We start from the raw sequence: 53418 nt of genomic DNA on the forward strand, positions 1-53418 counted from the left end.
AAGCGGCGCTTACAAACCGGCAGTGTAACGCGCACGACGGGGGGTGCTTCCCGCCGTCGTCCGCGTTTTCTGTTCCCGTGGACGGCTGTTCCCGTGGACGGCTCAGGGCAACAAGCAGTAAGCTTGCTTACTAAATGCCTTGCTGCTGAGTGCGGTGCCACCGACGAGGGACAGGACCCCGAATTGCCTGACGAACCGTTGACTGACAAGCCATTGACGGACAGGCCGCTGCCCGGCGGACCGCTGACTGACAAACAGGGAACGCCGCAAACAGGCGTGCGCGGCGAGCTGCGCCAGGACACATCCGTCGGCGGCAAGGATCTCACTCGCTGGCAGAGCCGGTTCGGCCGGCTTTTGGTCGACGGAGTCCAGCGGATCAGCCAGATCCTGGGTCCGCACGGGGCCCTGGTACTGACGCTGCTGGTGGGCGCGGTGGCCGCAGCCGTGCTGACCGCGGCCTTTGCCGAAGTTTACGAGTCCGTGGTCCGCGCCGACGGGGTGGCCGGCCTGGACCATCCGGTGCTGGCAGCCGGCAAGAGCCTGCGCTCCCCCGGCCTGGACGTGGCCATCACGGCCTTCACGGACGTGGGCGGAACCATCGGGATGCCGATCCTCGCCCTGACAGTGATGGGCATACTGGCATTTCGCCGACGGTCCTGGACGCCTGTCATCCTGATCGTCACGGCGGGCCTGGGGTCGCTTCTGATGACCATCGCCGGAAAGCGGCTGATCGGCCGCACCCGCCCGGACCTCAGCGACGCCGTACCGCCCTACGAGCATTCGGCCTCGTTCCCCAGCTGCCATTCCCTGAATGCGGTGGTGATCGCGGGAATCGTGGCCTACCTGATCATCCTGCGGCTAAAGACGGCCCGGAGCCGCGTTCTCGCCGGCGCGGCCGCCGCGGTTTTCGCCGCGGCCATGGGCCTGAGCAGGGTGTACCTAGGCCACCACTGGCTCACCGACGTTCTCGCCGCGTGGGCGCTCGGCGCGGCGTGGCTGGCACTCGTGATCACCGCCCACAGGCTTTACCTGACAGTTCGGAAGAAGAGGGCGAGCGGGCAGATTCCGGCGGGAGCGGCACCCAAGGCGGGACGCGCTTAAGGTGACGGACGACGGCGGGTGCTTCCCGCCGTCGTCCGTTTCTCTGTTCTTGTGGACGCCTGCCCGGATCGTCAGCCGATCGGCTCGGCCATCTGTTCCACGACGTACTGGACGTCCACGGAGGTTCCGGTCACGGGATCGGCCATCTCCACCTTCCAGCTGCGGGCGAACTGGTTTACGCCGCCGGTCATCGCCACGGTGCCGGAGATGAGCACCGTTCCGGGGGCGTTGAGGCCCCGCTCGGTGAGGACGTCCAGCCAGTAGTCGGGGGTCAGCAGGGCTTCCAGCGAGCTGTCCTGGATGAGGGTGTCGGGGGTGTCGCCCTCCCCCACCCAGGCCCTGAGGGTGATCCGGTCCAGGTGGTCTCGCACGTCATCGAGCCGCCAGGCCTTGCGGCCCAGGACGTCCGGGCTCGCGTTCTTGCTCCACGCAACACCGTGCACCTCCAGCGCGCGGTCCGTGTGGTCGCAGGCGACGGTGAGCAGCACACCGTCCGCGGTGATGACCAGGGCCCACTCGGCTTCCCCGGAGGTCCGCTCATGCTGCACCTGGACTTCCGATACCTGCTGGGCCAGATAGGGGGACACTGGATACAGGGCGGGAGTAGTGGCCGGGCCCGGAACGCCAAGTTCAGCGAGCTCAGCGATATGGGCCTGGACTTCATCCTGCTCACGCCCCGCGTAGCCGGCATTCAGGAGGTGCCTGACCTCCACATCCTGCGTGCGGCCGTCCGGTAGTTCGAAGCTCAGCGTCGTCATCGTGGATCCATCCTTTGCATTTGCTGCTGCAGAAATTTTTACAAACCGGAAACCGGAAACGGTCGCCAATGTACATCCAGTATGCGTAATGTATACATTTAACGCCAGCGTGACAGGCGTCACTAGAAAAACCTCGTGGAGGACAACACCATGGCCAACGCTCCAGTTCCGGGTCCCGGCACCACGCCGCATCCGCATGCCACCCCGCACCCGACAGTTCACCCCAAGGGCCTGTACAAGGCCTTCGCCGCCAGCCTCACCGGCACCGCCCTCGAGTGGTACGACTTCGCCGTCTACTCGGCGGCGGCCGCCGTCGTATTTCCGGTCGTCTTCTTCCCGGCGACCGATCCCTTGACCGGGACGGTCCTCGCCTTCTCGACCTACGCCGTCGGCTATGTTTCCCGCCCGGTCGGCGGCATCATCTTCGGCCGGCTCGGGGACCGCATCGGCCGCAAGAAGGTCCTGGTGACCACCCTGATGATCATCGGCGTGGCCACGGTTCTCATCGGCGTGCTGCCCGGCTACGCCAACATCGGCGCCACGGCCGGAATCCTCCTGGTCCTGCTGCGGTTCGCGCAGGGCGTGGGCGTGGGCGGCGAATGGGGCGGCGCCGTCCTGCTCTCCAGCGAGTACGGAGACCCGCACCGCCGCGGCTTCTGGGCCTCCGCGGCCCAGGTGGGCCCGCCCGCCGGCAACCTGCTGGCCAACGGCGCCCTTGCCGTGCTGACCGTCGCGCTCACCGAGGAGCAGTTCCTGAGCTTCGGCTGGCGCATCGCGTTCCTGGTCTCGGCTGTGCTGGTCGGTTTCGGCCTCTGGATCCGGCTGAAGCTGGAGGACACCCCCATCTTCAAGGCCATCGAGGCGCACGGCGAACAGCCGCATGCCCCCGTCCGCGAGGTCTTCAGCAAGGAGCTCCGTCCACTGATCGCCGCCATCCTGTGCCGCGTGGGACCTGACGTCCTGTACGCCCTGTTCACCGTCTTCACGCTCACCTACGGCATTCAGGTCCTTGGCTACCAGCGCAACCAGGTCCTCACCGCCGTCCTTATCGGTTCAGCCTTCCAGCTGTTCATGATCCCACTGGCCGGCGCCGTCTCCGACCGCTTCAACCGCCGCCTGGTCTACGGGGTCGGCGCTGTGGTGGGCGCTGTGTGGACGTTCGTCTTCTTCGGCGTCCTGGGCGGAAACAACCAGCCGATGCTGATCATCGGCATCGTCCTTGGCCTCATGGCGCACTCCTTCATGTACGGCCCGCAGGCGGCCTTCATCGTGGAACAGTTCTCCCCGCGGCTCCGGTCCACCGGCAGTTCGCTGGCCTACACCTTCGCGGGCGTGATCGGCGGCGCCATCGCACCCCTCCTGTTCACGGTGCTGCTCGCCCAGTTCGGGACCTGGATTCCGGTGGCCATCTACGTGGCCGTGGCTTCAGCGGTCACCGTGGTGGGACTGGCCCTCGGCCGGGACAACGACGCCGTGGAGGACCTGGATTACCGGCTGCTCCTGGAAGGTTCCACGTCAGCCCGCCAGCAGTCCGGAGCGGTCTAGTCCTACTGACGGTTGCGAGTTTTTGTCCAGATATTGGCCGCTAAAGGCCTCGGAAGTCCCATTAGCTGGACAAAAACTCCATCAGGTGCGGGATCAGGTGCGGAGCAGGATGTCGCGGGTGACGGCCAGGTGATGGTCGATGGCCTCCTGCGCCTTCGCCGCGTCTCCGGACACCAGGGCATCGAGGATGTCCTGGTGTTCGGTGCACACCTGCTCGCGCCGGCCTCCGGTCCGGAACAGGGCGGAAACCCCGACGACGACCTGCCGGACGTGCAGCTTGCTGTAGGTCCGGGAGATCAGCTCGTTGCCGGCGGCGTCGATGAGCTGCTGGTGGAAGAGGGTGTCCAGCCGGATGAACTCCTGGGCGGCTTCCGCACCCTGGCCTTCGGGCAGCCTGGACTGCTGGTCGAGGGTGTCCTGCATCTTGTCCGCCGGCACGCTTCCGTGCTCGATGACGAGGCGGGCGGCGTGGCTTTCCAGCACGCCGCGCAGTTCCATCAGTTCCGAGATTTCGCGGCCCGTCACCGGCGGAACATAGGCCCCGCGCTGCGGGATGAGTTCCACCAGCCCGTCGGAGACCAGCAGCAGCAGGGCCTCGCGGACGGGGGTGCGGGATACTCCGATTTCTGCGGCCAGCTCCTGCTCGTTGAGGAAGCGGCCCTGCATTTCCGGGTCGGTCAGGATGTTTTCACGGAGGTAGGCGTACGCCTTCTCCCGGCCGGACGCCGCCGTCCCCGAACTTTTTCGCATACATCAGGTATACAACAGAGAGAAGCAGATCCATGCGTTTAGCAGTTGCCCAGATCGTCACCGGCGCCGACCTTGCGGCCAACCTCGGGCTGATCCGAGACTACGCCAGGCGGGCAAAGGCGGCCGGCGCCGAGCTGGTGGTATTCCCCGAGGCGGCCATGCGCGCCTTCGGCAATCCGCTGGCCGACATCGCCGAACCGCTGGACGGGCCGTGGGCCACGGCGGTACGGGCCATGGCCCGGGAGCTGGACATCGCCGTCGTGGTTGGCATGTTCACGCCCGGCGACGGCGGCCGGGTAAAGAACACACTTCTGGTCACCGGCCCAGGGCTCGACACGTCCTATGACAAGATCCACCTCTTTGACGCGTTCGGGTTCGCCGAGTCCGATTCGGTGGATGCGGGAACGGCGCCGGTGACCTTCGAGGTCGGCGGCACCACCATCGGCCTGGCCACCTGCTACGACGTCCGCTTCCCTGCACTGTTCACGGCCAACGCCAGGGCCGGCGCCGCCATCAACATCGTCTGCGCGTCCTGGGGTGCCGGCGAAGGCAAGGCGGAGCAGTGGGACCTGCTGGTCCGTGCCCGGGCCGTGGACAGCACCACCTTTGTGGTGGCCTGCGGCCAGGGTGATCCGGCAACCCTGGGGCTGCCGTCCGCCGGCGCTGCGCCCACCGGGATCGGCCACAGTGCGGTGGTGTCGCCGCTGGGATCCGCGCTGGTGGCGCTGGGCGGCGAACCGGAACTGGCCGTGGTCGACGTCGATACCTCCGTCATCCCGGACGTCCGCGGAAAGCTTCCCGTGCTGGCCAACGCACGGAGCTTCTAGTCCTGCCGCCCTGCCGGCTCCCGGTACCTGCTCTCCGGGACGTCCGTGATGAACATGTGTCCGGGAGCATGGCTGATAGCGAAGGCCGGCTTGGACGCCATCACTGCGCTCTGCGGGGTGACGCCGCAGGCCCAGAACACGGGCACTTCGCCGGGCCGGATGTCCACGGCATCGCCGAAGTCCGGGCAGGAAATGTCGGCGATGCCGAGCTCCCCGGGTGATCCGACGTGGACCGGCGCGCCGTGAACCTTGGGCACCTCGGCGGTGACCCGGATGGCGGTGTCCACCAGTTCAGCCGGCATCGGGCGCATTGAGACCACCATGGGGCCGTGGATCCGCCCTGCCGGGGTGCATTCGACGTTCGTGCGGTACATCGGGACGTTGCGGCCCGTCTCGGTGTGCCGGAGCGGGATACCTTCCTTTGCCAGCGCGGCCTCGAACGTGAAGCTGCAGCCGATGAGCACGCCCACCATGTCATCGCGCCAGAGCGGGCGGACGTCCGGGACCTCGGCGGCCAGCACACCGTCCTTCCACACCCGGTAGGCGGGGATGTCGGTGCGGATGTCCGACCCCGGGGCCAGGGCACTTTCGTACTTACCCGCGGGAATGACGTCGACGACGGGGCAGGCCTTGGGGTTGAGCCGGCAGAATTCGAGGAACTCGTCGGCGTAGTCCGCCGTCACGGCGATGAGGTTGGCCTGCGTGTAACCGTCGCTCCAGCCGGAGGTTGGTGTGACCAGCCCGTCGCGGAACTGCCGGCGTGCCTCGGCCGGCCCCAGGAGCGCGTTCGCCTGCGTCATCGGACTGTGCCTTCAGCAACCTCTGGGCTATCGGCAACTTCGGCCGACGCCCGCAGGTATTCCTCGTCCTCGGCAACATTGGAGTCGCGTCCGAGTGCCAGGCCCACCACGGTCAGCAGGCAGGCAACGCTGAGGTAGATGGCCACCGGGACCCAGCTGTGGAAGGTGCTCTGCAGCAGGGTGAACATGAACGGTGCGATGGCGCCGCCGATGATGCCGGCAAAGGTGTAGGCCAGGGAGCTGCCGGTGGAGCGGAGCCGCGGGGAGAACTGCTCGACGACGAACGCGGCCTGCGGGCCGTACATGAAGGAGTGACACAGCAGGCCGAGCACCGTGCCCACCACGAGCATCACCGGGGAACGGCCTTCCAGCACGATGAAGAACAGGTAGCCCCAGACAGCGGCGGCGACTGCAGCGATGCCGTAGACGAGGCGCCGGTTGATCCGGTCGGAGATGGCGCCCGCGAGCGGCATGGTGAAGAGCTGCAGGCCTGAGCCGATGAGGACGGCGAGGAGCACCTGACCGCGGTCAAAGCCGAGTTCCTGGATGCCGTAGGTCAGGGTGAAGACCGTGCAGAGCGCGTAGGTGACGTCCGGGCCGATGCGGCTGAGCATGGCGGCCAGGAGGGGACGGCGCTGGGTGGTGAGGAGTTCCCGGATGGGGGCCTTGGGCTGCTCGCCGCGGGCTTCCATGGCCTTGAAGATGGGGGTGTCTTCAAGCTTCAGGCGGATCCACAGTCCGAAGGCCACCAGGAGTGCAGAGATCAGGAAGGCAATCCGCCAGCCGTAGTCCAGGAATGCCTGCTCGGACAGGGTCAGGGTAAGGACGGCGAGCGCACCGTTGGCCAGGAGGTTGCCGGCCGGCGGCCCGATCTGCGCCGCGGAGGCCCAGAAACCGCGCCGGCTGGGTTCCCCGAATTCGCTGGACAGCAGGACGGCGCCGCCCCATTCGCCGCCGACTCCCACGCCCTGCGCGAACCGCAGGAAGACGAGGATAGCCGGGGCCATGATGCCGATCGTGCCGTAGGTGGGCAGCAGGCCGATGAGGAAGGTGGCCACACCGATCAGCATCAGGGTGACAACCAGGATCTTCTTGCGGCCGATCTCATCACCGAGCCGGCCGAAGATGATGCCGCCGACCGGCCGGGAAATGTAGCCCACCGCGTAGGTCGAGAACGCCAGCAGCGTGCCGGTCACCGGGTCCGACGCCGGGAAGAAGATCAGCGGGAAGACGATGGCGGCAGCGGCAGAGTAGACCGCGAAGTCGTAGAACTCCAGGGCGGTCCCGGTGAGGCTGGCCGCGAACGCTTTGTACATGTCCTTGCGCCCGACGGCGGGCCTGCTACCTGCGGAGGCCATTGCGGATTGATTGGCCATTTGTTCCTCCAGAAAGAGTGTGGATGCCATCCGTGTTGCTACGGATGCGCTGGTGCGCCAGTCCCAGCCCTGCGGCATTGTCAGGTCCGGGCACTGAGGCTGGTTGGCGGCTTCCCCGGCAGCCGCCGAAAGCGAGCATTCTGTTGGATTGTGGAAATGTAGAACAATCCAGAACGTGTTGAACAATCTACGCGACGCAGATCACACGGTCAAGGGGCTCGTGCCGCCAGGCGGCAGGGAGAGGTGCGCCAGTTAAGCGCGAACGCACAGTTGAGACCCACCGCAGCGGGGCTCAAGTGTGCGTTCGCGCTTCATGCGCAGCGCAAGGTGAAGAAGGTCGGCTAGGACGCGTGGACGGCAGTCTGGTGTTCTTCGGACCGGTCGAGGTAGGCGAGGAGGCGCTCGGCGGCGCGCTCGTACTCCCCAGCCTCCAGCGCCTTGCAGATCTGCTCGTTCTCCTGCAGGTAGTCCTGGTAGAAACCGCCGTCAATGGAGGCCTTGTGGAAGAACAGCCTCATCTCGGCCAGCACCTGCGACATGATGATATTGAGTCGCTCGCTGCCGGCCATGGCCACGAGGGCACCGTGAAAATGCTGGTTGGCACTGCCAAGCCCTTCGCTGTCGCCGGCCTCGGCCGCGCGCTTGCCTTCTTCCACGGCACCGCGCACGGCCGCAATGCTTTCGGCACTGCCGCCACCCCGCACGGCACTGACTTCGATGGCGCGCCGGACGGCATACACGTCATGGATATCGCTGGCCTCGAGACTCGCCACAAAGACGCCGCGGTTGGGCTGGCGGACCACAAGCCGCTCGCTGGCAAGTTCGGCAAACGCCTCGCGCACCGTGTTGCGTGAGACCCCAAGCTCCTCGGAAAGTGCTTCTTCCTTCAGCTTCGCCCCGGGCAGAAGTGCACCTTCCGCAATCTGGAGCCGGAGTTCGCTCGCCACGCGGGTGGCCACCGAGGGCACAGCGACGCGCAGCCGGGCGGCGCCGGATACTGCCCCCACCGTTGAGTCATGCAGATTTCCTGTGGCCATACACCGAATTTACACGAACCAACCACATTCGGATTGTTGAATTGTTGAACATTTCTGCTGAAGGGTGCATCCTTGTCTAAGGACGAGTTGAGATGAGGATCACAATGCACGCAATAGATTTGAACAGCGACGTCGGTGAATCCTTCGGGCGATGGAGCCTCGGAGACGACGCCGCCATGATGGCATCCGTATCTAGCGCCAATGTCGCCTGCGGATTCCACGCCGGCGATCCCAGCGTCATCCGGAAAACTTGCGAGGCGGCCGCCAAGGCCGGCGTGGTGGTCGGGGCCCATGTGGGCTACCGCGACCTGGCCGGATTCGGCCGCCGGTACATGGACGTCGACCCGCGGGAACTGGCCGACGACGTCGTCTACCAGATCGGCGCGCTGCAGGCGCTGGCCGCAGCGGCCGGCACCAACGTCCGCTACGTGAAGCCGCATGGCGGCCTCTACAACGCGATCGTCCACAACACCGCCCAGGCACGGGCTGTGGTGGACGCGGTGAAGTCGGTGGATCCTGCCCTTCCCATCCTTGGCCTGCCCGGGTCCGAGGTGCTGCGGCTCGCGGAGGCAGCCGGGCTCCGCCCCGTCTCAGAGGCGTTCGCGGACCGCGCCTACAACCCGGACGGCACCATGACCTCGCGCTCCCAGCCCGGTTCTGTGCTTGAGGACCCGGAAGCGGTTGCCGCCCGCGTCCTGCAGATGACCACCGGGGCGGCCATCAGCGCGATCGACGGTTCGGACCTGTTGATCAACGCCGAATCAGTCTGTGTCCACGGGGATTCCCCGGGCGCGGTGGCCATGGCCGTGGCCGTGAAGCGCGCGCTCGACGCCGCCGGCATCACCATCAAGGCCTTCGTCTAGCATGAAGCGACGGATCCAGGACCCGATGGCAAACACCAACGCTGGCACGCCCTCCGCGCCATCCGGCGGGTCCGCCCCGGACGCCCGCCCGGAAAGCGCTCCTTCCGGCACCGTGACCCCAAGCCCGGCCCGCCCGAACAGGGTCCGCTCGGTGCGCCCCGTGGGAACGCGCACGGTCCTCGCCGAAGTATCCGGCACGCAGGACGTGCTCGCCCTGCAGGCCGCGCTTCTCGATGCCCCGCTGCCGGGCCAGCAGGACGTCCTGGCCGCCGCCGAAACCGTCATGGTCCGGGCCGATTCCCCCGCCGCTGCCCGGCGGATCGGCCAGGCCCTCCTGGAGCTGGACCTCACGGCACCGGCCGAGCAGTCCGGCGGCCTGGTGGTCATTGACACCGTGTACGACGGCGAGGATCTCGCCGAAGTGGGGACGCTGACCGGCCTCGGTGCCGACGGCGTGATCGCCGCCCACACCGGCCAGGTCTGGACCGTTGCCTTCGCGGGCTTCGCCCCCGGCTTCGGGTACATGGTGGGCGAAAACCGGGCCCTGGAAGTTCCGCGCCGGAGTTCCCCGCGCACCGCGGTCCCGGCAGGATCGGTAGCCCTGGCCGGTAACTACTCCGCCGTCTACCCGCGAAAGTCGCCGGGAGGCTGGCAGCTGATCGGCCGCACCGGAGCGAAGATGTGGGACCTCGACCGCCCCGAACCCGCCCTGGCCAGCCCCGGGCACCGGGTTCAGTTCCGCGCCGTCCGCGACGTGGTCCAGCTGGCCACTGAGCCCTCCGCCGGTGTATCCCAGGACAGCTACCAAACCGGCGGCCGGCAGCCGTCCCCGGCAACGACGTCGGGCCTTCGCGTCCTGTCACCCGGAATCCACAGCCTCATCGAGGACCTTGGCCGGCAGGGGCATTCGGCCCTCGGCGTCTCCGCCGCCGGGGCGCTGGACCGGGCCTCGCTCCGCAGGGCGAACCGCCTTGTCGGGAACGCGCCGTCGGCCGCCGCCGTCGAGTCCGTCTCCGGCGGGCTCAGGGTCCAGGCCATCGGCGACCAGGTCCTGGCCGTTGCGGGGGCGCCGTCGGCACTCACTGTCGTGACGCCGTCGGCCTCCCCCGGCGCGCCGGAAACCGGCGGTGCAGAAGACCGGCAGCGCACCGTCCCGGTGGCCGCGCCGTTCGCCCTCCTGGACGGCGAAATCCTCACCATCGGAATTCCCGACGCCGGCTTCCGCAGTTACGTGGCTATCCGCGGCGGCGTCGATGTCCCGGCCGTGCTGGGCAGCCGGTCCACGGACACGATGTCCGGCATCGGGCCGAAGCCGCTGGCGGCCGGGCAGGTGCTGCCGTCCGGCGGTGCGGCCGAGTCCGGCGTTGTGGGCAGCCCGGAAATCCAGCCTGACTATCCGAGCGGCGGGGTCACCGTGCTGGACATTGTCCCGGGCCCGCGCGCGGACTGGTTCGACCAGGCCGCGATCGACTCCCTGTGCGCCCAGGACTGGACCGTCAAGCCGGAGTCCAACCGCGTGGGCATGAGGCTGCAGGGAACGCCCCTGGAGCGCAGCCGCACCGGCGAGCTGCCCAGCGAGGGAACGGTGGCGGGTGCCATCCAGATGCCGCCGGAGGGCCTGCCCGTCCTCTTCCTCGCCGACCATCCCATCACGGGCGGCTACCCGGTGATCGGCGTGGTGGTGGACCACCAGCTCGACCTGGCCGCCCAGGTCCCGATCGGCGGACACATCCGTTTCCGGATCGACCCCGGATCTGCCGCCCACGCCGGCGCCCCTGAAGCCGGCGCCCCCGAAGAGACTTCACACGAACAGACTCCACAACGAAAAGCGAGCAACTGATGCACAAGGTCCTCATCGCCAACCGCGGCGAAATCGCCGTCCGGATCGCCCGGGCCTGCGACGACGCACAGCTGGCCTCCGTGGCCGTGTATGCAGACATCGACGCGGACGCCATGCACGTCGCCGCCGCGGACGAGGCCTTCAGCCTTGGCGGCAACTCACCGGCGGACACCTACCTGAACATCGGCAAGCTCCTCGGCGCCGCAGCCGCTTCCGGGGCCGATGCGGTCCATCCCGGCTACGGATTCCTGTCCGAGAACGCGGAATTCGCCCAGGCCGTGCTGGACGCCGGACTCGCGTGGATCGGGCCGTCGCCGGACGCCATCCGCCAGCTCGGCAACAAGATCACGGCACGCGAGATCGCCGTCCGCGCCGGCGCCCCGCTGGTGGCCGGCAGTGACGGACCCGTGGAATCCGCTGCCGAGGCCCGCGCCTTCGCGGCGGAGCACGGGCTCCCGATTGCCATCAAGGCAGCCTTCGGCGGCGGCGGCCGCGGCCTGAAGGTGGTCCGGAACATGGAGGAGGTCGAGGAAGCCTTCGACTCCGCCGTGCGCGAGGCGGTGGCCGCGTTCGGCCGCGGCGAATGCTTCGTGGAGCGCTACCTGGACCGGCCGCGCCACGTCGAAGCACAGGTGCTGGCCGATACGCACGGCAACGTCGTCGTCGTCGGAACCCGGGACTGCTCCCTGCAGCGCCGCCACCAGAAGCTGGTGGAGGAGGCCCCCGCGCCGTTCCTCAGCGACGGGCAGCGGACGCAGATTTACGACGCCGCCAAGGCAGTTTGCCGGGAAGCCGGCTACTCGGGTGCCGGGACGGTGGAGTTCCTGGTCGCCGTCGACGGCACCGTCGCCTTCCTCGAGGTGAACACGCGGCTGCAGGTGGAACACCCCATCACCGAAGAAACCACGGGGATCGACCTGGTCCAGGAGCAGTTCCGGATCGCCGCCGGGGAACGGCTCCGCTTCACCGACGATCCTGCCCCGCGCGGCCATGCCTTCGAATTCAGAATCAACGCCGAAGACGTGGGGCGCGGCTTCCTGCCCTCCCCCGGCACCGTCAGTGAGTTCACCGCACCCACCGGCCCCGGCATCCGACTGGACACCGGAGTCCGCTCCGGCTCCTTCGTGGCACCGCAGTTCGACTCGCTCCTGGCCAAGCTGATCGTCACCGGGGCCGACCGCCAGCAGGCGCTGCGGCGTGCCCGCCGCGCCCTGGCCGAGATCGGCATCACCGGCGTGGCCACCGTCCTGCCGTTCCACCGCGCGGTGGTAGTGGCCCCGGACTTCACCTCCGAGACCGGCCTGGACGTCCATACCCGCTGGATTGAGACGGACTTCGCGGACAGCATCCCGGCCGATCCGGATTACTCCACCACCGGCCCCGAAGGCAGCAGGCGCACCATCACGGTAGACGTGGACGGCCGCCGGCTCGCCGTCGGGCTTCCTGCGGACCTGCTGGACGGCTGGGCGCGCTCAGGCCAGGGGCTTCCCGGCGGACTCTCGGCTGCGCCAGCCGCCGGCTCGTCCGACGGCGGTTCCCCGGACGGCAGTGTGCCTGACCCGGCAGAACTCCGCGCCGCCATGAGCGGCACCGTGGTGAAGTGGCTCGTGGAACCGGGCACCGACGTGACCGCCGGTGATCCCGTGGTGGTCCTGGAGGCGATGAAGATGGAAACCAATGTCCCCGCCCACCGGGACGGCGTCCTGTCCGGCGTCGCCGCCGGAGCCGGCGACGTGGTCACCGCCGGCTCGGTCCTGGCGCTTATCGGCTGAGCCGCTTATCCGCTAACGCAACGAAGGACGACGGCGGGACCTCCCGCCGTCGTTCTTCTGCTTTAGGAACCCAGCGTCCTGCGCAGGATCATGGGGATGACGCCGCCGACGGCGAGGAGGTCGCATTCCAGCCCCGTCTCCACCGCGGCGGTGGCCGTGAACGGTTCCCGGCTACCGTCCGCGCGCACGATCGCCGCGGCGATCCCGGCGCGGGGGTGGATGCGTCCCTCGGGGGCGTCGAGCGCGATCCGGTCGCCCGGCGCGAGGCTGAGGAGCTTGGCCCTCATGTCCGCGGGCATAACGAGCGGAAGGATGCCCATGCCGATGAGGTTGGAGCGGTGGATCCGTTCAAAACTGGCGGCGATGACCGCACGGACGCCCAGCAGCCGCTGGGCCTTCGCGGCCCAGTCCCGGGACGAGCCCATGCCGTACCGCTCCCCGGCAACCAAGACCACGGAGTCGCCGGCATCCCGGTACCGCAGGGCGGCGTCCCAGATGGGCAGCGTTTCGTTCGACGGCGCGTGGACGGTGTGCGCCACCGGCGCCTCAGGCTGCAGGAGGTTCCTGAGCGACTTGTTGTGGAAGGCGCCGCGGACCATGACCTCCCAGTTGCCGCGGCGGGAGGCGAACACGTTGAGGTCAGTGCGGGCCTCTCCCCTGTCCACCAGGAAGTCGGCAACGCCGCTGGCGGGCGGGATGGCACTCGCCGGAGAGATGTGGTCGGTGGTGATGTCATCGCCCAGCACCAGGAGCGGATGTGCGGTGAATTCCCCCAGCAGGCTGCCCTCGGTCAGGGATGCGAACGGGGGGCGGCGGAGGATGGTGGACGCGTCATCCCACGGGTACTGCGCCCCGTCCGGCGCTTCCACGCGCTTCCACTGGGGGTCACGGCTGGCGATGGCAAAGTCCCGGCGGAAGTCGGCGGGGTCGTTGGCCTTGGCCACGAAGGCATCAATCTCATCGCGGGACGGCCAGAGGTCCCTGAGGTAGACGGGAGCGCCGTCCGCCGCGTGCCGCACGGGCTCCTCGCTGAGGTCCAACTTGGCATCGCCGGCCAGCGCGAAGGCCACCACCAGCGGGGGCGACATGATGAAACTGAGCTCGACGTCGGGGTGCACGCGGCCCGGGAAATTGCGGTTTCCGGACAGGATGGCCACTGGTTCGCTCACGCCGTGGGCCTGGGCCTTGGCGATCACCGGCGTCAGGGGGCCGGGGTTGCCGATGCAGGTGGTGCAGCCGAACCCGACGATGTCGAACCCCACGGAGGCGAGGTCATCGATGAGTCCGGCACGCCTGAGGTAGCTGGCGGCCGCCGGTGAGCCCGGGGCAAGCGAGGTCTTGACCCAGTCCGGCACGGTGAGTCCGCGGCTGCGGGCGTTGCGGGCGAGCAGACCGGCAGCGATGAGCAGGCGCGGGTCTGAGGTGTTGGTGCAGCTGGTGATGGCGGCCAGTGCCACGGGGAAGTCAGGCATGACACCGCCGCCTGCCTTGGCGGGGCCTGCCTCCTTCTCCAGTGCTTTGCGGATGCCGCGGTAGGGCAGGAGGTCCTGGGGACGGCGCGGGCCGGCGGCATGCATCGCGACGGCGGAGAGGTCGACGTCGACGATCCTCGTGTAGACCGGCGTTGCGGAAGGGTCGAACCAGAGGCCCGCCTGCCGGGCGTACGCCTCGACCAGCCGCGTCTGTTCGGCGCTGCGCCCGGTGCCGGCGAGATAGTCCAGGACGTGCCCGTCGATCGGGAAGTATCCGGTGGTGGCGCCGTACTCGGGCGCCATGTTCGCGACGACGGCCCGCTCTCCCACGGTCAGCGTGGACACGCCGGGGCCGAAGAACTCGACGAACTCCCCCGTGACGCCTACGTCGCGCAGCCTCTGGGTGACGGCCAGGGCCAGGTCGGTTGCCAGGGTGCCTGCGGCCAGCTCGCCGATCAGGCGGACGCCGACGACGTCGGGTATGCGCAGCGTGGCAGGCATCCCGAACATCACCGTCTGTGCTTCCAGACCGCCGACGCCCCAGCCCAGGACACCGAGGCCGTTGATCATCGGGGTGTGGCTGTCCGTGCCCACCATCATGTCCGGCACTGCCCATCGAACCCCGTCCTTTTCGACGACGGACACCACGGTGGCCAGCTGCTCCAGGTTGATCGTGTGCATGATGCCCGTGCCGGGAGGGTTGATGTGCACGCCGTTCATGGCCTTCGACGCCCATTTGAGGAACTGGTAGCGTTCCCGGTTCCGGCGGATCTCGTGCTTGATGTTCCGTGCCGCGGCATCGGAGCGCCCGTATTCCTCCACCGCCAGGGAATGGTCGATGGAAACGTCGACGCGCAGCAGCGGGTTCAGCGCCATGGGGTCCGCACCGGACTCGGCGAGGGTGTCGCGCATGGCCGCAATGTCCACCAGCGCCGGCGTGCTGGTGGTGTCGTGCATCAGCACACGCGTGGGCAGGAACTCGATCTCGGCCGTGCTGCTGCCTGTGGCCAGCCAGTTCCGCAGGGCATCCGTGGCCTGCTCGCGCTCCTGTCCGGCCATGTTCCGCTGCACGTTTTCCGCCAGCAGCCGCAACACCACGGGCAGCCGGGCGAACCCGGCGCCGACGGCACGTTCGATGTCCACAGCCTGCAGGACCTCGCCGTTGACGGAGAGGCTGGCAATGCAGGGGTCGGAGCCGGCGGCGGCAGCACTCATGGGCAATCCTTCTGACAAGGCACGCGATTGTTATAGGTTATAACCTATAACAGCAGGAACCATCCGAGAGGAGCAAACAGTGATCCACCCGGCCGTAGCACTGACCAAGAGCGACTATGCCTACGAAGAGCTGCGCCGCCGGATCCTGACCGGGGAGATCTCCCACGGGTCGGTGCTCAGCCAGGCCCAGCTCGCGCATGAGATCGGTGTCAGCACCACTCCCCTGCGCGAGGCTCTCCGCCGGCTGGCTGCGGAGGGGCTCGTGCAGCTTGAGTCCCACCGTGATGCCCGGGTCGCCGCCCTCACCGCAGACGAAGCGCGGGACCTGTACGTCCTCCGGGAGAACCTGGACCCCCTGGCCGCCGGGCTGGCGGCGGAGAGCCGGACCCCCGCTGACATCGAGGCCATCCAGGCGGCGCTGAAGCAGCTGACGCCGCTGCGCGACGCCGCGGACCTGGATGCCATGACGGCGCACCGCGAATTCCACCGCGCGGTCTACAGGGCCTCGCACAACCCCCTGCTCATCGGGATCCTCGAAGGCCTGTGGGACAGGGCCGACCGTTACCGCCAGATCGGGCTGCAAAGCCAGAAGGACTCGGCGAAGGACCGCAAGCGTGTCCGCGAAGAACACATCGAGATCGCCGACGCCGTCGTGGCCGGTGACGCCGTCCGGGCCCGCGAGATCATGCTGCGGCACGTCGTGGGCAGCCTGGGCCGCCGCGCCATTGCCGTCCTCGCAGAGGGCTAGCAGCTCCCACCAGCGCCCGCGCGAACTGGCAGATGATGCCCTCAAATCCACATTTTGCGGGCATCATCTGCCAGTTCGCGCTGGGTGTGGGGACGCTCACGCCTGCCACGCACCGCCCCGACTGCGTGTGTCAAACCTCACCCTCCGATTCGGGCCATATTGGTTGAAAAGCCCTCGGCGGCCTGTGCATGATGGAATGAAACCACATAGGAACACGCTTTCCTAGATGGGTTCAAAGTTCCAAAAAAACAAAATCCTGGTGGACGCAATGAGGCCAAACCGGTGAGCTCGTCGAGCTGCCCTAGGCCTCCGAGCGTTCCTGGGCCGTCCTGTTCCGCGGCATCGCATTGGCGCCTTGCCCAGACACGAAAGCACTGAGAAATGACCTTCGAAAATACTGAATCAATGACGATCAAGATCTGGGACCGTTCTGCAGTGGACCACACGCTGGAGACGCTGGTGCACGATTTTTCGAGCCGGGCCAACGCACACAAGAGTGACGTCGCCGTCACCCTCAGCGGCCCGAACACCTTCACGCTCAGCCTGAACACCCTCTAGGCAGCACAAACCCAAGCAGTACAAACCAAAAGAGGACGACGGCGGGAACTTCCCGCCGTCGTCCTCTTGCGTCTAAGCTGCGGCAGCCGACTAAGCGTTGGAGTGCTCAGCCAGGAGGGCGTCGATCTGTCCGGCGGCCTCCTTCATGCCGTCCTCCATGCCCATCGCGATCATCTTGTTCATCTGTTCTTCCGACTCGAAAACGGACTGGACCGTCATCCGGGTGCGTCCGCCGATGTCCTCCAGGGTGACGGTGGCGTGGGTGGTGCCCATCTCCGCGACGGGTGCGCCGTTGTCGTCTGCGAACCCGTCGTCAAACTCGAGGCGGTTGGGCGCCTGGATGTCGGTGATGCGCCACCAGCCGCCGGCTTTCTCACCCTCCGGGCCGGTCATGTAGTACGAGGCTTCTCCCCCGGGGGTGAATTCGTACTGCCTGAACGTTGCCGGCCAGGTGGGCGGGCCCCACCAGCGCTCGAGTTGCCGCGGGTCTTCCCAGATCTGCCAGACGCGCTTCACGTCGGCGTCGAACTCTGCCACGAGGATGAAACTGAGCGCCTCGGGATTCTTGGTGGAACTGATAACCGTCATTGCCGGACCCTTCCTATTCTTCAGTGCGGATGTCTGGTTCTTCAGTGAGGATGTCTGCGATCCGGGCGACGCGCTGCCGCCAGATCGCCTCGTACTCGTCGAGCAGCCGGCGGGCTTTCTCCAGGCCGTCATGGTTGCCCCGCACGATCTGCTCCCGTCCGCGCTTCTCCTTGGTGACCAGGGAGGCGCGCTCCAACACCGCCACATGCTTTTGAACGGCGGCAAAACTCATGGCGTAGAGGGCCGCCAGGCCGGTCACGGAATACTGGCCCACCGTCACCCGGCGCATGATGTCCCGCCGGGTGGTGTCCGCGAACGCCTGGAAGAGGCGGTCGAGTTCGGCATCGCTAAGCTGATCTACAACCATTTGGTTGTAGGATATTGCGCTCACGAGAGTGTGTCAATGGTTTGGATCTGGCTGCGCGAGGCCTACAGCGTGGGATGCCAGGAACACCTGCAGGGAACCACTCCGTAGGCTGACTCGCGGGCGTCCATCAGGACGCGATCTGGACCGCCTCCCGCAGCATCTGCGCCTCCCGCAGTTCGTTCAGCCGCTCCAGGGACGCGCTGTAGCCGCGCCAGCCGAGCCCGCAGACGTAGACGTCCGCGGTGGCCCGGAAGAGGTCCGCGGTGTCGTCGCCGTAGTGCCGGTAGAGCTGCGAGATGTGCACGACGGCGACGGGCAGGTCCGTGTCCAGCAGTGCGTCGAGCAGCGGGCGCCCATATGGCGTCAGCCCGGCCGGGTTCAGGATGACGGCATCCAGCGCCTTCGCCGTGTTCGTGGAGCCACTCCACCAGGGCTCCCTCGTAGTTGGACTGGAAGTGGAAAAGCGTGGTGCCCAGCCTCGCGGCCGTGGCGTCGAGATCGGCCGTGATGTCGGCCAGCGTCCGGGTGCCGTACTGCGGCTTGCGCTTGCCCAGCCGGTTCAGGTTCGGCCCGTTCAGGACACCGACGCGCATGCCGCCGCTCATGCGGCACCCACCCCGGTGCCGGATGTTGCGGGCACGGTGCGTTCCACGGTTACAGAGGCTGCGGGTACGGTCCCGTCATCCTCGTACTCCACCGCGCCGGCCAGGTCGCGGCCAGCGACATACCCGAACGCCAGGGCCGGGCCGAGGTTGATGCCGCCCGCGGGGTAATGCCCGCCCATCACGCTGGCCTGGTCATTGCCGGCGACGTACAGCCCCGGGATGGGCCGGCCGCGGTCGTCGAGGGCGCGGGAGCGGCCGTCCACATCAAGCCCGGCGAACGTGCCGAAGCTGCCCGGCACCACCCGCACGGCGTAGAACGGACCCTTCGTGATGGGACCCAGCGACGGGTTTGGCTTCACCGCGGCGTCACCGCCGTAGCGGTTGAAGGCAGTGGAGCCGCGGCCGAAGTCCGGATCCGCGCCGGCGGCAGCGTGGCGGTTGAACCGCTCCACGGTGTCCTTCAGTCCGGCGGGGTCGATGCCGCATTTCGCGGCCAGCTCCTCCAGCGTGCGGCCCCGCTTCAGATAGCCGGAACGCAGGTAGGGGAAGAGCGGCACCGGCAGCGGCTTGGCCATGCCCAGCGGGAAACGGCGCACAAAGCGGGCATCGGCAATCTGCCAGGCCTCCGCCTGTTCACCCGGCGGCGTGGCCTCGAGCATCGCCGCCACGTAGTCGTAGTACCCGTTGGCCTCGTTGACGAACCGCTTCCCGCTGCGCAGGACGCCGATGCTGCCCGGTTTGGCGCGGTCCATGATGTGCGGGAAGGTGCCGGTCCTGCCGCTGCGGTACGGCACCAGCGACACCGGGCACCAGGCCGCGGCGGACTTCACGTCGGCCCTGAAGCGTGCTCCCACGGACAGGCCCAGGCTGATGCCGTCGCCCCTGGCCTCCGCGGGCGCCAGCGTCCAGTGTTCGTGCCCGGTGGGCGTGTGCGGGAACAGCTCCTTCCGGCGCTGCACGTCGTGCGGGAAGCCTCCGGCGGCCAGGACCACACCGCGTGATGCGTTGATCCGCAGCTCCCCTTCGGGGGTTCCGACGACGGCGCCCGTCACCTTGCCGCTCCCGTCGGCCAGCAGGCGGCGGGCCGGGGTGGAGACGCGGATGTCCACGCCGAAGTGGTCTGCGGACTGCAGCAGCCGGCCGGTGAGTGCCGTGCCGTTGACCAGCTGCATGTTCCGCCGGTGCAGCAGCAGATCCAGGACGTGAAGACCGAAGCGCCAGCCTGCATGGAGGAGCCCGCGCGGATTGCCCCGCGACGCGGACAGGAACTTGGCAAGGTCCGGTCCGGCCATAATGCCCATTCCCAGGAACGAGGTTTCATACAGCTGGTGCCGCAGCTTGGCGCGCACCTCGGGACGGATCCGCCTGGCGTTCAGGGGCTTGGGGCCAACGGAGCGGTGACCGGTCCCGGCGCCGGGAAGCCCGCCGTAGACGTCGTTGATCCTGTCACCGGGAACGAACTGCAGCGACGTCTTCTGGTGAAAGAAGCCCACCATATGCGGCACGGCCTCCAGGAACGCGTCCACCCTGTCGGCCTGGTAGTCGGTTCCCAGGACACCGCGCAGGTAGGTGCGGAAGGTCTCCTTGTCCTCGCTGACCCCGGCGGCCCTGGCCAGCGGGCTGCCCGGCGTCCAGGCCCAGCCGCCGGACCAGGCTGTGGCACCGCCGCACACGTCCGCTTTTTCCACCACCACAACCTTCAGGCCGTGGTACGCGGCCGTCACGGCGGCGGCCAGCCCGCCCGCGCCGGAGCCCACCACCAGGACGTCGCAGTCCAGGGTGGGCTGCCCGTTGTCGGCGGCCGGCAGGCCGTCGCCGGCCGGGGAAGGGGTTGTTGCGTCAGTCGGGAAAGTCATCTTTTGCTCCAGTGGTTCTTTCAGTGTCCGAATTCGTCTGAGTCCAGCCGCGGCGGTGCGCCGGTGTCGAGGGCGTCGATGCCGGCCATTTCCGCCTCGGTGAGGGCAAAGCCGAAGACGTCGAGGTTCTCGCGCTGCCGCCGGTCGTCCGCCGATTTGGGGATGGCCACCCGGCCGGACTGGACCTGCCAGCGGAGCACCACCTGCGCCGGCGTCCTGTCGTATTCGGCGGCGGGACCGGTGACTACAGGGGCCGAGAGGAAGGAGCCGTTGCGGCCCAGGGGGCTGTAAGCGGCCGTGACGATGCCGTGCCCTCGGTGGAAAGCCAGCTGGTCCGGCTGCTGGGTTTCCGGATCGATCTGCACCTGGTTGACCGGGACTTCCAGCCCTGCCGCCTGCAGCTCCCGCAGGTGGGCCGATTTGAAGTTGGACACGCCCCAACACCTGATCAGCCCCTCCTCGGCCAGCCGGGTGAGCCCCTCCGCTGCTTCGACAAAGCGGCCCTGGGAAGGATTCGGCCAGTGGATCAGGAAGAGGTCCAGATACTCGGTCCCAAGCCGCCGGGTTGCCGCGCCAAAGGCCTCGCGCACAGCCGTCCGGCCATGCCACTGCCTGTTGAACTTGGTGGTAAGGAACAGCTCCCCGCGGTCGATGCCGCTGCGGCGGATGCCCTCCCCCACGGCTTCTTCATTGTTGTAATTTTCGGCTGTATCGATGTGGCGGTACCCGTTGGCTATGGCGCGGGCCACGGCGCCGGTAGCTTCCCCGCCGGTCATGGGCCAGGTGCCCAGACCGATCAGGGGAACGACGACGCCGGGCGCCAGTTCCGCCGTCGTGCGCGGTTCCGCTGTGGTCCCCGGTGCCGCCGTTCCGGTTGCTTCGGCCGCTGTTTCCGTCATGCTGTTCCCACTTTCTCGGTTGCAGGCTTCCCGGTTGTTTTTCCTGAGGCGGATGCCAGGACGGCCGTGGCGGCTTCCTGCAGCTTCCGGGCCCAGCCCAGCTCTCCCAGCCGGGCCACCGTGCTGTGCGACGGCACCTCGACACTCACCGGAACATCAGCGGGGAAAACGTTGACCAGGGCGGCCAGGTCGAAGCCGCCTTCGCCGGGGACACCGCGTTCCGAGCGTGACTCCGCCACCAGCGCCGCCCGGCCGGCCGGACGCTGTGCCGGCCCGTCGCACAGCTGCAGCAGCGGCACCAGGTCCAGGTTCGCCTCGAGGTCATGCCATTGCGCGGACCCCGGAACCGCCCCGAACCGGTTCAGGTGCAGCGCGTCCACCACGATCCGGCAGCCCGAGGCGCGGGCCAGGGCCACCGCGGCGGGGATGGAGTTCACCGCCTGGTAGGAGATGGGCTCAAGGGTGGGAACGATGCCGTAGCTGCGGCCGTCCTCAGCCATGCGGGCCAGCGTGTCGGCCAGGCGTGCGGCGTCGGGGTCGGACGCGGCCACCGTCAGGGATGCCGCGCCGAGGGCCTGCCCGGCCTCCATCATGGCCCGCCACGCGTCCCGCTGGTCGGTGCCGTCGAGCAGCAGGAACTCGATGTCGCGGACCGTGACCCCGGTGCCGTCCATCCGGGCCAGGGTCTCCTTCAGCATCGGTGATCCCGGCTGCAGGTCGTAGGGCCGCTCGCCGGGAGTGACGGGACGGACACGGGCGCCGATGAAATCGAAGCCGGCGTCCGCGGCGATGGTCACCAGCTCGGGCGGGGCGGTGTTCAGGAGGGAGAGCTGGGCCAGGCCCAGCGGGCGGCGCGGTGCGCTCATGATGCTGCTCCGTTCATGCTCAGTTCGATGGGGCGGACGGGCTCGGCGGCGAGCCCTGTATGGTCGGCAAGCGCCGCCTGATCGGCAAGCGCCGCGGCGATGCGCTGCGCGGCGTCGTAGCCGCTCTTCACCGCGTTGGAGGCGATGGCGGGGGTGTGGTCCACCACCGTCCCGGCCAACGCAACCGGCACGCCGGCCTCCCGGGCCAGGTCCGCCTCCCGGTCCGCCGCGGGCACGGATCCGTCCAGCGGCAGCACCGAGCGGGAGACCAGCAGGCTTCCCGGGGCGTCCAGCCATTCGGAACCGGCCCCGTCTCCGGCGGTGCCCGAAATCCGGATCCGGCCGCCGTCGTATTCCTCGATCGTGGCACCCAGCCGGATCCGCACCCGCGGATTCTGTTCGAGCCGGGGCACGGCAAGGATTTTCGCCCGCCGCCCGGATTCCGGCGCGAGGACCTCCTGCGGCCCCACCAGCAGCACGGCGGTGCCGCGGTCCGCGAGGGTGTCCGCCAGGCTCATGGCCACGGAGTCCGCACCCCAGATGGTCACGGCGTCCGGGATGTCCTTACCCTCCAATACTTCCGGGTGGTCCGCGAGCCAGTCGCGCACGTCCGTCACGCCGGGCAGGCCGGCGCCGGGGAACCCTGCGCCGGGCAGGGTTCCCCCGGTGGCCAGCACGACGGCGTCGGCCCCGGTTTCCCGGACCAGCGCACCGATGTCGCCCGGATCCACCGGGTTGCCCAGCCGGACGTCTATGCCCAACCGAGCATTCTCGGCGGCCGACCAGTCGGTGAAGCGGTGGAAATCCGGGGTGGATTTCATTTGTTCCGCGAGGGCGAGCTGCCCGCCAAGCCGGGCGCCGCCGTCGAGCACGGTGACCTGCGCCCCTGCCAGGGCAAGTTCCCGGGCGGCGGTGAGGCCGGCCGGGCCGGCCCCCACAACGGCAACCCGGGCACCCGGCCGCACCCCCGGCGTCGGAAGCGGAATCCGCGAGCGCCCGACGGCGGGGTTGACGGTGCACGTGACCTGCCCCTGGCCGAGGGTGTCGATGCAGACGTTGCAGGCGATGCAGGGACGGTAGGCCTCGCCGCGCAGGACGCCCCCGACGAAAGCGGGGTCAGCGTGGATGGCGCGCGCCAGGCTGACGAAATCGCAGGCGCCGCCGCCGATGACCTCCTCGATGACGGCCGGCGAGTTCAGCCTCCCTGCCATGCCCAGCGGAAGCCCGAACCGGCGGTACGCCGTGGCGTAGTCGCGGAGCAGGCCGGGCTTCCACTCGCCGGGCTGCACGATCCATTCGCCGGCGTCGTAGCTGCCGGCGGACAGGTCGAGGAAGTCCAGCTGGTCCAGGTGCGCCTTGGCCATGATGGCCACCTGGTCCGCGGCGCTGATGCCATCCGCCGGGCCCTCGACGACGGACACCCGCACGCCCACGATGGCGTCCGGCGCAGCCTCACGGACGGCGTCGATGACCAGGTTCAGGAAGTGCTCGGGTGCGGCGAACTCATCCGTGCGGTGGTTGGAGATGGGCGACATGAACTGGTGGATCAGGTAGCCGTGCGCGCCGTGGATGTTGATCACGTCGAAGCCCGCAGCCACTGCCCGGCGCGCCGCCGCGGCATAGGACGCCACAAGATCATGGCATTGGCCGGCGGTCAGTTCCCGCGGGACCTCCCCGCCGGCCACCGCGCACGGCACCGGCGACGGCGCCAGGTTCTTATGCCCTGACACCGCCGCCTGGGCGGTCCGGCCGCCGTGGTTAAGTTCGACGGCGGCCAGCGCACCTTCCGCGTGCAGCGCGTCGGTGAGCCTGCGCAGCCCGGGAATCATGGCGTCGGTGTGCAGGCCCAGCTGGTGCGTGCGGCCCTTGCCGTCGGCCCGCACATACGTGGCTTCGGTGGTGACCATGCCCAGACCGGCTCTGGCACGCGTGAGGAGGTAGTCGATGTACTGCTCGGTGATGTTCCCGTCCGCCGTCCCGTAGTTGCGTTCCATCGGGGCGGAGGCGAGCCGGTTGCGGAGGGTCCGCGGCGTGCGGCCGTTCCGGCCCAGGATGAGGGGGCGGGCTGCTTGGCGGGTGTTGTGCTCCGTCATGGCTCAGCCTGCCGTCGCCGCGGTCATGCGGGTGCCCGCTGAAACCTCGACGTCGGCCGGCACCTGGACTCGGACCGGAGCCTCGACGTCGGCGAACCGGACGGGGCGGCCGGTGCGTGCGGATTCATAGACCGCCAGCAGGATCCGCAGCGATTTGAGGGCGTCCTTGCCGGTGATGGCCGGCTCGGTGCCGGTGTCCAGCGCCTGCACGAAGTCGCGGACCTGGCTGGTGTGGTGCGGAATCAGCTGCCCGTTGATGGTGGAGAGGTCAATGTTGGGCTCCACGCCCTCGGGATGGACGGGCTCCACGGTGATCTTTTCGCCGACAGCCCACAGGTCCAGCCGGCCATCGCTGCCCTCGGGGAATTCCGTCAGCGACGCCGAGGCACCCGTTTCTCCGGTGATCCGGAGCTGGATGCCCAGGTTGGGGGAAACCGCCGTCGACGCCTCCAGCGTTGCCATGGCACCGGAGGTGAAGGTGATGACGGCCGTGGCGGAGTCCTCCACCTCGATGTAGTCGCCGTGCCGGAACGTGTTGACCTTCCCGTAGACCTCCGCCACGTCGCCGAGGTACCACTGCAGCAGGTCGATCTGGTGGATGGCCTGCGTCATGAGCACGCCCCCGCCGTCGTTCTCCCAGGTGCCGCGCCAGGCGTCCCGGTTGTAGTACTCCGGGGCGCGGTGCAGCATCACCGAACACTGGGCCATGAGCGGCCGGCCCAGCGTTCCGTCGTCGATGGCGGAACGGATCTTCTGCGCGGCCGGCCAGAAGCGGCGCTGGAACAGTGCCCCGAACTGCACGCCGGCGTCCGCGCACGCGTCCACCATGCGCTCAGCCGAGTCCAGCCGGGTGGCAATCGGCTTCTCGCACAGCACATGCACCCCGGCTGCTGCGGCCTTGAGCACCACGTCCTCGTGGGTGGGGTGTGGCGTGCAGACGGACACGATGTCCACCCCCAGCGCCAGGAGCTCGTCCACGGTGTCCACCGCATCCGGCACGTCCCAGTTCCGGGCGGTGGCGCGTGCCCGGTCCAGGTCGATGTCGCACACCCCGACCACCTGCACATTGTCCAGGGCGCCGAAGGCCTCGAGGTGGTTGCGGGAGATGGCGCCGCAGCCCACGATGCCGGCTCGGTAGGTGCGGGGGGCGGTTGCTGGCGGGGTCATGGGTCCAACTTTCTCTCTGTACGGGGGCGGGGCGGGGCGGGACAGGCGGGGCGGGAACGGCGGGGTTTCAGTCGGGCCGGGGGATCAGGCGGACGTGCGCTGGCGCGGCAGGCCGAGCTCTTCGAGGGGAGTCTTGTGCGTCTCGCGGGCAGTGGCGATGGCGGCCGCGGAGACCGCCAGGCAGGCCACCGTGAAAACTGCCACCGGGATCCAGCCGCCGGGTCCCGGCTGGGCCAGGACGGTGGCGATGGCGGGAGCGAAGCCGGTGAGGATCAGGCCCACCTGGCTGCCGATGGCCATCCCGGAGTAGCGGACCGGCGCCGGGAACATCTCGGGAAAGAAGACGGTCCACACACCGTTCCAGCAGGAGTAGAAGACGGACATGTTCAAGAACCCGAAGACGAAGATCAGGGCGATGTTGTGCTCACTGATGGCCCAGAAGTAGCCGAACGCGGTGACGGCGCAGCCGAGGGAGCCCACCAGGAGAACCTTCTTGCGGCCCACCCGGTCCGAGATGATGCCGGCCAGCGGGATGGTGAACATGGACAGGCCGATGGTGACTGCGTTGACCGTGAGCATCAGGGTCCGGTCCAGGCCGATGCCCTTGCCGGTGGCATACGCCAGCGCATACACGGTGAAGGTGGTCTGCATGACGGAGAACAGCATCACGAGGGCAACGCGCAGGACGTCGCGCCACTGCGTTTTCAGCACCTCGGCCGCCGGAATTCCCTTGGGCTTCTTCGCCTCCACGGTCTCCTCGAATACGGGCGGCTCCTCCAGCCGGGTGCGGATCCAGTAAGCGACCAGCAGCACCACGGCGGACAGCCAGAAGGGGACGCGCCAACCCCAGCCAAGCAGCTGCTCCTCGGGGAGGGCGGCGAGCGGAATGAACACCACCGTGGAGAGCACCATGCCGGACGCGTAGCCGGTCATCACGAAGCTGGTGAAGAAGCCGCGGCGTCCATCCGGGGAGTGTTCCATGGTCAGGGTGGACGCGCCCGCGGCCTCGGCGCCGGCCGAGAATCCCTGCGCCAGCCGGCCCGCCAGCAGGAGCGCCGTCGCCCAGTAGCCGATCTGGTCATAGGTGGGCAGGAAGCCGATGCCGATGGAGGCAACACCCATGATCACCAGCGTGATCATCAGCGCCTGTTTGCGGCCGATCCTGTCCCCGAAGTGGCTCATGATGACGCCGCCCAGCGGCCGTGCCAGGTAGCCGACGCCGAACGTGGCCATCGCGCCGAGCAGGGCCACCACCGGGTCTCCGCCGGGGAAGAAGATCTTGGGGAACACCAGCGCTGCTGCCGTGCCGTAGATGAAGAAGTCGTAGTACTCCAGCGTGGATCCCAGGAAGGAAGCCAGCGCGGCCCTCCGCGGGGTCTTTGTTGGCAGGCTGTCCGCGGGCTTCACCACAGCCTGCTCCAGGACGGCGGTTTCCGCAGCGGGGGTTGGGGGTTGGACGTGTCCCATCGGTTCTCCTCATTGAGTTTCCAGGGCGGCCGCCACCGAGGTTGGCGGGGGCCAAAGGCTTGGGCGTGCACCGCTTCGGGTGGCTGTCGCCCTGGAGAAAAACACTAGGAGCAGGGCAAAGCGACGGGGCGAAACTTCCCGTTCAACGGGACGCCGGCTGGCCCGGTAAGCGAAGGGAAAGGCCGCTGAAGCCCCGGGTCAGGCGCCCTGGAGCCAGGGACGGGTGCCGTAGGGACGGCGTTCTGCGCCCATGGTCCGGGACAAGCCGCGCCCTGCGGCCACCAGGACGGGAAGGACCACCTTGGGGTCCTCGTCCGCCGTCGGAATTACGACGGCGATCGCCCCGATCACGCTGTTGCCCTCGCCAAAGACCGGCACGGCATAGGCGGTGTTTTCCTCCACCAGGACGCCCGCCATGCGGACGTAGCCGCGCTCGCGGACCAGGGCGAGCTGGGCGCGCAGCCGCAGCGGGTCCGTCTCCGTTGCCGCCGTGGTTTTCTCCAGCCGGCCCGCCAGAAACCGTTCCTGCACGTCGCGCGGCATGTGCGCCATCATGGCCATGCCGGAGGAGGTGTTGTGGATCAGGAGCCTGCCGGCCACCGCGGCAAGGTTGGTGGCGGTGCCGTGCCGGTCCAGCTGCTCCAGGTAGAGCACGGTGCCGGAACCGACGTCGGGAATGGAGAGTGACACCTGCTCCCGGACGGCGGCGTGGACACCTTCGAGGAACGGAAGGCCCCGCCGTCGGAATTCCTCTAGCGGATTGCTGCGGGACGCCAGCTCCCACATCTTCATGCCCACGCCGTAATCGCCGGCCTCGCTGCGGTTCAGCAGCCCGCTGTCCACCAGGTCATTGGCCAGCCGGTGGGCGGTACTGCTGGACATGCCCGTGGCGCGGACCAGTTCGCTCAGCGACATCCGCGGGCGGCCCTTCGAAAAGGCATCCAGGATCTTCACGACGCGCTGGATGACGGATTCGCCGGAGGGCGAGTTGGCCATCAGGCCCGCCGCAGCCCGGAGGCGTCCCCGCCGTAGTCCAGTCCGATCTGCCGGGCAGCCGCCTGCAGGCGGGGCACCACTGACTTTTCGATGTCCTCGGCAGGTGAGCGGTGCGTCTGCAGGGAAACATTGACGGCCGCCACCACCTCATGGCCGCGGCATACCGGCACCGCCACGCCACGCAGTCCCTCTTCCAGTTCCTGCGACACCATGGCCCACCCCCTGGACCGGGCACGGTCAATTTCGGCCCGCAGCTGGTCGCGGCTGGCAACGGAGTGCTCGGTCAGTTTCTGCAGCCGCACGGTTTCGAAGTAAGCCTCCAGTTCCCCTTCAGTCAGGGCGCCGAGCAGCACACGCCCCATGGAGGTGGCCCAGGCCGGGAACCTGGTGCCCACGGTGATGGTCACGCTGAGGAGCCGGGGCGACGGCACGCAGGCGACGTACACGACGTCGGCGCCGTCGAGAATGCAGAGGGTCGTGGTCTCGTTCAGCTCGGCAGCGAGCGCCTTCAGGTGCCGGTCCGCGATGGCCGGAAGCTCGAGGTTGGCCAGGAAGGACCGGCCGATGTCAAGCGAACGCGCGGTCAGCTCGAAGTGCGCCCCGTCCGCCCGCAGGTACCCGAGATCGGCCAGGGTGAGGAGGAAGCGCCGGGCGGAAGCCCTGGTGGTGTCCGCCGCCGCGGCCACCTGGGACACCGTCAGCCGGGGAGTGTTCGGGGTGAAGGCCCGGAGCACGTCGAACGCCTTCTCGACCGATTTCACAAAGTAGGCCGGCTGTTCGTCCATGAGCTCCCTGCACCTCAAGCTGCGCGCTGTTCCTGACCTACCAAGAATACGGGCCACTGTCCGGCAGGGCGCAGGGCAACCTCCGGCCGGGAGCCGGCAACAAAAGCGGATTGTGAGCCGCTTCACTCTGCGCTATCCTTTTTCTAGTCGCATATCGCACTCTTGTTCGTGATACGCACAAATACAAAAATCCGGACCCCGTCTTTCAGTGCGGAAGGACCCCTGCAATGACCGATCTCGCCCCCAATGTCACCGCTGAGGCGAAGCAGTACCAACTCAAGCGCGCCAAGAAGGCCGCCCTCGCCGCCTTCCTTGGCGGCGCGCTCGAGTACTATGACTTCTTCATCTACGCCACCGCTGCGTCGCTGGTCTTCTCCAAGATCTTCTTCCCCTCAGGCGATGCAACCATCGCCCTCATCGCCTCGTTTGCCACGTTCGGCGTCGCCTACGTGGCCCGCCCGTTCGGCGCCGTCGTCTTCGGCCACCTGGGCGACAAGATCGGCCGCAAGAACACCCTCGTCCTGACCCTGGTGCTCATGGGATCGGCCACGTTCCTGATCGGCGCGCTCCCGGACTTCAACACCGCCGGCTACTGGGCACCTGCCCTGCTGGTTGTCCTGCGCCTCATGCAGGGCCTCTCCGCCGGCGCGGAAACGGCGGGTGCCTCGGCCCTGTCCACCGAGGAGGCTCCGGAGGGCCACCGCGGCTTCTTCGCCAGCTTTGCCATGAGCGGCATCTCCGCCGGCATCGTCCTGGCCTCCCTCGCCTTCCTTCCCGTGGCCGCCATGAGCGAGGCAGAACGCCTCGCCTGGGGCTGGCGCATCCCGTTCTGGCTGTCCATCGTGGTGCTGGTGGTTGCCTACCTGGTCCGGCGTTCCCTCGAGGAGCCTGAGGTCTTCGAGGAAAAGCACGACCACGGCGAACTGGTGAAGCTTCCGTTCGCCAAGATGTTCAAGACCCACCCGGCGCAGTTCTTCCAGGTTGCGCTGATGTCTTTCGAAACGGTGACCAACACGTTCATGCAGTCGTTCGGCCTGGCCTATGCCGTATCCGTCGGCGTCCCGGCGTCGACCATGCTGTGGGTGAGCATCCTGGGCAACGTCATCGCCATGTTCAGCCAGCCGTTGCTGGCACGCCTCTCTGACCGCTTCGGCCGGCGCCCGGTGTTCATCGCCGGCGTGCTGGGATCCGGGCTGATGATCTTCGTGTACTTCTCCGTCATCTCCACGGCCAACATCCCGATGATCTTCCTCGCCAGCACCGTGATCACCGCCGGCACGTACTCTATGTCCAACGCGATCTACCCGGCCTGGTTCTCCGAACTGTTCAATGTCAAGGTCCGCTACTCGGGCATGGCCATCGGCCTGCAGGTCGGCATCCTGTGCGCCGGCTTCACGCCGCTGCTGGGCACCGCGCTGGTCGGCGCCGACAAGGCCAACTGGGGCCCCGCCGCCTGGATCGTCGCGGCTTCCTCGCTGCTGGCTGTGGCCGGCGCATACTGGGCCCGCGAAACCCACAAGACCCCGCTGCGGGAACTGGGCAACCCGGTCCGCTAGCCACAGCCCCGCCCCACCCATGGAGTTTTTGTCCATGTGTCGCGACTTCGTGGGCGTTTAGCGCCCATTATCTGGACAAAAATTCCAACCAGCCACGCGCGAACAAGCAGTTGGTGCCCTCAAATTGCTAGTTTGAGGGCACCAACTGCGTTTTTGGTATCTGCGGTTTCCGGGCATTTTGGGGCACAGGAGGAACTGGATGGAGCTTCGGCAGATCGAGGCGTTCCTTGCCGTGGCCGAGGAACTGCACTTCGGCCGGGCGGCGCACCGGCTCCGCATGGCCCAGTCGCCGCTGAGCCAGACCATCCGGAAGCTCGAGAAGGAGCTTGGCTCGGGTCTGTTTGAGCGCAACACCCGGTCGGTGGCCATGACGACGGCGGGTGTCGCCTTCCTCCCCCACGCCCGCCGGATCATCGACGAACTTGACCTCGCGCGCCGTTCCGCAATCACCGAACCCGGCACGTTCTACGGCCGGCTCAGCATCGGGTTCTCGGGGGCGCTGAACCACCGGACCCTCCCCCCGCTCACGCGCGCCCTCCGCCACCGCTACCCGTCCCTTGACCTCACCCTCACCGGCGGCCTGCTGACCCAGGACGCCCTGCAGCAACTCAGGAACGGTTCACTGGACCTCGCCTTCGTCGGACTGCCGCTCGATGCGGGCGCGCTGGCCACCCGCACCATCGCCCTCGAACAGCTGGGCGCCACCGTCCCGGTGGACCACCCCTTGGCTGAACGGCCGGCGGTGGGGCTCGCCGAACTGTCCGACGACGGTTTTGTCACCATGCGCGCCGCCCAGGGATCCACGCTCCGCGATGCCATCTTCTCGGCTTGTGCCGCTGCGGGCTTCCGGCCGAGGGTGGCGCAGGAGGTCACCGACCCCTACACCGCACTGTCGCTCGTTGCCGGCGGCGTCGGGGTGAGCCTGATGCCTGCCTCCATGGCCAGCATCATGCCCGGCGGGACGGTTTTCATCCCGCTGACCGGCACGGCGCCGCGGCTGGAGTCGGGCCTTGCATGGAACCCGGCAGCCACCTCCCCCGCCCTGGCGCTGGCCCTGGCCGTCGCCGGGGAAGTCCTCCCGACCCCGGCTGGCTGACCCGGTCTCGGCTGCGCTCGCACCCAAGCCGGCCGAGGCACCAACCCGGCCTCCCGGCGTCGTGCATTATGTGCTTTCTGTACATACTCATTGACCAAATAAGTGTTGGACGCGGCACAATCCCGGTGGCGACCATGGAAAGAACATCCACCAGCTCAACGAAGAGGACCCACCCATGGGAACATTTGCCGTCACCTACGCCTACACCGCCAACTCGTCCGCAGGCCGGGACGAACACCGCCCCCGCCACGTGGCATTCCTGCAGGAGCAGTTCGACGTCGGCACCCTGGTGAAGAGCGGGCCGTTCGGGCCGGAGGAGGATCCGGGCGCGCTGCTGATCATCGAGGCTGGCTCGAAGGCCGACGTCGAGGCACTGATGGATCAGGACCCGTTCTACCGCAACGGCCTCGTGGCGCAGCGCAGTATCCGGCAGTGGAACATCGTCTTTGGTGCCGACGCAGGCGCCAACGCCGTCGCAGCACGGAACTAGGAGCGCGTCATGCTGATCGCGCGCACCGTCGCCAGGGAGACCATCCGGTATGAGGACGTCCCCGAGCCGGTTCTCGAAGCCGGGCATGCCCTGGTCCGCGTCCACAACGTCACCCTGTGCGGCACCGACCTGCACATCTGGGAGGACGACTATCCGGCCGGGCTGCCCGTCATCCAGGGCCATGAATTTTCCGGCACCGTCGTGGCCATTGGACACAACGACGCCGGCATCCGCGCCGGTGACCGCGTTGCCGTCAGCCCGATGATCTATTGCGGACAGTGCCGGCCGTGCCGCCTGGGCCGGTTCAACGTCTGCGAGAACATCGGCTGCATCGGCTGCTATTCGGACGGTGCACTTGTGGAGCTGCTCAGCGTGCCGGTGGCGAAGCTGTGCCCCGTGCCGGACGGCCTGGAACTGGATCTCGCAGCCATGGCAGAACCTGCGTCCATCGCCATGCAGGCGGTGAACCGGGGCCGGCCGGTTTCCGGTGAGACGGCCCTGGTGCTCGGCAGCGGCCCGATCGGGCTGCTTGCCACGCTGTACCTGACGGATCTCGGCGTGCGGGTGGCCTGCGCCGACACCGAGCCCGGCCGGCTCGAGCTGGCCACTGCCTTTGGCGCCGTGGACACGCTGCTGGTCTCTCCTGGCGCGGAGTTTCCCGGCGCGGACCAGGCCCTCCGGCTGGATGCGCTGACGGAATCGTCCGGGCCGGATCTGGTCATCGAGGCCACGGGCGTTCCGTCCTCGCTGGAGAACGCTGTCCGCCTGGTGGCGAGCGCCGGACGGGTGGTCCAGGTGGGAATCTCGGCGCGGACCGCGTCCGTCCCCATGAACGCCATCCCTTTCAAGGAGATCGACCTGCTGGGCAGCCGGAACAGCCTGAACCTCATCCCGGCAGGGCTGGAACTGCTGGCCCGGCACCGGGACCAGGCCCGCGCGCTGATGACGCACCGGTTCCGCTTCGAGGACCTGCACCAGGCCTTCGAACTGATGCGCAGCCGCACCGAGCCGGTGGGCAAGATCGTGGTGGACATGCCTGGAGCGACGGCGTGATCCCCTCGGCAAAACCGCTGCTCACTCCGGCCGGGAACATCTCGGGCGCCTACGACGTCGTGGTCGCAGGCAGCGGCGCGGCCGGCCTGGTCGCGGCGATCCGGGCGGCCGACGCCGGGCTGAGGGTACTGGTGGCCGAGAAGGCGCCGCTGCTGGGCGGCACCACGGCGGCCGGGGGCGGCGTGATGTGGGCCCCGAACAACCATCTGGCACGCCATGCCGGCTACCGGGACAGCCACGAGGACGGGGTGGCGTACCTCACCGAGGCCGCGGGACACGCGCTGACCCCGGCGGAGGTGGAGTGGTACGTCAGCACGGCACCACGCGCCGTCGCCTTTCTCGACGCCGAAACCCGGCTTTCGCTGACACCGATCGCCCGCCCGGATTACCACATGGAATGGCAGGGCGCGGCCGACGGCGGACGCGGCCTGGACAACGACGCCTTCGATCCGTCGGAGTTTCCGGGCCTCGCCGAGGCGATCCGGCCGTCGTCGTACTTTCCGCTGCTGACCATGACCGAACGCGACCGGCTTAACGGCCGGGCGGCGGACCCGGAGCTGCTGGCCCGGCGCGCCGCCACGGGCGTACGGACCATGGGCGGCGCCCTCGTGGGGTCGCTGCTGGCGAGCGCCCTGGACCGCGGCGTGGAGATTGCGGCCTCTGCCCCGGTGGAGGACCTGTCCCGCGACGGCGACGGGTGGACGGTGACCCTCGGCGGCGCCGCAGCCGGCCGCACGACGACAGCGGCCGCCGTCGTGCTCGCTTCCGGCGGCTTCGAGTGGAATCCGCGGCTCCGCCGGGCGTTCCTGCCGTTTCCGGTGACGCCCATCAGCGCGCCGTCCAACGAGGGCGACGGCCTGGAGCTGGGGCTGAAGGCCGGCGCCGCGGTGGCCGACATGACCGCCATCTGGGGAGTGCCGGTGATTTCCGAGGCCGCGCACGAGTACGACGGCGTGCGGTCCGGCCGGATGGGCAACGTGGAAATGACGCTCCCCGGCTCGATCACCGTCAATGCGGCCGGGAAGCGCTTCGTGAACGAGGCACTGAACTACCACGATGCCAGCCGCGTCTTCGCCTCCATTGACCCGCTCACCGGCCGCCAGCAGAACAACCCGGCATGGCTCGTGTTCGATGCGGCGTACCTGGCGAAGTACCCGGTGGCCGGCTCGCCAGCGGGCTCTCCGGCGGAATGGATGACGGCTGCGGATTCGCTGGCCGAGCTGGCCGGCAAGGCGGGGATCGATCCCGCCGGGCTGGCCGCCACGGTGGCCCGGTTCAACGCAGGCGCCGCGAACGGAGTGGACACGGAATTCCACCGCGGCGCCACGCCGCAGGACCGTTTCCTTGGCGACGCCGCCAACACCCCCAACCCGTGTCTGGCCCCGCTCAGTTCGGCTCCGTTCTACGCGGTCCGGATTTCCGCCGGCGTGTTGGGAACCTCAGGCGGCCTGGACACAGACTTCAACGGCCGCGTCCTGGACCGACACCGGCAGCCGATCCCCGGACTCTACGCGGCAGGCAACGTCTCCGCGGGCGTTTTCCGCAACAACTACCCCGGCGGCGGAGCAACCCTGGGCTCGGCCATCACCCGGGCCTTCGCAGTGGGCGAGCACCTCGCAACGACCCTCTAAGCCCCCTACCGATGAGTTTTTGTCCATTTGTCGCGACTTCAAGGGCGTTTAGAGCCCATTATCTGGACAAAAACTCTAAACGAGAGGAAAGGACGACGGCGGAACCACCCGCCGGCGTCCTTCTTGCGTTAAGTCGTCCTTGCGTTAACCCCGCGCCCGCCATTACCGCACCCGGTACCCGCTTCCGCCTCCGCCCGACCCTGTGATGCAACTCATGGAAAACTCTTGACAAGCTTGTACAAGTTTTTCCATACTTGAGGAGAAGGGTTTCAACGGAGCAACTGGAGGACCGCATGGCGGCAAAACTTACGGACGTCGCAAAGCTCGCGGGCGTCTCGCTCGCCACGGCGTCACGGGCGTTCGGCGACCCCGGCCGCCTTGCCGCCGAAACGCGCCAGAAGGTCATGGACGCCGCCACCCAGCTCGGGTACGACGTGCCCGGACTCAACGGCAGCCGCACGTTCGGTGTGGTCGTCCCGGACATCTCCAACGCCGTGTTCGCCGCCCTCATCAAGGCCATCCAGGACCAGGCCTGGCACGGACGCCACCGCATGGTCCTCGCCGACACCGGTGAATCCTCCGCCCGCGAGCGCGACCACCTCGCGGCCTTCGCCACCGGGGTGGACGGCATCATCCTTTGCTCCCCGCGCCTCCCGTCGGACCAGATCCACAACCTGGCCGGCAACGCGCCGCTGGTCGTCATCAACGGTGAGGCAGACCAGGCCGCCCGCGTCCTCATGGAAGCCGGCGAAGGAATCCGCCAGGCAGTCGAGCACCTGTACGCCCTCGGCCACCGCAAGCTCGCCTACATTCCCGGCCCGGCCTCTTCCTGGGCCAACGGGCAGCGCCTCGCTGCCATCACCCGCCTTTGCGGCGAATGGGGCATCGAGCTGGTCACCGTGGGCAACCAGAACGCCACGGTCGACGGCGGCCTGGCCGCCGCAGCGTCGGTGGTCGCCAGCGGCGCCACCGCCGTCATCGCCTACAACGACCTCGTCGCCATCGGCATGCTCGCCGGCGCCCGGACCCTCGGCTACCACTGCCCCGAGGACATCAGCGTGGTGGGCATCGACGACCTCGACATCGCCGCGGCCGCAGAACCCGGGCTCACGTCCGTCCGGGTCCCCATCAACCGCAGCGGCTCCCTCGCCCTCGAACTCCTCCTCGAACAGATCGCCGGCAAGCCGACGGCCACCGAGGCGGTCCACCTCAACTCGCAGCTCATCGTGCGGGGCTCCACCTTCGCGGCCCGCACCGCCAGCCAGACCCTCCAGGGAAAGTAACCATGAGAATCGTCATCGCAGACCCCAACCTGATGCCCCAGCGCGCCACCTTCGAGGCGGCGCTGCCCGAGGGCACCGTCGCCTCCTGGCACGACAGCTGGAACGAACACTCCGTCCTGACCGACCTCAAGGACGCCGACGTCTATGTCGGGCCCAAGTTCACCGCAGCCATGGGCGCCGAGGCACGGAACCTCCGGCTGGTGCACGTTGCCGGCGCCGGCTACGACGGCATCGATGCGGACGCCCTTCCCGCCGGGTCCGTCTGCGCCAACACCTTCCACCATGAAGGCTCCATCGCCGAGCACATCGCCACCGTGCTCGTAGCGCTGCGCCGCAACCTGCTGGGCCAGGACGCCGCGCTGCGCACCGGCGTCTGGTCCTCCTCGGTCTACTCCCCGGACATCCGCCAGCCGGAAACGCTGCGCGGCGCGGTGGTGACGTTCCTCGGCTTCGGCCACATCGGCAGCGCCGCCTGGAAACTGCTTCAGGCGTTCGGCGTGGAAGGCATTGCCATCACCCGGAGCGGATCCGTCAACGCGGAAGAACACTCCCTGCGCTGGACCGGCACCACCGACCGACTGGGCGAGGCGCTCAGCGAATCCGATGTGCTGGTGGTCAGCATCCCGCTCGACGCCGGAACCACCTCCCTGATCGGTTCGGCCGAACTGGACAACCTTGGCCCCGACGGGCAGCTCGTCAACGTCGCCCGCGGCCCCGTTGTCGACGAAGCCGCACTCTACGAGGCCCTGAAGGAACGCCGGATCGCCGGCGCCGCCATCGACGTCTGGTACCAGTACCCCGGCACCGACGGCCGCGGCGAACCCTCGGCGCTGCCGTTCGGCCGCCTGGATAACGTCATCATGACCCCGCATTCCTCCGGCGTCACGGCCGAAACCTTCCGCGGCCGTGCCCTCGAGATCGCCGAAAACATCACCCGCCTGTCCGCGAACCAGCCACTCAAGAATGTAGTGATTTCCCGATGACCCGAAAAATCGTCGACGTCGACGTCCTCGTCACCAGCCCCAGCCGCAACTTCGTCACGCTGAAGATCACTACCGACGACGGCATCGTCGGCTGGGGCGACGCCACCCTCAACGGCCGCGAACTGTCCGTGGCCAGCTACCTCCGAGACCATCTCGCCCCCGCCCTGCTCGGCCGGGACGCCGACCGGATCGAAGACACCTGGCAGTACTTCTACAAGGGCGCCTACTGGCGGCGCGGGCCGGTAACCATGGCCGCCATCGGCGCCATCGACCTGGCCCTGTGGGACATCAAGGGCAAGGCACTCGACGTCCCCGTCTACCAGCTGCTGGGCGGCGCCGCCCGCGACAAGATCCTCACCTACACGCACGCCACCGGCTGGGACCTGCCCGAGCTCATCGACTCCGTGGACCGCCGCCGCGAACAGGGCTTCCGCGCCGTCCGCGCCCAGTCCGGGGTCCCGGGCCTGGACAAGGTCTACGGCGTCACGAAGGGCGCCGCCAGCTACGAGCCGGCCGGCCGGGGGGCGGGACCCGTCGAGGAGGACTGGGACACCTCCGCCTATCTGCGCCACGCCCCGAAGGTCCTCGCCGGGGTCCGCGAGCACGTGGGCCCGGACCTCAAGCTCCTGCACGACGTCCACCACCGGCTCAACCCCACCGAAGCCGCCCGGCTGGCCAGGTCCCTCGAGGACGTGGACCTGTTCTGGCTGGAGGACGTCACGCCGGCGGAAAACCAGCGGCTGCTGCGCACCCTGCGGCAGCAGACCACCATCCCGCTGGCCATCGGCGAGGTCTTCAACACCGTCTGGGACTGCGAGCACCTCATCACCGAACGCCTCATCGACTTCATCCGCACCGCCGTCGTCCATGCCGGAGGCATCTCCCACGTCCGCAAGATCCTGGCGCTGGCGGAGGTCTACCAGATCAAGGGCGCGCCGCACGGCCCGTCGGACGTCTCGCCGATCAACCTCTCTGCCTCCCTCCACCTGGGCCTGGCCACCAGCAACTTCGCCATCCAGGAATACATGGGCTACGACCCCCTGGTATCCGAGGTCTTCCAGTCCAGCTTCCGCTTCGAGGACGGCTACCTGCACCCCGGCGACGAGCCCGGCCTCGGCGTGCACGTGGACGAGGACGCCGCCGCCCGGTTCCCCTACAAGCAGGCCTACCTGCCCATCGCCCGGGAGCTCGACGGCTCCATGAAGGACTGGTAACCCATGACCTCCATTCCCCCGTTGTCCGCGGCCATCCCCGGAATCCTGCGGCGGCCAGCCGCCCCGGCTGCCGGCATCGTGCACCTGGGCCTTGGCAACTTCCACCGCGCCCACCAGGCCGTCTATACCGACGCCGCCGTCACCGCCCACGGCGGCGACTGGGGCATCATCGGCGTCGCAAGCCGCTCCTCAGCCATCCCGGACGCCCTGCACGTCCAGGACATGCTCTACACCGTGGTGGAAATTTCGCCCGAGGGCTCCAAGTTCTCGGTTCCGCGGATCCACACGGACGCGTTCACCGCCGCTGCCGACCCCGGCCGGGTGGTCCGGGCCATCGGCGACGCCGGCACGCGGATCGTGTCCCTCACGGTCACGGAGAACGGCTACAACTACACGCCCGCCACAGGCTCGCTCAACCTGCAGGACCCCGCGATCCGGCACGATCTCGCCCACCCTGGCTCGCCGCAGACACCGATCGGGCAGATCGTCCGCGGCCTGCAGCAGCGCTCCCGGACCCACGCCGAACCGGTGACCGTCCTCAGCTGCGACAACCTCGCCGACAACGGCCACCACACGCAGCGGCTGGTCCGCGAGTTCGCCTCGCTGCTCCCGCCCGCCGAAGCCGCCGAGGCCCTGGCCTTCATTGACACGCGCACCAGCTTCCCCTCCTCCATGGTGGACCGGATCGTGCCGGCCACCACCGACCACTACCGCAGCCTGGTCACGTCCCAGCGCGGCTACAGCGACCGGATCCCTGTCCCCGGCGAACCGTTCACCATGTGGATCGTCGAGGACAACTTCATCGCCGGACGCCCCACCTGGGAGGACGGCGGCGCGGTGTTCTCCGACGAGGTGGCCGGCTACGAGCAACTGAAGGTCCGCCTGCTCAACGGCACGCACTCCCTCATCGCCTACCTCGGAGCCCTCACCGGCGCCGTCACCATTCCTGAATCCGTCTCGCACCCGGCCATCGAGCTGGCCGCCCGCTCCGTGCTGCGCAACGAGTACCTGCCCAGCGTCTCGGTGCCGGACGGCGTGGACGTGGACGCCTACGAGGAACAGCTCTTCTCCCGCTGGCGAAACACGGCCCTGGGCCACCGCACCAGCCAGGTGGGCTCGGACGGGTCCGTCAAACTCCGCCAGCGGATCCCGCTGCCGGCGCTGCAAATGCTCGACGACGGCCGGACGCCACAGCTGCTGGCCCTCACCACCGCCGCGTATCTCGCATGCATCGCCCCGCTGCCCGGGTTCGATCCCGGACCCCAGGCCCACGCCATGGAGGACCCCGCCCGGGGCCTGCTGGCCGGACTGGCCGCAGCATCCCGCTCGGGCCAGGACCTCGCCCGCAAGGTCCTCGGTAGCCACCATCTCCTCGGCGAGGAACTGGCCGAACGCGACGAGTTCATCGCACGCACCGGCGAGTTCATCGACATCATCCACTCGGCCGGACCGCTGGCCGCCATCGCGGAAGCCAACGCCGCCCTCACTCCCGCCCCGTCCCTCCAAACCACACGGAGCACGCCATGACCGTCCAAGCCATACCCGCAACTAATGCCGCCGGGCTACCCACCGGCACCCAGGCCGCGGTGCTGCACGGCGCCCGCGACCTGCGCATCGAGCACAGGCCGCTGCCCGCCCTCGGCCCGCAGGACCTGCTGGTCGAAATGCGCTCCGGCGGGATCTGCGGCTCGGACATGCACTACTTCGCCGACGGCCGCAACGGCACCAACGTGCTGCGCCAGCCCACAGTCCTGGGCCACGAAGGCGCCGGCGTCGTCATCGCCGCAGGACCGGCCGCGAAAGTCGCAGCAGGCACCGCCGTCGCCATTGAACCGGCCCTGCCCTGCCGCGAATGCCCGACGTGCCTGTCCGGGCGCTACAACCTCTGCCCGGCCGGAACCTGCTTCGGTTCCCCGCCCACGGACGGGCTGTTCGCCCGCCACGTGGTGGTGCCCGAGGCCGCCGTCCACCGGCTGCCGGACACCATCCCGGCCGAAATCGGGGCAGCGATCGAACCGCTCGCCGTCGCCGTCTGGGCCGTGGAGCGGGCGCAGGTCCGGAAGGGCCACCGCGTGCTGATCACCGGCGCCGGACCCATCGGGCTGCTGGTGGCCCAGGTCGCAGCTGCCAAGGGCGCTTCGGAAATCATCGTGACGGACGTCAACGACGACCGGCTGGCAGTAGCAGCCAGGTTCGGCGCCACCCGCACCATCAACACCGCAACCACGCCGCTGGACCTGGCGGACATGGACCGGCTCATCGAATGCTCCGGCAACACGAAGGCCCTCGCGGACGGCATCCAGACTCTGGCGCCGGCAACCCGCGCCACCGTCGTCGGCCAGGCCAAGCCCACCGTGGACGGCATCCCGCTCGGGTTCCTCCAGCGCTACGAGATCGACCTCGTCACCGCGTTCCGCTACGCGAATGCCTTCCCCGCGGCGATCGACCTCGCATCCTCGGGCGTGGTGGACCTTCCCACCATCATCACCAGCACGTTCCCGCTGGAAGACGCCGCGGCCGCCCTCACGGCACCCGTGACCGACCCCACCAACCTCAAAGTACTCATCACTTACACCCCAACCGCCCCCTAGCCTCGCAAGCTCGGCCAGGGAACCCGGCGGTCGTGGCCCCCGCCTCAGGGCCGCAAGACATCCATTCAAAGGAGTATGGAAATGACCACAGCAGCACACATCCCCCCGGGGGAAGTCGATCAGAGCAAAGTCCGGAAGGCCGCCGTCGCCGGCCTCATCGGCACCACCCTCGAACTGTATGACTTCGTCATCTACGGCACCGCCTCGGCGCTTGTCTTCAGCAAACTGTTCTTTCCCAACGTTTCCCCCGCAGCTGCGCTGATCGCCAGCTTCACCACCTTCGCCGTCGGCTTCCTGTTCCGTCCGCTGGGCGGCATCTTCTTCTCCCACTTTGGCGACCGCCTCGGCCGGAAGTGGATCCTCGTGGTCACCCTCCTCTTGATGGGCGGCGCCACACTGGCCATCGGCCTGCTGCCCACCTTCGACCAGATCGGCCTGTTCGCCCCGGTCCTGCTGTGCGTGTGCCGTGCAGCCCAGGGATTCGGCGCCGGCGCCGAGCAGTCCGGCGGCGCCACGCTGCTCACCGAATCGGCAGCTCCCGGCACCCGCGGCAAGCTTGCCTCGCTGATCATGGTCGGCGCGGCTGCCGGCACCGCCCTCGGCGCGCTGGTGTGGATCGCCGCCCAGTCGCTGGCTCCGAACGACATGCTCACCTGGGGTTGGCGGCTGGTCTTCCTCTCCAGCATCTTCGTCACCGTCGCCGCCCTGATCATCCGGCGCAAGCTCGATGAATCCCCCGTGTTCGAAGAGATCAAGCAGGCCCGCACCGAACCGCCCGCACCGCTCAGGGAAGTCGCCAAGCACGGCAAGGCCAACGTCCTGCGCGTCATCCTCATGAACCTCGGCGTCAGCACCCAGTCGTACACCATCCAGGTCTTCATGGCCTCGTACCTGATCACCGTCGTCGGAACCGACCCCAAGTTCATCCCGCCGGTGCTGCTCATCGGTGCGCTCTGCGGCGGCGTCGCCGCCGTGTCCTTCGGAATGCTGTCCGACAAGATCGGCCGCCGGCGCGTCGTCTCCCTCATCACCGGCGCCCTGATCCTCTTCCCGGCACCCGCCTTCATGCTCCTGACCACCGGCTCCCCCGTGGCGATCGTGCTGGTGATCATCGTGGGCTTCATGCTGGCCTGCCAGGGTGTGGTGGGTGTGCACATGAGCTACTTCCCGGAAATCTTCGGCAGCCGCTACCGCTACGCCGGCGTCACCCTGGGCCGCGAGTTCTCCTCCATCATCGGCGGCGGCATCGCCCCGATGGTCTGCGCCGGACTGCTGGGCCTCTTCAGCAACTCCTGGATTCCGGTGGCCATCTACATGTCGCTGACCATGCTCGTCAGCTTCATCGCCACCCGGCTCTCCCCGGAGACCGTCAACCGCGACCTGACCGACCCCGAGGACGCCCGCCCGAACGGCGGAGTGGTCGCCACCCCTTCGGGGGCGGCTGAGCTGGCCGCCGCCCGCCCCACCAAGTAATCCACACGGTCAAGTAATCCCGGCACGGTCAAGTAGTCCCCGCCCCGGCGAAAGTGACAGTGCACGACGGCGGCACGCGCCGCCGTCGTGCACTGTCCGTTCCGCTTTCCAGCCCTTCCACCGCAAGCGCAAGCCCGCCAACTCCAAAGGAATCCCATGCTCCGCCTCGAAAACCCCGGCACTGCGTCCCGGCCGGCACCCTCCGCAGTCCTCCGCGAGACCCGGGCCGTGGCCGTCCTCCGGGCCAGCCATGCCTCGGATTACGCGCCGGTCATCGAGGCGCTGCAGCGCGGCGGCGTGCTCAGCATCGAGCTCACGCTCAGCACGCCCGGCGTGTGGGAGGAGCTTCCCCTCCTGCGGGGGCGGTTTGGGGACTCCCTCGAGATCGGCGTGGGGACGGTCACCGAAGCAGCGGAAGCCGAAACAGCCCTCGACCTGGGCGCGGCGTACATCGTCACACCCGTCACGGATCCCGGTGTCATCTCGGCCTGCGTTGGGCGCGGCGTTCCGGTCTACCCGGGCGGCCTGACCCCCACGGAACTGCATGCCGGCTGGAAACTGGGCGCCACCGCCGTCAAGGTCTTCCCGGCCTCCACCGTCGGCGCCGGCTACGTGTCGCAGCTCCGCGGCCCGTTCCCGGACATCGAGGTGATCCCGTCCGGCGGCGTCAACATCGAGGACGTGCCGGCCTGGATCAGGGCCGGCGCCCTGGCTGTCAGCCTCGGCGGGCCGCTCCTGGGCGACGCCTTCAAGGGCGGCGACCTGCACCACCTCACGGCCAGGGCGCGGCGCGTGCGCGAGCTGATCGACCAGGCCGCGGAGCAGCTGGGGGCCGTCAAGTGAACCAGGGCAACCCAGTGAACCCGGCACCGTATGTCCTCACCTTCGGCGAGACCATGGCGCTGATGCGGGCCGACCAGGTTGGCCCGCTCGCGCATGCCTCCACCCTGAGCCTGGGCATCGGCGGCTCCGAGTCCAACGTTGCCATCGGTCTCCGCCGGCTCGGCGTGCAGGCTGTGTGGTGCGGGCGCGTCGGTGCGGACTCCCTGGGACAGCTCGTGGAGCGCGAAATCCGTGCCGAGGGCGTGGACGTCCGCATCGCCGTCGACCCTTCCGCCCCCACCGGGCTGATGATCAAGGAACGCCGGACTCCGGACGCGCAGCGCGTCAGCTATTACCGTGCGGGGAGCGCCGGTTCGCGGATCGCGCCAGCTGACATTGACGGCGAGCTCATCTCCGGGGCCGGGCTGCTGCACGTCAGCGGCATAACGCCGGCGCTGTCAGCGCAGGCGGCGGCTACGCTTCGGCACGCCATAGGTGTGGCCCGGGCTTCCGGCGTTCCGGTGTCCTTCGACCTGAATTACCGGGGCAACCTCTGGTCCGCCGAGGGTGCCGGCAGCGTCTACCGCGACATCATTGCGCTGGCGGACATCGTGTTCGCCGGCGAGGACGAGGCAGCGATCACCGTCGGTGCCGGTGAACCAGAGGAGCTGGCCCGGAAAATCGCCTCCCTGGGACCCGCCCAGGCCGTGATCAAGCTCGGCGCCGACGGTGCCCTCGCCCTGGTTGACGGCACGGTGTTCCGGCGGGCGGCTGTTCCCGTTTCTGTGGTTGACACGGTCGGAGCCGGCGACGCCTTCGTGGCCGGTTACCTGGCTGAACTCATGGAGGGCCGCGGGCCGGCCGACAGGCTCCGGACCGCGGCTGCAACCGGTGCCTTCGCGTGCCTCGTCCCCGGCGACTGGGAAGGCTTCCCCCGCCGCCACGAACTGGCGCTCCTGGAAGCAAAGGAGCCGGTCTCCCGCTAGCCCCGCCCGGAAACCGACTGGAAACCGACTGGAGTTTTTGTCCATTTGTCGCGACTTTGCCGGCCTTTAGCGGCCATTATCTGGACAAAAACTCCAACCAAACGAAGGGCGACGGCGGGACCACCCGCCGTCGTCCTTCTTGCTTGCGTCTCGTCGGGCCCTAAAGAAGGAGTTTTTGTCCACGTATCGCGAGTTCAAGGGCCTTTAGCGGCCATTATCTGGACAAAAACTCGGAACCGAGGGGGAATTAGCCGACCCGCGGCAGCGCCTCCCCCGCGGACAACCCGGCGATCTGGGCGGAAAGAGCCGCGGGAAGCTTGGCCGGGTGCGACTGCAGCCAGGCCGGGATCCGCTCGGCGGGCAGCGGCTTGCTCCAGAGGTAGCCCTGGGCGAGGCGAACACCCAGCCTGCGGAGTTCGCTCAGCTGCACGGCGGTCTCCACACCTTCGGCGACCACATCAAGCCGCAGGCTCTCGGCCATGCCAAGGACCAGTTCGATGATCGTGGCCCCGTGCGGGTCCGTCCCCAGCTCCTCGACGAAGGTCCGGTCAATCTTCAGGGTCCGGGCCGAGAGCCACTTGAGGTAGCTCAGCGATGAGTAGCCGGTGCCGAAGTCGTCGATGGACAGGCCCACGCCCAGGCGGGCCAGCCGCTGCAGGGTTTCCTTCGGCAGGTCCGGCTGGTCCATGAGGACCGTTTCAGTGATCTCCAGGTGGACGGCGGACGGATCGATGCCGGTGTCACGGATGGCGGCCTCCACGACGTCGGGAAAGTCGCCGGTCACGAGCTGGCGGCCGGAGATGTTCACCGCCGCAGTGAAGTTTTCCGCCCCCGGGATCCGGGTCCGCCATTCCTGCACCTGGCGCATCGCCTCGCGGAGCACCCAGGTGCCGATCGGAAGGATCAGGCCCGTCTCCTCGGCGATGGGGATGAACGCGTCAGGCATGATCGGGCCGTGCTCATGGTGGTGCCAGCGCAGCAGCGCCTCAAAGCCCACCGTATCCTCCGTGGTGACGTCGATGATCGGCTGGTAGTTCAGGGACAGCTCATTGCGCTCCAGCGCAAGCCGCAAATCGGACTCCAGGTCGAGACGCCCCGTGGCCCGCCCGGTCATGTGCACGTCATAGATCGCTGACGAATCCCCGCCCGCGGATTTGGCCCGGTACATGGCGGCATCGGCGCCCTGCAGCATCGACTCGGCGGTGTCCTCTTCGTCCGCAAGGGCGATGCCGACGCTGACGTTGAGGTAAATCTGCCGGCCGTCCACCTCGAATGGCTGCCGCGTTGCTCCCTTGATCCGTTCGGCCAGGTCCTGCGCTCCGGACATCGGGAGGTTCTCGCAGATCACCACGAACTCATCGCCTCCGAACCGGCCCACGGTGTCGCCGTCCCTGACGGCCGCCTTCAGCCGCTCACCGAGCTGCACGAGGATTTTGTCGCCGGCGCCATGGCCGATGCCGTCATTGATCAGTTTGAACCGGTCGACGTCGACGAACATCACCACCGGCCATGCGGACCGGTCCAGGAAACCCTGTAGGACTTCGGTCACCAGGTACCTGTTCGGCAGGCCGGTCAGGGCGTCATGGCGCGCCTGCCACTCAAGGATCTGTTCGGCGTTCTTCCGGTCCGTAATGTCCAGGACTGTGTCAAGGAACCGCAACGGCTTGCCGTCTGCGCTGTTGATGCTCCGGATCCGTGAGTGCAGCCACCGCTGTTCCCCGCTGGGCCTGATGATCCGGTATTCGAAGTCCGCGAAGCCGAGCCCGTTGTCCAGACGTTTCCATACCTGCCGGACCTGGTCACGGTCCTCGGGGTGCGTTACTGCCAGGATGGACTCCCGGTCCTTCCGGTCCCCGGCGGACAGGCCCAGGATCCGGTCGAATTCCTCCGAGTGCCAGGTTTCCCCGGTGGCAATCGTGTGCTCAACGCTGCCAACATGGGCCATCTCCTGGGCGGCCAGGAGCCGCTCCCGCTCCGCCTCGGCTGCTGCCTTGAGGCGCTGGATCTCCGTAATGTCCCGGGCGATGGCGGATGCCCCCACCTGGATCCCGTCCTGATCGTAGACAGGAGACACCGTAAGGTCGACGTCGATGACAGTGCTGTCCTTGCAGCGCCAACGGGCCTCCACGCCGGTGACGAACGCCCCGCCTCCCGGACGGATCGTGACTTCCGCGCCGAAGTACGCGCCGTCGTCGGCGGTCATCAGCCGGTGGGTCTGTCCCACGGCTTCCCAGGAGCTCCAGCCGAGCATCCTTGCCGCCCCTGCATTCCAGCTGGTGATCTTCCCGGTGAGGTCAGCGCCGATGATGGCATCGCCAGAGGATTCCACCATGGCCGAGAGCCTGCGCAGGATGGCCTCGGTGTGCTTTCGGTCGGTGATGTCCTTCGAGATCGCCACCACGGCCACCGGCACCGTGTGCCGCCCCCTGATCCGGCTGACTGTCACGTGGACCGGAAACTCCCGGCCCGTGCAGTGACGTACCCAAAGTTCACCGGCCCAGTCCTCACCGCGGGCCACCCTGTGCGCGATCTCCAGGTCGGTGGCGCCCTCGCCCCGTGCCTCAGCCCCGCCCACGATTCCCAAATCCGTGATCTTCATGCCCAGAACCTTGTCCGGGCCGAGCCCGTACAGGCGTTCCGACGCACGGTTCCAGTATGTGATTCGCCAGTCGCCGTCCATGCCGATCACCGATTGGCCGATCTCATCCAGCAGCAGTGACTGTGTCACTAAGTCGTCACGATGTTCCCCAGGCATTACCCCTCCGACCGGTGCTCCCCCGATAGCCGCGCGCTACAGCACTCGGACCCGTTTGCTTAAGGAACCGTGCACGAAGTAAATCAGCAGGCTGAGTTTCCTGCAAGTATCCGCTCAGGTGGCGGCTTCCGCATCCGCGAGCCGGATCATGCGCAGCTCATCCCGCACTGCACGGGACGGCCAGTGTTCACCGGTCAGTTCCCCGAGCCGGGCCGCGCTGGCCCCCGGAAAAAGCTTGTCCATCAGCCCTGCCGCGTGCAGCAGGCCAATCAAGGCGGCGGTTCTGGCGTCCGACGGCGATCCGTTGAGTATGCTTTCGATCCTCGCCAGAAGGGCCGCTTCCGGAGCATGGTCCTTCTCCGGATAGCGGGTGGTCCTGAAGACGCCGAGATGCTTTTCGCCCACGTGGCTCACGACGCCGAGCGCCGCCAGCCCCTCATAGATCCGGTGCAGTTCGGCCCGGCTTTCCAGCATGGCAACCCAGCGCCGCGGGCTGTGCGGCCGGGACTTCTCGTGGATCAGCTCCCACTGGTGCAGGAAGTCAGATTGCGGCGGGGCTCCGGCGACCCTCACGTGTTTCCCCTGCAGCTGGATCGCGCCCAGCAGGTCCAGCTCGGCCAGGATGGCGCCGGACAGTGCGGCCTTGAGAACGCTCGGCGGCACTTCCGGCTCGCCGTCCTTCTCGTTCGTCGCCAGCAGAAGCAACGCCTGCGGCAGATTCAGCTCCCCGGCGCCCGGTACTTCGGTGCTCATACCCCCATGGTCGCGCGGTCCCGCCACCGCTGCAATGGACGATCGCACCCGGTTTTACAGGCCGGAAACCCAAAAGCACTTTCCGCAAATGAAATTGCAGAGTACATTTGATGCAATCAGCCTTGCATAGTGATCCGCGTTACAGATCCGCGCACGCCACAGATCCTGTTCGACAAAGAAAGAGGCCTGACTTGAACCCCAACACCGCCGGCCTGAAAGCCAGCACCGGAACCGGCGCTGCCTCTGGCTCCCATGCGTGGCTCGGCGACGCGCTTCCGGACGTTTCACTGTCCAAAGCCCAGAGCCGGGTGGTCGATGTGATCGCCCGCAACCCGCAGCTTTCCTCGTATGCAGACATCGCGGAGATCGCCCAGCGCGCCGACGTCAACAACTCCACTGTGGTCCGCGCGGCACAGCACCTGGGCTACCGGGGCTGGCCGGACCTGCAGCGCGAACTGCGGTCCCGCTACCTGGTGATGATCTCCACCGAGGACACCCTGACCGAGCACGGGGAACACCGCAGTCCCCTGCATGACGCGCTCAACCACGACATCGAAAACCTCCGCCTGACGCTGGACTCCAACACGGCCGACGACGCCGAGGCAGCCATCGCCACCATGGCCGCGGCCAGATCCATCACCGTCGTCGGGCTGGGCTCGTTCGCCGGCCCCGCCAGCGTGATGGCCCATCTGGGCTCGACCATGGGATACCCCATCACCCTCGAGAACCGCGGCGCGGTGCACCTCGCCTCCAGTGCCAACGCCCTTGGGCCCGGGGATGTCCTGGTGGTCATCAACATGTGGCGCTCCATGCGCCAGATCATCGTCACGGCCGAAGCCGCGAAACAGGCGGGCGCCAAGGTCATCGCCATCAGCGACATGCGCCGCGGCCGCCTCGCAGCCGTCGCCGACCACCTCCTGGTGGTGGCCTCTGAGGGAATCTCCTTCTTCCAGTCCGTCACCGCCGCAAACTCGCTGGTCTACGGCCTGCTCGCGGGCATGGAGGCCGCACAGCCAGAGCGCAGCCGCGCAGCCATCCGCCGCACGCAACAGCTGTGGAAAGACCTCGACATCTACCTCGACTGACCCGCAGTTGCCTCACTCAACCCCACTTACTTTTCGTCAAGGAGCAACTTTATGAACAACAGCACCGAACGCCGCATCGCCGTCATCGGCCTCGGTTCCATGGGCGGGGCGATGGCGGCCACGCTCCACAAGGCCGGCTGGGAGGTCACCGGCTTCGACCCCTCCGAGGCTGCACGGAACGCCGCGTCCGACGCCGGCATCGCCACCACCGCCAGCGTGCAGGCTCTCGCCGGCATCCCCTACGCGGTGCTCTCGTTGCCCGCCGCGAGCGTCGTCGAGGCCACCGTGCCCCAGCTCCTGGCGTCACCGGGAACCGTCGCGATCATCGACACCACCACCTCCGAACCGGCAACGAGCAAGGAGATGGCCGAACGCGCCGCCGCGCAAGGCGCAGCGTTCGTGGATGCCCCGGTCTCGGGTGGCCGCGACGGCGCCTCAACCGGAACGCTGAGCGCCTTCGTCGGGGCAACCGACGCGGCCCTGGCCGCCGCCGAACCCGTCCTGCTGGCACTCACCGGGGGCAAGTACAACCACATCGGCGGGCCCGGCAGCGGCAACGTCGTCAAGCTTCTTAACAACGTCCTGGCGGCGGCCAACCTGGTCTCGGTGGGCGAGGCCCTGGGAGTCGCCAAGGCCTACGGCATCGATCCGGCAAAGGCGGCAGCAAGCATCAGCGAAGCCTCCGGCGGCAGTAAAGTCTCTGCCAACATGTACCCCAACTGGGTGCTCTCCGGAACCCATGATTCCGGTTTTTCGCTGGGACTCATGGCCCGCGACGCTGCCCTTGCTGTTGACGTCGCCGTCCGGATCGGCGAAAAGCCGGCGCTGCTGGCCGCCGTCGCCGGCCAATGGCAGGAAGCCCTGGCCGCCCTCGGACCGCGCGCGGATTTCACCGAGATCGCGCGGACCGTCGCCCCGGCCATCACCCCCGCGGGCGCGCCCGGCACCAAAAACGGCACCACCGCCGTCGCCTGACCAGTCCCTAAGCAAGACGGGCCCCTAACCGAAACCAACCAGAGGACCACCACATTGAGCACCACCACAGCACCCACCTCCTCCTCAGCGGCCACCGCCCGGGCGGTCCTGGACGCAGCGTTCCCCGCCGGGCTGGGAGCATTCCTTGACGGCAGGACAGTCCCTGGCAGCGGCGAGAACATCACGCTGACCGCCGCGGCAACCGGCGAACAGTTCGCCACCTACGCCGATCCCGGCACCGAAGGCGCCAACGCCCTCCTGGAGAGCTCCGTCGCCGGGGCGAAAACCTGGGGCGACATGAACGGGTTCGAACGTGCAGCCATCCTCCGCAACGTCAGCCGCACGGTTGAGGCGCATGCGGAGGAACTGGCCATCCTCGAGTCCGCCACCACCGGAAAACCCATCCGCGACGCCCGGGTGGAAGCCGCCAAGGTGGCCGAGATGTTCGGCTACTACGCAGGCTGGGCGGACAAGCTGACCGGCCAGACCATTCCCGTTCCCGGCCCCTGGCACACCTACACCGAACGCGTCCCCTGGGGCGTCGTCGTCGCCATCACCCCATGGAACGCACCCCTCTTCACAGCCGGCTGGAACTCCGCCGCGCCCCTGGCCGCGGGCAACGCAGTGATCATCAAGCCCAGCGAATTCACGCCCGCTTCGTCCATCCGCCTCGCCCAGTTGGCGCACGAGGCCGGCCTGCCGGCAGGCGTCTTCAACGTTGCGGCGGGACTGGGACAGACCGTAGGCGCGGCCCTCACGAGCGACCGGCGCGTCGGCAAGGTCAGCTTCATCGGCTCCGTACCCACCGGACGCCGGGTGGCTGTCGCTGCCGCGCAGGCAGGCATTCCCGCGCTGCTGGAACTCGGCGGCAAGAGCGCCAACATCGTCTTCGCGGACGCCGACCTGGACCGCGCCGCCGACGGCGCCATCGCCGCGATCTTCTCCGGCGCCGGGCAGTCCTGCGTCGCCGGGTCGCGGCTGCTGGTGGAGCGCAGTGTGCACGCCCGGTTCGTGGAGCTGGTGGCCCACAAAGCCGCCCGGCTGCGCGTTGGCGACCCGCTGAGCGCGGACACCGAGGTGGGCCCCATCATCACGGCCCGGCAGTTCGCCACCGTCACCTCGCTCATCGAGGCTGGAATGAACGACGGCGGACGCCGGGTCACCGGCGGAACGCTCCCCGACGCTCTGGCCGGCTCGCCGCTGGCCGGCGGCCACTGGGTGATGCCCACCCTGCTCGACGGCGTGACACCCCAGAACCGGCTCGAAACGACCGAAGTCTTCGGACCCGTCGTCGGGGCCGACGCCTTCGACACGGAGGCCGAGGCCATTGCCCGGGCCAACAACACGAACTTCGGCCTCGCCGGCGCGGTGTGGACCTCGGACGTTTCCCGTGCCCACCACGTGGCACGCGAGGTGAAGGCCGGCACGTTCTGGATCAACTCCTACAAAACCATCCACGTGGCCGTTCCCTTCGGCGGCTTCGGGGACTCCGGCCACGGCCGCTCCTCCGGTCCCGGCGTCCTGGACGAGTACACACAGACCAAAGCCATCTGGGTGCCGACCCGTGCAGCAGGCGCCCCCTTCCCGTCCCTCTCCTACTAGGGCAGGCATGTACATGGAACCGACAGAAACACCCGCCCTCCGCACCGCGCTCGCCGAGGGCGTCAAACAGTGGAAACCGCGGGCCCTGGCAATGGCGCAACACATCCACGCCCTCAAGGAGGTGTCCTTCGAGGAAATCCACTCGGCCGGCGCGGCGGCCGACCTGCTGGCCGAGGGCGGCTTCGAGGTGGAGCGCGGCACCCGCGGCCTCCCCACAGCTTTCACCGCCAGCGCCGGCAATGGCGAACTCACCGTGGCCCTTTGCGTTGAATACGACGCGCTGCCGGACATCGGGCACGCCTGCGGACACAACCTGATCGCGGGCGCCTCCGTCGCCGCCGCCCTGGCGCTGCGGCCCTTCGTCGATGAACTGGGCATCACCCTGAAGGCCATCGGAACGCCCGCCGAGGAACACGGCGGCGGCAAGGCGCTCCTGCTGGAACGCGGCGCGTTCGACGGCGTCGGCCTGGCCCTGATGGTCCATCCCGTCCAGGACGGGGTGACGTACAACCCCGCGGGCACCAGCGCCCAGGCCGTGGGCCGGTACCGGGCAACTTTCACGGGAAAGGCAGCCCATGCGGCGGCGGCCCCGCACCAGGGCGTGAACGCCGCCGACGCCGCCGTGCTGAGCCAGGTGGCCGTGGGGCTGCTGCGCCAGCAGATCCCCGGTGACCACCGCATCGCAATGTACGTCGCAGAGGCCGGCCACGTCACCAACATCATTCCGGAACGGGCGGTGGTGGAGTTTGAATGCCGGGCCTTCACCCTGAAGGAATACGAAGCGCTGCTGGAGCGCGTCCGCCGCTGCTTTGAAGGCGCTGCCCTGGCCACCGGCACCACGCTGGCCATCGAGGACACGGAACCGCTCTATGAACCGCTGATCCAGGACGACGCCATGGCGGCCCACTGGACCGAGGCCATGGACGTGTTTGGCAAGGACACCTCGCCCTCAGCCGGTATCAGCGGCGGCTCAACGGACATGGGCAACATCTCCCAGGTCATCCCGAGCCTGCATCCCTGGCTGAGCATTCCCGGCGCGGACGTCCCCATCCACTCGCACGCCTTTGCCGCACTGGCAGACTCCCCGGAGGCCTACGCCGTGATGTTCGAGGCGGCCACCGCGCTCGCCTGGACAGTCGCCGCCGCGGCCACCACCCCCACCGAACGGGCACGCCTGATCGAAGCGGCCTACCGCCGTCAGACCGTCACACAGGAAGGCACATCATGAGCACCAGCACAAAACCCGCGCGGACCGACAGGGCCGGCGCCCGGCTCACGCTTCCCGTCGCAGCACTCGCCTTTGTCATTGCGCTGGCGGTTCAGCTGATCGGTCAGGCCAAGATCGACGTCGGCATCGGCGCGATCGTCATCTTCCCCATGGTCTGGGGCCTGATCCTCGGCCTGCTGGTCTCGGTCCAGAAGTTCAAGCCCTTGGGCCTGGACCTGCAGCGGGTCGCGGCCGCCCTGGTGGGCGTCGCGGTTCTGCTCCTGGTGGCCCGGCTGGCATTCAACATCGGGCCCAGCCTCCCCACCCTGCTCAAGGCAGGCCCGGCGCTGCTGCTGCAGGAGGTGGGCCACCTGCTGGGCACCATCGCCCTGGCCCTCCCGCTGGCCGTACTGCTGCGCATGGGCAAGGCGACCGTCGGGGCCACGTTCTCCCTCGACCGCGAACCGTCCTTCGCCATGGTCTCCGAAAAATACGGCCCGGACTCGGACCAGTACCGCGGCGTCCTGGCCATGTACGTTTTCGGCACCCTGTTCGGCGCCGTGTACATCACGCTGCTGACCTCCCTGATCTCCAACTGGAAGATCTTCGACCCGCTCGCCCTGGCCATGGGTGCCGGCGTCGGGTCCGGGTCCATGATGGCGGCCTCCTCCGCAAGCATCATCGCCGCCTACCCCGGCGACCAGGAGGCCATCCTGGGCATGGCCGCCATCTCCAACCTGATCACCACCATCCTGGGCGTCTACGTCGGCATCTACCTCGCCCTGCCGCTCGCGGACCGTTTTTACCGGGTCCTCACCCGCAGGCAGACCCGGGAGGAGGCCGCGGTCACTGCCGGCGCACCGTCACAGCGCGCGGACTCCCAGTCCGTTGCTGAGACCCGTGGAACCGCGGACACGGAGCTCGGCGATGCGGACTCCGCCCGGGAAGCAGCCCAGGCAGAGGAAAACCGGCGGTTCCGCGAACGGGTTGCCGATTCCTCGGCGGCCATGCACCTGCCGCTGTGGCTGTCCTTGTCGGTTCTGACCGTCCTCGGCATCGGCACCGCCTCAATCGCGGCCAAGGGATTCAGCCTGACCATCGTCGCCGGGTACGCCATCATGCTGGCCCTCGTCCTCGTCAGCATTGCCCTGGCCAAGCTCACCAAGAAGATCTCGGCCATCGTCTACATCACCACCATCGGCGCCTACATCTCCAGCCCCTGGTTCTTCGGCGCCGCAGCACTGAACGGCCCCATCAAGTCGGTCGACTTCCTCTCGATCGCCACGGTCATGCTGACCCTCGCCGGCCTGTCCCTGGGCAAGGACATTCCGCTGCTGAAAAACATCGGGTGGAAGATCATCCCGGTGGGCCTGGTGGCCGTCACCGCATCGTTCCTGCTGTCCACGGTGATTGCCGAATTCGCCCTCGGGCTATGGCACTAAAAGCCCTAACGCACTGAAGGAAAGCGGACGACGGCGGGACCAACCCCCCAAGACCGCATACCAATTATTT

Annotated in this window: 45 protein-coding genes and 1 pseudogene; 26 read left to right on the forward strand and 20 right to left on the reverse strand. The window is 68.3% G+C overall.

Annotation, left to right across the window (positions count from 1 at the left end):
- The first annotated feature begins 288 nt into the window (after positions 1–288).
- The gene (locus ACFQ50_RS15400) at positions 289–1101 is read left to right on the forward strand and encodes a phosphatase PAP2 family protein (protein WP_377996536.1); all 813 of its coding nucleotides are present in this window, start codon (positions 289–291) and stop codon (positions 1099–1101) included.
- A 71-nt stretch (positions 1102–1172) separates the two neighbouring features.
- On the opposite strand, the gene ACFQ50_RS15405 is transcribed toward ACFQ50_RS15400, so the two are convergent.
- Entirely contained in the window at positions 1173–1859 is a 687-nt protein-coding gene (locus tag ACFQ50_RS15405) for a DUF2848 domain-containing protein (protein ID WP_377996462.1), read from the reverse strand.
- 150 nt (positions 1860–2009) lie between these two features.
- On the opposite strand from ACFQ50_RS15405, the gene ACFQ50_RS15410 reads away from it, so the two are divergent.
- A complete protein-coding gene (locus ACFQ50_RS15410; RefSeq protein ID WP_377996538.1) occupies positions 2010–3404 on the forward strand; it encodes an MFS transporter in 1395 nt (464 codons plus the stop codon).
- 93 nt (positions 3405–3497) lie between these two features.
- On the opposite strand, the gene ACFQ50_RS15415 is transcribed toward ACFQ50_RS15410, so the two are convergent.
- The gene (locus ACFQ50_RS15415; RefSeq protein WP_377996464.1) at positions 3498–4154 is read right to left on the reverse strand and encodes a GntR family transcriptional regulator; all 657 of its coding nucleotides are present in this window, start codon (positions 4152–4154) and stop codon (positions 3498–3500) included.
- A gap of 32 nt (positions 4155–4186) precedes the next feature.
- On the opposite strand from ACFQ50_RS15415, the gene ACFQ50_RS15420 reads away from it, so the two are divergent.
- Entirely contained in the window at positions 4187–4981 is a 795-nt protein-coding gene (locus ACFQ50_RS15420) for a carbon-nitrogen hydrolase family protein (RefSeq protein ID WP_377996466.1), read from the forward strand.
- On the opposite strand, the gene ACFQ50_RS15425 is transcribed toward ACFQ50_RS15420, so the two are convergent.
- From ACFQ50_RS15425 to ACFQ50_RS15435, 3 genes are all read right to left on the reverse strand, one after another.
- On the reverse strand, positions 4978–5781 hold the full coding sequence (locus ACFQ50_RS15425; protein WP_377996468.1) for a putative hydro-lyase: 804 nt from the start codon (positions 5779–5781) through the stop codon (positions 4978–4980). The genes ACFQ50_RS15420 and ACFQ50_RS15425 overlap by 4 nt on opposite strands.
- Positions 5778–7157 (reverse strand): MFS transporter, encoded by a 1380-nt coding sequence (locus ACFQ50_RS15430; protein ID WP_377996470.1) that lies wholly within the window; start codon positions 7155–7157, stop codon positions 5778–5780. Before ACFQ50_RS15430 ends, ACFQ50_RS15425 begins: the two co-directional genes overlap by 4 nt.
- A 341-nt stretch (positions 7158–7498) precedes the next feature.
- Positions 7499–8194, reverse strand: a complete 696-nt coding sequence (locus ACFQ50_RS15435) for a GntR family transcriptional regulator (protein WP_377996472.1) — start codon at positions 8192–8194, stop codon at positions 7499–7501.
- A gap of 104 nt (positions 8195–8298) precedes the next feature.
- Between ACFQ50_RS15435 and ACFQ50_RS15440 the strand changes: the two genes are divergently transcribed.
- The 3 genes from ACFQ50_RS15440 to ACFQ50_RS15450 are packed head-to-tail and all read left to right on the forward strand — an operon-like array spanning position 8299 to position 12669.
- A complete protein-coding gene (locus ACFQ50_RS15440) occupies positions 8299–9057 on the forward strand; it encodes a LamB/YcsF family protein (protein WP_377996539.1) in 759 nt (252 codons plus the stop codon).
- Between the two features lies 1 nt (position 9058).
- Entirely contained in the window at positions 9059–10897 is a 1839-nt protein-coding gene (locus tag ACFQ50_RS15445) for a 5-oxoprolinase/urea amidolyase family protein (protein ID WP_377996474.1), read from the forward strand.
- Positions 10897–12669, forward strand: coding sequence for a biotin carboxylase N-terminal domain-containing protein (locus ACFQ50_RS15450; protein ID WP_377996476.1), 1773 nt, complete (start codon positions 10897–10899; stop codon positions 12667–12669). Before ACFQ50_RS15445 ends, ACFQ50_RS15450 begins: the two co-directional genes overlap by 1 nt.
- 62 nt (positions 12670–12731) lie before the next feature.
- Here ACFQ50_RS15450 and acnA read toward each other — a convergent pair whose 3' ends face one another.
- Positions 12732–15356: an aconitate hydratase AcnA gene (acnA, locus tag ACFQ50_RS15455; RefSeq protein WP_377996478.1), complete on the reverse strand. Its 2625-nt coding sequence runs from the start codon at positions 15354–15356 to the stop codon at positions 12732–12734.
- Between the two features lie 79 nt (positions 15357–15435).
- Here acnA and ACFQ50_RS15460 point away from each other — a divergent pair, with 79 nt between their 5' ends.
- Together ACFQ50_RS15460 and ACFQ50_RS15465 are read left to right on the forward strand one after the other, a co-directional pair.
- On the forward strand, positions 15436–16104 hold the full coding sequence (locus tag ACFQ50_RS15460) for a GntR family transcriptional regulator (RefSeq protein ID WP_377996480.1): 669 nt from the start codon (positions 15436–15438) through the stop codon (positions 16102–16104).
- A 405-nt stretch (positions 16105–16509) separates the two neighbouring features.
- Positions 16510–16662: a hypothetical protein gene (locus ACFQ50_RS15465; RefSeq protein WP_377996543.1), complete on the forward strand. Its 153-nt coding sequence runs from the start codon at positions 16510–16512 to the stop codon at positions 16660–16662.
- 90 nt (positions 16663–16752) lie between these two features.
- On the opposite strand, the gene ACFQ50_RS15470 is transcribed toward ACFQ50_RS15465, so the two are convergent.
- From ACFQ50_RS15470 to ACFQ50_RS15525, 12 genes and pseudogenes are all read right to left on the reverse strand, one after another.
- On the reverse strand, positions 16753–17250 hold the full coding sequence (locus tag ACFQ50_RS15470) for an SRPBCC domain-containing protein (RefSeq protein WP_377996482.1): 498 nt from the start codon (positions 17248–17250) through the stop codon (positions 16753–16755).
- Between the two features lie 13 nt (positions 17251–17263).
- Complete coding sequence (locus ACFQ50_RS15475) at positions 17264–17617, reverse strand: ArsR/SmtB family transcription factor (RefSeq protein WP_377996484.1); 354 nt, start codon at positions 17615–17617, stop codon at positions 17264–17266.
- Between the two features lie 127 nt (positions 17618–17744).
- Positions 17745–18116 (reverse strand): type II 3-dehydroquinate dehydratase, encoded by a 372-nt coding sequence (locus ACFQ50_RS15480; RefSeq protein WP_377996541.1) that lies wholly within the window; start codon positions 18114–18116, stop codon positions 17745–17747.
- Positions 18034–18222, reverse strand: a pseudogene (locus ACFQ50_RS15485) (type II 3-dehydroquinate dehydratase); the annotation flags it as partial. The pseudogene ACFQ50_RS15485 and the gene ACFQ50_RS15480, both read right to left, overlap by 83 nt.
- The gene (locus tag ACFQ50_RS15490) at positions 18219–20078 is read right to left on the reverse strand and encodes an FAD-dependent oxidoreductase (protein ID WP_377996486.1); all 1860 of its coding nucleotides are present in this window, start codon (positions 20076–20078) and stop codon (positions 18219–18221) included. The gene ACFQ50_RS15490 and the pseudogene ACFQ50_RS15485, both read right to left, overlap by 4 nt.
- Before the next feature lie 20 nt (positions 20079–20098).
- On the reverse strand, positions 20099–20977 hold the full coding sequence (locus ACFQ50_RS15495; protein ID WP_377996488.1) for an aldo/keto reductase: 879 nt from the start codon (positions 20975–20977) through the stop codon (positions 20099–20101).
- Complete coding sequence (locus ACFQ50_RS15500; RefSeq protein ID WP_377996489.1) at positions 20974–21843, reverse strand: sugar phosphate isomerase/epimerase family protein; 870 nt, start codon at positions 21841–21843, stop codon at positions 20974–20976. The genes ACFQ50_RS15495 and ACFQ50_RS15500 overlap by 4 nt, the downstream gene beginning before the upstream one ends.
- The gene (locus ACFQ50_RS15505) at positions 21840–23936 is read right to left on the reverse strand and encodes an FAD-dependent oxidoreductase (RefSeq protein WP_377996491.1); all 2097 of its coding nucleotides are present in this window, start codon (positions 23934–23936) and stop codon (positions 21840–21842) included. Before ACFQ50_RS15505 ends, ACFQ50_RS15500 begins: the two co-directional genes overlap by 4 nt.
- A gap of 3 nt (positions 23937–23939) precedes the next feature.
- Complete coding sequence (locus ACFQ50_RS15510) at positions 23940–25103, reverse strand: Gfo/Idh/MocA family protein (RefSeq protein WP_377996493.1); 1164 nt, start codon at positions 25101–25103, stop codon at positions 23940–23942.
- A gap of 84 nt (positions 25104–25187) precedes the next feature.
- Positions 25188–26570 carry an MFS transporter gene (locus tag ACFQ50_RS15515; RefSeq protein WP_377996495.1) on the reverse strand — a complete coding sequence of 461 codons (1383 nt, stop codon included), beginning with the start codon at positions 26568–26570 and terminating at the stop codon, positions 25188–25190.
- Between the two features lie 198 nt (positions 26571–26768).
- Entirely contained in the window at positions 26769–27566 is a 798-nt protein-coding gene (locus tag ACFQ50_RS15520) for an IclR family transcriptional regulator (RefSeq protein WP_377996496.1), read from the reverse strand.
- Positions 27566–28351, reverse strand: a complete 786-nt coding sequence (locus ACFQ50_RS15525; RefSeq protein ID WP_377996498.1) for an IclR family transcriptional regulator C-terminal domain-containing protein — start codon at positions 28349–28351, stop codon at positions 27566–27568. The genes ACFQ50_RS15520 and ACFQ50_RS15525 overlap by 1 nt, the downstream gene beginning before the upstream one ends.
- A 227-nt stretch (positions 28352–28578) precedes the next feature.
- Here ACFQ50_RS15525 and ACFQ50_RS15530 point away from each other — a divergent pair, with 227 nt between their 5' ends.
- The 13 genes from ACFQ50_RS15530 to ACFQ50_RS15590 all read left to right on the forward strand — a co-directional run bounded on the left by ACFQ50_RS15530 (position 28579) and on the right by ACFQ50_RS15590 (position 43529).
- Positions 28579–29907, forward strand: a complete 1329-nt coding sequence (locus ACFQ50_RS15530; RefSeq protein WP_377996500.1) for an MFS transporter — start codon at positions 28579–28581, stop codon at positions 29905–29907.
- Positions 29908–30106: 199 nt separating this feature from the next.
- On the forward strand, positions 30107–31003 hold the full coding sequence (locus ACFQ50_RS15535) for a LysR family transcriptional regulator (RefSeq protein ID WP_377996501.1): 897 nt from the start codon (positions 30107–30109) through the stop codon (positions 31001–31003).
- Positions 31004–31178: 175 nt separating this feature from the next.
- Positions 31179–31493: a YciI family protein gene (locus ACFQ50_RS15540; RefSeq protein WP_377996503.1), complete on the forward strand. Its 315-nt coding sequence runs from the start codon at positions 31179–31181 to the stop codon at positions 31491–31493.
- Between the two features lie 9 nt (positions 31494–31502).
- A complete protein-coding gene (locus ACFQ50_RS15545) occupies positions 31503–32546 on the forward strand; it encodes an alcohol dehydrogenase catalytic domain-containing protein (RefSeq protein WP_377996505.1) in 1044 nt (347 codons plus the stop codon).
- Positions 32543–34177, forward strand: coding sequence for an FAD-dependent oxidoreductase (locus tag ACFQ50_RS15550; protein ID WP_377996507.1), 1635 nt, complete (start codon positions 32543–32545; stop codon positions 34175–34177). Before ACFQ50_RS15545 ends, ACFQ50_RS15550 begins: the two co-directional genes overlap by 4 nt.
- 293 nt (positions 34178–34470) lie before the next feature.
- The gene (locus tag ACFQ50_RS15555) at positions 34471–35460 is read left to right on the forward strand and encodes a LacI family DNA-binding transcriptional regulator (protein WP_377996509.1); all 990 of its coding nucleotides are present in this window, start codon (positions 34471–34473) and stop codon (positions 35458–35460) included.
- 2 nt (positions 35461–35462) lie between these two features.
- Positions 35463–36443 (forward strand): 2-hydroxyacid dehydrogenase, encoded by a 981-nt coding sequence (locus ACFQ50_RS15560; RefSeq protein ID WP_377996510.1) that lies wholly within the window; start codon positions 35463–35465, stop codon positions 36441–36443.
- Entirely contained in the window at positions 36440–37657 is a 1218-nt protein-coding gene (manD, locus tag ACFQ50_RS15565; protein WP_377996512.1) for a D-mannonate dehydratase ManD, read from the forward strand. The genes ACFQ50_RS15560 and manD overlap by 4 nt, the downstream gene beginning before the upstream one ends.
- A 3-nt stretch (positions 37658–37660) precedes the next feature.
- Positions 37661–39184, forward strand: a complete 1524-nt coding sequence (locus ACFQ50_RS15570; RefSeq protein WP_377996514.1) for a mannitol dehydrogenase family protein — start codon at positions 37661–37663, stop codon at positions 39182–39184.
- Entirely contained in the window at positions 39181–40248 is a 1068-nt protein-coding gene (locus ACFQ50_RS15575; RefSeq protein WP_377996516.1) for an NAD(P)-dependent alcohol dehydrogenase, read from the forward strand. Before ACFQ50_RS15570 ends, ACFQ50_RS15575 begins: the two co-directional genes overlap by 4 nt.
- Positions 40249–40329: 81 nt before the next feature.
- Complete coding sequence (locus ACFQ50_RS15580) at positions 40330–41721, forward strand: MFS transporter (protein ID WP_377996518.1); 1392 nt, start codon at positions 40330–40332, stop codon at positions 41719–41721.
- Between the two features lie 156 nt (positions 41722–41877).
- Positions 41878–42564 (forward strand): bifunctional 4-hydroxy-2-oxoglutarate aldolase/2-dehydro-3-deoxy-phosphogluconate aldolase, encoded by a 687-nt coding sequence (locus tag ACFQ50_RS15585; protein ID WP_377996520.1) that lies wholly within the window; start codon positions 41878–41880, stop codon positions 42562–42564.
- A 14-nt stretch (positions 42565–42578) separates the two neighbouring features.
- A complete protein-coding gene (locus tag ACFQ50_RS15590) occupies positions 42579–43529 on the forward strand; it encodes a sugar kinase (protein ID WP_377996521.1) in 951 nt (316 codons plus the stop codon).
- A gap of 247 nt (positions 43530–43776) precedes the next feature.
- Here the strand turns inward: ACFQ50_RS15590 and ACFQ50_RS15595 are convergent, their stop codons facing one another.
- Together ACFQ50_RS15595 and ACFQ50_RS15600 are read right to left on the reverse strand one after the other, a co-directional pair.
- A complete protein-coding gene (locus ACFQ50_RS15595; RefSeq protein WP_377996522.1) occupies positions 43777–46257 on the reverse strand; it encodes an EAL domain-containing protein in 2481 nt (826 codons plus the stop codon).
- Between the two features lie 141 nt (positions 46258–46398).
- The gene (locus ACFQ50_RS15600) at positions 46399–47037 is read right to left on the reverse strand and encodes a GPP34 family phosphoprotein (RefSeq protein ID WP_377996524.1); all 639 of its coding nucleotides are present in this window, start codon (positions 47035–47037) and stop codon (positions 46399–46401) included.
- Between the two features lie 191 nt (positions 47038–47228).
- Between ACFQ50_RS15600 and ACFQ50_RS15605 the strand changes: the two genes are divergently transcribed.
- The 5 genes from ACFQ50_RS15605 to ACFQ50_RS15625 are packed head-to-tail and all read left to right on the forward strand — an operon-like array spanning position 47229 to position 53348.
- Positions 47229–48122, forward strand: coding sequence for a MurR/RpiR family transcriptional regulator (locus tag ACFQ50_RS15605; RefSeq protein WP_377996526.1), 894 nt, complete (start codon positions 47229–47231; stop codon positions 48120–48122).
- Positions 48123–48173: 51 nt separating this feature from the next.
- Entirely contained in the window at positions 48174–49097 is a 924-nt protein-coding gene (locus ACFQ50_RS15610; RefSeq protein WP_377996528.1) for an NAD(P)-dependent oxidoreductase, read from the forward strand.
- Between the two features lie 54 nt (positions 49098–49151).
- Positions 49152–50699 (forward strand): aldehyde dehydrogenase family protein, encoded by a 1548-nt coding sequence (locus ACFQ50_RS15615; protein ID WP_377996530.1) that lies wholly within the window; start codon positions 49152–49154, stop codon positions 50697–50699.
- 7 nt (positions 50700–50706) lie between these two features.
- Entirely contained in the window at positions 50707–51927 is a 1221-nt protein-coding gene (locus ACFQ50_RS15620; RefSeq protein ID WP_377996532.1) for an amidohydrolase, read from the forward strand.
- Positions 51924–53348 (forward strand): DUF3100 domain-containing protein, encoded by a 1425-nt coding sequence (locus ACFQ50_RS15625; protein WP_377996534.1) that lies wholly within the window; start codon positions 51924–51926, stop codon positions 53346–53348. The genes ACFQ50_RS15620 and ACFQ50_RS15625 overlap by 4 nt, the downstream gene beginning before the upstream one ends.
- Positions 53349–53418 lie beyond the last annotated feature (70 nt).

This window comes from Arthrobacter sp. NPDC056493, from assembly GCF_042795115.1.
In the GTDB taxonomy this organism is placed as follows: Bacteria; Actinomycetota; Actinomycetes; order Actinomycetales; family Micrococcaceae; genus Arthrobacter.

Excerpts from the sequence above, each read along its gene's own strand:
- ACFQ50_RS15610 (WP_377996528.1), top strand. The coding sequence starts at position 48,174 with ATGAACAACAGCACCGAACGCCGCATCGCCGTCATCGGCCTCGGTTCC.
- ACFQ50_RS15405 (WP_377996462.1), bottom strand. The coding sequence starts at position 1,859 with ATGACGACGCTGAGCTTCGAACTACCGGACGGCCGCACGCAGGATGTG.
- ACFQ50_RS15600 (WP_377996524.1), bottom strand. The coding sequence starts at position 47,037 with ATGAGCACCGAAGTACCGGGCGCCGGGGAGCTGAATCTGCCGCAGGCG.
- ACFQ50_RS15500 (WP_377996489.1), bottom strand. The coding sequence starts at position 21,843 with ATGAGCGCACCGCGCCGCCCGCTGGGCCTGGCCCAGCTCTCCCTCCTG.
- ACFQ50_RS15475 (WP_377996484.1), bottom strand. The coding sequence starts at position 17,617 with ATGGTTGTAGATCAGCTTAGCGATGCCGAACTCGACCGCCTCTTCCAG.
- ACFQ50_RS15570 (WP_377996514.1), top strand. The coding sequence starts at position 37,661 with ATGACCTCCATTCCCCCGTTGTCCGCGGCCATCCCCGGAATCCTGCGG.
- ACFQ50_RS15580 (WP_377996518.1), top strand. The coding sequence starts at position 40,330 with ATGACCACAGCAGCACACATCCCCCCGGGGGAAGTCGATCAGAGCAAA.
- ACFQ50_RS15575 (WP_377996516.1), top strand. The coding sequence starts at position 39,181 with ATGACCGTCCAAGCCATACCCGCAACTAATGCCGCCGGGCTACCCACC.
- acnA (WP_377996478.1), bottom strand. The coding sequence starts at position 15,356 with ATGAGTGCTGCCGCCGCCGGCTCCGACCCCTGCATTGCCAGCCTCTCC.
- ACFQ50_RS15495 (WP_377996488.1), bottom strand. The coding sequence starts at position 20,977 with ATGACGGAAACAGCGGCCGAAGCAACCGGAACGGCGGCACCGGGGACC.
- ACFQ50_RS15435 (WP_377996472.1), bottom strand. The coding sequence starts at position 8,194 with ATGGCCACAGGAAATCTGCATGACTCAACGGTGGGGGCAGTATCCGGC.
- ACFQ50_RS15530 (WP_377996500.1), top strand. The coding sequence starts at position 28,579 with ATGACCGATCTCGCCCCCAATGTCACCGCTGAGGCGAAGCAGTACCAA.
- ACFQ50_RS15560 (WP_377996510.1), top strand. The coding sequence starts at position 35,463 with ATGAGAATCGTCATCGCAGACCCCAACCTGATGCCCCAGCGCGCCACC.
- ACFQ50_RS15525 (WP_377996498.1), bottom strand. The coding sequence starts at position 28,351 with ATGGACGAACAGCCGGCCTACTTTGTGAAATCGGTCGAGAAGGCGTTC.
- ACFQ50_RS15520 (WP_377996496.1), bottom strand. The coding sequence starts at position 27,566 with ATGGCCAACTCGCCCTCCGGCGAATCCGTCATCCAGCGCGTCGTGAAG.
- ACFQ50_RS15445 (WP_377996474.1), top strand. The coding sequence starts at position 9,059 with ATGAAGCGACGGATCCAGGACCCGATGGCAAACACCAACGCTGGCACG.
- ACFQ50_RS15505 (WP_377996491.1), bottom strand. The coding sequence starts at position 23,936 with ATGACGGAGCACAACACCCGCCAAGCAGCCCGCCCCCTCATCCTGGGC.
- ACFQ50_RS15465 (WP_377996543.1), top strand. The coding sequence starts at position 16,510 with ATGACGATCAAGATCTGGGACCGTTCTGCAGTGGACCACACGCTGGAG.
- manD (WP_377996512.1), top strand. The coding sequence starts at position 36,440 with ATGACCCGAAAAATCGTCGACGTCGACGTCCTCGTCACCAGCCCCAGC.
- ACFQ50_RS15430 (WP_377996470.1), bottom strand. The coding sequence starts at position 7,157 with ATGGCCAATCAATCCGCAATGGCCTCCGCAGGTAGCAGGCCCGCCGTC.
- ACFQ50_RS15425 (WP_377996468.1), bottom strand. The coding sequence starts at position 5,781 with ATGACGCAGGCGAACGCGCTCCTGGGGCCGGCCGAGGCACGCCGGCAG.
- ACFQ50_RS15540 (WP_377996503.1), top strand. The coding sequence starts at position 31,179 with ATGGGAACATTTGCCGTCACCTACGCCTACACCGCCAACTCGTCCGCA.
- ACFQ50_RS15420 (WP_377996466.1), top strand. The coding sequence starts at position 4,187 with ATGCGTTTAGCAGTTGCCCAGATCGTCACCGGCGCCGACCTTGCGGCC.
- ACFQ50_RS15515 (WP_377996495.1), bottom strand. The coding sequence starts at position 26,570 with ATGGGACACGTCCAACCCCCAACCCCCGCTGCGGAAACCGCCGTCCTG.
- ACFQ50_RS15555 (WP_377996509.1), top strand. The coding sequence starts at position 34,471 with ATGGCGGCAAAACTTACGGACGTCGCAAAGCTCGCGGGCGTCTCGCTC.
- ACFQ50_RS15545 (WP_377996505.1), top strand. The coding sequence starts at position 31,503 with ATGCTGATCGCGCGCACCGTCGCCAGGGAGACCATCCGGTATGAGGAC.
- ACFQ50_RS15415 (WP_377996464.1), bottom strand. The coding sequence starts at position 4,154 with ATGCGAAAAAGTTCGGGGACGGCGGCGTCCGGCCGGGAGAAGGCGTAC.
- ACFQ50_RS15585 (WP_377996520.1), top strand. The coding sequence starts at position 41,878 with ATGCTCCGCCTCGAAAACCCCGGCACTGCGTCCCGGCCGGCACCCTCC.
- ACFQ50_RS15620 (WP_377996532.1), top strand. The coding sequence starts at position 50,707 with ATGTACATGGAACCGACAGAAACACCCGCCCTCCGCACCGCGCTCGCC.
- ACFQ50_RS15450 (WP_377996476.1), top strand. The coding sequence starts at position 10,897 with ATGCACAAGGTCCTCATCGCCAACCGCGGCGAAATCGCCGTCCGGATC.
- ACFQ50_RS15410 (WP_377996538.1), top strand. The coding sequence starts at position 2,010 with ATGGCCAACGCTCCAGTTCCGGGTCCCGGCACCACGCCGCATCCGCAT.
- ACFQ50_RS15440 (WP_377996539.1), top strand. The coding sequence starts at position 8,299 with ATGCACGCAATAGATTTGAACAGCGACGTCGGTGAATCCTTCGGGCGA.
- ACFQ50_RS15535 (WP_377996501.1), top strand. The coding sequence starts at position 30,107 with ATGGAGCTTCGGCAGATCGAGGCGTTCCTTGCCGTGGCCGAGGAACTG.
- ACFQ50_RS15470 (WP_377996482.1), bottom strand. The coding sequence starts at position 17,250 with ATGACGGTTATCAGTTCCACCAAGAATCCCGAGGCGCTCAGTTTCATC.
- ACFQ50_RS15625 (WP_377996534.1), top strand. The coding sequence starts at position 51,924 with ATGAGCACCAGCACAAAACCCGCGCGGACCGACAGGGCCGGCGCCCGG.
- ACFQ50_RS15510 (WP_377996493.1), bottom strand. The coding sequence starts at position 25,103 with ATGACCCCGCCAGCAACCGCCCCCCGCACCTACCGAGCCGGCATCGTG.
- ACFQ50_RS15490 (WP_377996486.1), bottom strand. The coding sequence starts at position 20,078 with ATGACTTTCCCGACTGACGCAACAACCCCTTCCCCGGCCGGCGACGGC.